53 protein-coding genes (2 of these 53 only partly in view) are annotated in these 57,025 nt (G+C 60.0%); 21 read left to right on the top strand and 32 right to left on the bottom strand.

Going from position 1 to position 57,025, the window contains the following annotated elements:
* Nucleotides 1-417 carry the 5' portion of a DUF3313 domain-containing protein gene (locus HDE79_RS09655; protein ID WP_184601765.1) on the bottom strand. It extends 246 nt beyond the left edge of the window, so 417 of the gene's 663 nt are visible here — the first part of the coding sequence; the start codon lies at nt 415-417; its stop codon lies off the left edge, out of view.
* Between the two features lie 182 nt (nt 418-599).
* Here HDE79_RS09655 and HDE79_RS09650 point away from each other — a divergent pair, with 182 nt between their 5' ends.
* The gene (locus tag HDE79_RS09650; protein ID WP_184601764.1) at nt 600-1,217 is read left to right on the top strand and encodes a TetR/AcrR family transcriptional regulator; all 618 of its coding nucleotides are present in this window, start codon (nt 600-602) and stop codon (nt 1,215-1,217) included.
* A gap of 163 nt (nt 1,218-1,380) precedes the next feature.
* Here HDE79_RS09650 and HDE79_RS09645 read toward each other — a convergent pair whose 3' ends face one another.
* From HDE79_RS09645 to HDE79_RS09630, 4 genes are all read right to left on the bottom strand, one after another.
* A complete protein-coding gene (locus tag HDE79_RS09645) occupies nt 1,381-2,538 on the bottom strand; it encodes a hypothetical protein (RefSeq protein WP_184601763.1) in 1,158 nt (385 codons plus the stop codon).
* On the bottom strand, nt 2,538-3,665 hold the full coding sequence (locus HDE79_RS09640; RefSeq protein WP_184601762.1) for a YbdK family carboxylate-amine ligase: 1,128 nt from the start codon (nt 3,663-3,665) through the stop codon (nt 2,538-2,540). Before HDE79_RS09640 ends, HDE79_RS09645 begins: the two co-directional genes overlap by 1 nt.
* A 284-nt stretch (nt 3,666-3,949) precedes the next feature.
* Nucleotides 3,950-4,300, bottom strand: coding sequence for a GlpM family protein (locus HDE79_RS09635; RefSeq protein WP_184601761.1), 351 nt, complete (start codon nt 4,298-4,300; stop codon nt 3,950-3,952).
* A gap of 252 nt (nt 4,301-4,552) precedes the next feature.
* Complete coding sequence (locus HDE79_RS09630; protein WP_255488378.1) at nt 4,553-6,157, bottom strand: alpha,alpha-trehalase; 1,605 nt, start codon at nt 6,155-6,157, stop codon at nt 4,553-4,555.
* Between the two features lie 235 nt (nt 6,158-6,392).
* On the opposite strand from HDE79_RS09630, the gene HDE79_RS09625 reads away from it, so the two are divergent.
* The gene (locus HDE79_RS09625) at nt 6,393-7,598 is read left to right on the top strand and encodes an FAD-dependent oxidoreductase (protein WP_184601759.1); all 1,206 of its coding nucleotides are present in this window, start codon (nt 6,393-6,395) and stop codon (nt 7,596-7,598) included.
* A gap of 163 nt (nt 7,599-7,761) precedes the next feature.
* Here HDE79_RS09625 and HDE79_RS09620 read toward each other — a convergent pair whose 3' ends face one another.
* Complete coding sequence (locus HDE79_RS09620) at nt 7,762-9,105, bottom strand: M48 family metallopeptidase (RefSeq protein ID WP_221440110.1); 1,344 nt, start codon at nt 9,103-9,105, stop codon at nt 7,762-7,764.
* Between the two features lie 262 nt (nt 9,106-9,367).
* Here HDE79_RS09620 and HDE79_RS09615 point away from each other — a divergent pair, with 262 nt between their 5' ends.
* Entirely contained in the window at nt 9,368-10,111 is a 744-nt protein-coding gene (locus tag HDE79_RS09615) for a DUF1223 domain-containing protein (RefSeq protein ID WP_184601758.1), read from the top strand.
* Here the strand turns inward: HDE79_RS09615 and HDE79_RS09610 are convergent.
* From HDE79_RS09610 to HDE79_RS09570, 9 genes are all read right to left on the bottom strand, one after another.
* Complete coding sequence (locus tag HDE79_RS09610; protein ID WP_184601757.1) at nt 10,108-10,260, bottom strand: hypothetical protein; 153 nt, start codon at nt 10,258-10,260, stop codon at nt 10,108-10,110. The two genes, HDE79_RS09615 and HDE79_RS09610, sit on opposite strands and share 4 nt — an antisense overlap.
* Before the next feature lie 7 nt (nt 10,261-10,267).
* The gene (locus HDE79_RS09605; protein ID WP_184601756.1) at nt 10,268-11,236 is read right to left on the bottom strand and encodes a 2-dehydro-3-deoxygalactonokinase; all 969 of its coding nucleotides are present in this window, start codon (nt 11,234-11,236) and stop codon (nt 10,268-10,270) included.
* Nucleotides 11,233-14,136: a TIM-barrel domain-containing protein gene (locus HDE79_RS09600; RefSeq protein WP_184601755.1), complete on the bottom strand. Its 2,904-nt coding sequence runs from the start codon at nt 14,134-14,136 to the stop codon at nt 11,233-11,235. Before HDE79_RS09600 ends, HDE79_RS09605 begins: the two co-directional genes overlap by 4 nt.
* Before the next feature lie 3 nt (nt 14,137-14,139).
* Nucleotides 14,140-16,674: a glycoside hydrolase family 3 C-terminal domain-containing protein gene (locus HDE79_RS09595; RefSeq protein ID WP_184601754.1), complete on the bottom strand. Its 2,535-nt coding sequence runs from the start codon at nt 16,672-16,674 to the stop codon at nt 14,140-14,142.
* 12 nt (nt 16,675-16,686) lie between these two features.
* Nucleotides 16,687-18,300, bottom strand: a complete 1,614-nt coding sequence (locus HDE79_RS09590) for a DUF5597 domain-containing protein (RefSeq protein WP_184601753.1) — start codon at nt 18,298-18,300, stop codon at nt 16,687-16,689.
* A complete protein-coding gene (locus HDE79_RS09585) occupies nt 18,297-20,633 on the bottom strand; it encodes a cellulase (RefSeq protein ID WP_184601752.1) in 2,337 nt (778 codons plus the stop codon). The genes HDE79_RS09590 and HDE79_RS09585 overlap by 4 nt, the downstream gene beginning before the upstream one ends.
* A gap of 72 nt (nt 20,634-20,705) precedes the next feature.
* The gene (locus tag HDE79_RS09580) at nt 20,706-23,492 is read right to left on the bottom strand and encodes a TonB-dependent receptor (protein ID WP_221440109.1); all 2,787 of its coding nucleotides are present in this window, start codon (nt 23,490-23,492) and stop codon (nt 20,706-20,708) included.
* A 513-nt stretch (nt 23,493-24,005) separates the two neighbouring features.
* Nucleotides 24,006-24,164, bottom strand: coding sequence for a hypothetical protein (locus tag HDE79_RS09575; protein WP_184601751.1), 159 nt, complete (start codon nt 24,162-24,164; stop codon nt 24,006-24,008).
* 89 nt (nt 24,165-24,253) lie between these two features.
* A complete protein-coding gene (locus HDE79_RS09570; protein ID WP_184601750.1) occupies nt 24,254-25,477 on the bottom strand; it encodes an SGNH/GDSL hydrolase family protein in 1,224 nt (407 codons plus the stop codon).
* Nucleotides 25,478-25,760: 283 nt separating this feature from the next.
* On the opposite strand from HDE79_RS09570, the gene HDE79_RS09565 reads away from it, so the two are divergent.
* Nucleotides 25,761-26,951, top strand: coding sequence for a DNA-binding transcriptional regulator (locus HDE79_RS09565; RefSeq protein WP_184601749.1), 1,191 nt, complete (start codon nt 25,761-25,763; stop codon nt 26,949-26,951).
* 171 nt (nt 26,952-27,122) lie between these two features.
* Nucleotides 27,123-28,022 carry an endonuclease/exonuclease/phosphatase family protein gene (locus HDE79_RS09560; RefSeq protein WP_184601748.1) on the top strand — a complete coding sequence of 300 codons (900 nt, stop codon included), beginning with the start codon at nt 27,123-27,125 and terminating at the stop codon, nt 28,020-28,022.
* A 15-nt stretch (nt 28,023-28,037) separates the two neighbouring features.
* On the opposite strand, the gene HDE79_RS09555 is transcribed toward HDE79_RS09560, so the two are convergent.
* Complete coding sequence (locus HDE79_RS09555) at nt 28,038-28,250, bottom strand: hypothetical protein (RefSeq protein ID WP_184601747.1); 213 nt, start codon at nt 28,248-28,250, stop codon at nt 28,038-28,040.
* A 30-nt stretch (nt 28,251-28,280) separates the two neighbouring features.
* Nucleotides 28,281-28,502: a hypothetical protein gene (locus tag HDE79_RS09550; protein ID WP_184601746.1), complete on the bottom strand. Its 222-nt coding sequence runs from the start codon at nt 28,500-28,502 to the stop codon at nt 28,281-28,283.
* A 280-nt stretch (nt 28,503-28,782) separates the two neighbouring features.
* Between HDE79_RS09550 and HDE79_RS09540 the strand changes: the two genes are divergently transcribed.
* On the top strand, nt 28,783-29,859 hold the full coding sequence (locus HDE79_RS09540; protein ID WP_184601744.1) for a DUF6765 family protein: 1,077 nt from the start codon (nt 28,783-28,785) through the stop codon (nt 29,857-29,859).
* Nucleotides 29,860-30,301: 442 nt separating this feature from the next.
* Here the strand turns inward: HDE79_RS09540 and HDE79_RS09535 are convergent, their stop codons facing one another.
* On the bottom strand, nt 30,302-31,063 hold the full coding sequence (locus HDE79_RS09535; protein WP_184601743.1) for an SDR family oxidoreductase: 762 nt from the start codon (nt 31,061-31,063) through the stop codon (nt 30,302-30,304).
* 139 nt (nt 31,064-31,202) lie between these two features.
* Here HDE79_RS09535 and HDE79_RS09530 point away from each other — a divergent pair, with 139 nt between their 5' ends.
* Nucleotides 31,203-32,111 carry a LysR family transcriptional regulator gene (locus tag HDE79_RS09530; RefSeq protein WP_184601742.1) on the top strand — a complete coding sequence of 303 codons (909 nt, stop codon included), beginning with the start codon at nt 31,203-31,205 and terminating at the stop codon, nt 32,109-32,111.
* Between the two features lie 60 nt (nt 32,112-32,171).
* Entirely contained in the window at nt 32,172-33,566 is a 1,395-nt protein-coding gene (locus HDE79_RS09525) for an Hsp70 family protein (protein ID WP_184602099.1), read from the top strand.
* A 470-nt stretch (nt 33,567-34,036) separates the two neighbouring features.
* On the opposite strand, the gene HDE79_RS09520 is transcribed toward HDE79_RS09525, so the two are convergent.
* The 4 genes from HDE79_RS09520 to HDE79_RS09505 form a co-directional block, all read right to left on the bottom strand.
* Nucleotides 34,037-35,539, bottom strand: coding sequence for a DHA2 family efflux MFS transporter permease subunit (locus HDE79_RS09520; protein WP_184601741.1), 1,503 nt, complete (start codon nt 35,537-35,539; stop codon nt 34,037-34,039).
* Nucleotides 35,540-35,547: 8 nt separating this feature from the next.
* Nucleotides 35,548-36,066, bottom strand: a complete 519-nt coding sequence (locus HDE79_RS09515) for a MarR family transcriptional regulator (protein WP_184601740.1) — start codon at nt 36,064-36,066, stop codon at nt 35,548-35,550.
* 251 nt (nt 36,067-36,317) lie between these two features.
* Nucleotides 36,318-37,664: a peptide MFS transporter gene (locus HDE79_RS09510; RefSeq protein ID WP_184601739.1), complete on the bottom strand. Its 1,347-nt coding sequence runs from the start codon at nt 37,662-37,664 to the stop codon at nt 36,318-36,320.
* A 143-nt stretch (nt 37,665-37,807) separates the two neighbouring features.
* Nucleotides 37,808-38,710 carry a LysR family transcriptional regulator gene (locus HDE79_RS09505; protein ID WP_184601738.1) on the bottom strand — a complete coding sequence of 301 codons (903 nt, stop codon included), beginning with the start codon at nt 38,708-38,710 and terminating at the stop codon, nt 37,808-37,810.
* 150 nt (nt 38,711-38,860) lie between these two features.
* Here HDE79_RS09505 and HDE79_RS09500 point away from each other — a divergent pair, with 150 nt between their 5' ends.
* From HDE79_RS09500 to HDE79_RS09485, 4 genes are all read left to right on the top strand, one after another.
* Entirely contained in the window at nt 38,861-39,565 is a 705-nt protein-coding gene (locus HDE79_RS09500; protein ID WP_184601737.1) for an SDR family NAD(P)-dependent oxidoreductase, read from the top strand.
* A 70-nt stretch (nt 39,566-39,635) separates the two neighbouring features.
* Entirely contained in the window at nt 39,636-40,499 is an 864-nt protein-coding gene (locus tag HDE79_RS09495; protein ID WP_184601736.1) for an NmrA family NAD(P)-binding protein, read from the top strand.
* A gap of 156 nt (nt 40,500-40,655) precedes the next feature.
* Nucleotides 40,656-41,207 (top strand): carboxymuconolactone decarboxylase family protein, encoded by a 552-nt coding sequence (locus tag HDE79_RS09490; protein ID WP_184601735.1) that lies wholly within the window; start codon nt 40,656-40,658, stop codon nt 41,205-41,207.
* Between the two features lie 228 nt (nt 41,208-41,435).
* Nucleotides 41,436-42,278, top strand: coding sequence for a helix-turn-helix transcriptional regulator (locus tag HDE79_RS09485; protein WP_184601734.1), 843 nt, complete (start codon nt 41,436-41,438; stop codon nt 42,276-42,278).
* A 60-nt stretch (nt 42,279-42,338) separates the two neighbouring features.
* Here HDE79_RS09485 and HDE79_RS09480 read toward each other — a convergent pair whose 3' ends face one another.
* The 5 genes from HDE79_RS09480 to HDE79_RS09460 form a co-directional block, all read right to left on the bottom strand.
* Nucleotides 42,339-42,779 (bottom strand): BLUF domain-containing protein, encoded by a 441-nt coding sequence (locus HDE79_RS09480; RefSeq protein WP_255488363.1) that lies wholly within the window; start codon nt 42,777-42,779, stop codon nt 42,339-42,341.
* A gap of 247 nt (nt 42,780-43,026) precedes the next feature.
* Nucleotides 43,027-43,419, bottom strand: a complete 393-nt coding sequence (locus HDE79_RS09475) for a DnaJ domain-containing protein (protein WP_184601732.1) — start codon at nt 43,417-43,419, stop codon at nt 43,027-43,029.
* The gene (locus HDE79_RS09470; RefSeq protein ID WP_184601731.1) at nt 43,416-44,132 is read right to left on the bottom strand and encodes a hypothetical protein; all 717 of its coding nucleotides are present in this window, start codon (nt 44,130-44,132) and stop codon (nt 43,416-43,418) included. The genes HDE79_RS09475 and HDE79_RS09470 overlap by 4 nt, the downstream gene beginning before the upstream one ends.
* Nucleotides 44,133-44,135: 3 nt before the next feature.
* The gene (locus HDE79_RS09465; protein ID WP_184601730.1) at nt 44,136-44,972 is read right to left on the bottom strand and encodes a DUF2167 domain-containing protein; all 837 of its coding nucleotides are present in this window, start codon (nt 44,970-44,972) and stop codon (nt 44,136-44,138) included.
* Nucleotides 44,973-45,709: 737 nt separating this feature from the next.
* Nucleotides 45,710-45,895, bottom strand: a complete 186-nt coding sequence (locus HDE79_RS09460) for a 4-oxalocrotonate tautomerase (protein ID WP_184601729.1) — start codon at nt 45,893-45,895, stop codon at nt 45,710-45,712.
* A gap of 124 nt (nt 45,896-46,019) precedes the next feature.
* Here HDE79_RS09460 and HDE79_RS09455 point away from each other — a divergent pair, with 124 nt between their 5' ends.
* Nucleotides 46,020-46,919, top strand: coding sequence for a LysR family transcriptional regulator (locus tag HDE79_RS09455; RefSeq protein WP_184601728.1), 900 nt, complete (start codon nt 46,020-46,022; stop codon nt 46,917-46,919).
* Nucleotides 46,920-47,017: 98 nt separating this feature from the next.
* On the opposite strand, the gene HDE79_RS09450 is transcribed toward HDE79_RS09455, so the two are convergent.
* The 3 genes from HDE79_RS09450 to HDE79_RS09440 form a co-directional block, all read right to left on the bottom strand.
* The gene (locus HDE79_RS09450; RefSeq protein WP_184601727.1) at nt 47,018-47,224 is read right to left on the bottom strand and encodes a hypothetical protein; all 207 of its coding nucleotides are present in this window, start codon (nt 47,222-47,224) and stop codon (nt 47,018-47,020) included.
* 265 nt (nt 47,225-47,489) lie between these two features.
* A complete protein-coding gene (locus tag HDE79_RS09445; RefSeq protein WP_184601726.1) occupies nt 47,490-47,711 on the bottom strand; it encodes a TonB-dependent receptor in 222 nt (73 codons plus the stop codon).
* A gap of 171 nt (nt 47,712-47,882) precedes the next feature.
* On the bottom strand, nt 47,883-48,776 hold the full coding sequence (locus HDE79_RS09440) for a LysR family transcriptional regulator (protein ID WP_184601725.1): 894 nt from the start codon (nt 48,774-48,776) through the stop codon (nt 47,883-47,885).
* A 116-nt stretch (nt 48,777-48,892) separates the two neighbouring features.
* Here HDE79_RS09440 and HDE79_RS09435 point away from each other — a divergent pair, with 116 nt between their 5' ends.
* From HDE79_RS09435 to HDE79_RS09420, 4 genes are all read left to right on the top strand, one after another.
* Entirely contained in the window at nt 48,893-49,876 is a 984-nt protein-coding gene (locus HDE79_RS09435; protein ID WP_184601724.1) for an aldo/keto reductase, read from the top strand.
* Between the two features lie 38 nt (nt 49,877-49,914).
* On the top strand, nt 49,915-50,676 hold the full coding sequence (locus tag HDE79_RS09430) for a carboxymuconolactone decarboxylase family protein (protein WP_184601723.1): 762 nt from the start codon (nt 49,915-49,917) through the stop codon (nt 50,674-50,676).
* A gap of 101 nt (nt 50,677-50,777) precedes the next feature.
* A complete protein-coding gene (locus HDE79_RS09425) occupies nt 50,778-51,185 on the top strand; it encodes a cupin domain-containing protein (protein ID WP_184601722.1) in 408 nt (135 codons plus the stop codon).
* 176 nt (nt 51,186-51,361) lie between these two features.
* Nucleotides 51,362-52,201 carry a lysophospholipid acyltransferase family protein gene (locus HDE79_RS09420; RefSeq protein ID WP_184601721.1) on the top strand — a complete coding sequence of 280 codons (840 nt, stop codon included), beginning with the start codon at nt 51,362-51,364 and terminating at the stop codon, nt 52,199-52,201.
* An 80-nt stretch (nt 52,202-52,281) separates the two neighbouring features.
* Here HDE79_RS09420 and HDE79_RS09415 read toward each other — a convergent pair whose 3' ends face one another.
* Together HDE79_RS09415 and HDE79_RS09410 are read right to left on the bottom strand one after the other, a co-directional pair.
* Nucleotides 52,282-53,688, bottom strand: coding sequence for an SEL1-like repeat protein (locus tag HDE79_RS09415; RefSeq protein WP_184601720.1), 1,407 nt, complete (start codon nt 53,686-53,688; stop codon nt 52,282-52,284).
* 96 nt (nt 53,689-53,784) lie between these two features.
* Nucleotides 53,785-54,714, bottom strand: a complete 930-nt coding sequence (locus HDE79_RS09410) for a M14 family metallocarboxypeptidase (RefSeq protein ID WP_184601719.1) — start codon at nt 54,712-54,714, stop codon at nt 53,785-53,787.
* Nucleotides 54,715-54,944: 230 nt separating this feature from the next.
* Here HDE79_RS09410 and HDE79_RS09405 point away from each other — a divergent pair, with 230 nt between their 5' ends.
* The 4 genes from HDE79_RS09405 to HDE79_RS09390 form a co-directional block, all read left to right on the top strand.
* Entirely contained in the window at nt 54,945-55,514 is a 570-nt protein-coding gene (locus HDE79_RS09405) for a TetR/AcrR family transcriptional regulator (protein WP_221440108.1), read from the top strand.
* A 161-nt stretch (nt 55,515-55,675) separates the two neighbouring features.
* Nucleotides 55,676-56,077, top strand: coding sequence for a VOC family protein (locus tag HDE79_RS09400; RefSeq protein WP_221437368.1), 402 nt, complete (start codon nt 55,676-55,678; stop codon nt 56,075-56,077).
* A 235-nt stretch (nt 56,078-56,312) separates the two neighbouring features.
* Nucleotides 56,313-56,630 (top strand): putative quinol monooxygenase, encoded by a 318-nt coding sequence (locus tag HDE79_RS09395; protein ID WP_184601717.1) that lies wholly within the window; start codon nt 56,313-56,315, stop codon nt 56,628-56,630.
* A 336-nt stretch (nt 56,631-56,966) separates the two neighbouring features.
* On the top strand, nt 56,967-57,025 hold the beginning of the coding sequence (locus tag HDE79_RS09390; RefSeq protein ID WP_184601716.1) for a hypothetical protein. The gene runs 286 nt beyond the window's last position; only the first 59 of its 345 coding nucleotides appear in the window; its start codon is at nt 56,967-56,969; the stop codon falls past the right edge of the window.

Raw genomic sequence — 57,025 nt, 5'->3', positions numbered from 1 at the left:
CGTCACCGTACCCACAAACTGCTTGGTGGGCTTTGCACCCGTCAGCGTCAGCTTCACAAGCAATGTGTGCACATTCGGCTGGCTCATCATGGTGAATTTTTCTTTCAGCGCTTCAGTAAATTGTGCGCGCATATATTCAGCCAGTTCTTTTTTTTGATCTTCGGACACGTTCTCGAACTGACTATCCGCGCCGCTATAAACCACGACGGGCTCGACGATGGCATTGGAGTATTTCCGCCAGTTCGCTCCAGAGGAATAGTTGTAAGGCACGCGCCCGGAACTGTCGTTCGCATTTGGCTGCAATTGTGTTGATGACTCGAGTCCGGTGTATCGAACCGGATGGGTCCCTGCGCAAGCTGCCAATGCAACGCAGGCGGCCACAACAACCACTTGATACCCCATTGATGAAACTTTCATTTGATGACTCCGATGGAAAATTAGGTATTCAGCTCACAAGTAAAGAGCCAGACGTCGCGGACAGATGGGTGGCCTGCGCAACGCCACCTCAGTAAATAAACCGTACTGTACTGTACACTTTAGAGATAGTGTTTTGCTTCTGTCAAGAAAAATGTACAGTTGGGTTCACTTACGGAGGCCGAATGAAAGTTCGTACAGAAGCGAAGCGCGAAGCCATCATCGAAACGGCAGCGACGTTGTTTCAGGAATTTGGTTACGAAGGCGCGTCCATGAACGAGCTGGCGAAGCGGCTTGGCGGTTCAAAGGCAACGCTCTATGGGTACTTTCCGTCGAAGGAGGTACTGTTCGGTGCAGTGGTCCGATCGTTTGCTACCCAGCATCTTTCGGAAGCCGCGCGGGCATTGCCGGCAACCGCCAATGACAAAACGGAACTCAAGTCCGTGCTGTTGCGCTTTGCCCAGGGAATCCTCCATGTACTGACGAATGACGCCAAGGCAGTCGCCATCAACCGGATGGTCGTCGCCGAGGCAGGCCGATCCGAAGTTGGGGAACTGTTCCACGACGCGGGCCCAAGCGAGTGCATGACAGCGCTCGCCAAGTTACTGGGTGCGTCGATGAATCATGGCCTGCTACGCCGCAGCGATCCACGCGTGAACGCACTCCAGCTCATGTCGCTGATCACGGCCGAGGTGAACAAGCGGATGTATCAGCGCGAGCCACCTCCGATAGCACTTCCGGCAATTCGACGAATAGCCAAACGCGCCGTTGAAATGTTCCTGGCAGGTACCGCGCTGAGCTGACCCGGGTGTCAGGACGATGCCCTGCGGCAACGCAGAGATTCATCGGTGTCGCTTACAGACTGTTCGCGTCGAATTGAAACGAACATGTCCAGAAGGCTGTAATCATGCTTGGTAGAGCGCCCAACGATCTCGGTAGTTCGCGGGCTTACAGCCATGCCCTGTCCTACTTCCTACCCGTATCAAAGTACAACAGCGTCATGCCCTCGCCCGGCAAAGTCTGTCGGCCACTCATGGTGGCGATACCGTTGGTAGAGCAGCGGAAAATCCAGGCCATCACCCAGGGCGCCTTGCCATCTTGCAAGGCAAGCAGGCAGCGGACTTCGCCGAACAACGGCTGCAGGGTCAGCGGATGTTTGCCGATGGGTACCTGGCGGAATTTGTTCTGTACGATCCATTGGCGTGGCGTCGGCAGTGCCAGCAGTTCGGCGCTGGTGGGATTCAGCAGCAGGCCATTGCCGGAATGGCCGCTGACGGATTTGGCCACCCACCTTTCGGGCTCGTTCCACTGTGTTGCGCGCAGCGCATCGTCTTCCAGCCAGTGGCAGGTTTCGTGCGCGGCCAGCGACAGATCGGCGAGGCTTCCTTTGTGCACGCCGTCGTACCAGGCCGGATGGCTGTGCCAGTTGAGCTTGTGGGCGGCGCGCATTTTCGCTTCGGCCAGCGCGCGGTCGGCGGCAGAAAGATCGGAAAAGATCAGCCGGTTCCACACATGCGTATAACGCTTTGAGCGATCGGGACTGCATAGATAGCCATCGTCGACGACAACGTCGCGCCAATCGTGCACGTCCACATTCCACCAGTGGCGTGCGCCGTCGAGATCCGGCCAGCTGAGACCATCGCGTGGGTGATCTTCGATCAATACGGTGTTGGCGTGTGGGGCGAGCCATTGCCGCGAATGATCAATCCACGAGGTATCGCGTGGCAATGGATCGTGCGGAAGCAGATGGACGTCCAAACCATGAACCCGACGCTGCGCCAGATGCATGGTGTGGAAAGTGGGCAGCATCGAAGTAAAGGCCTGGATTTCCACCCACGCCAGATCGAATGGTTGAGAGGGATGTTCCGTGAACGCCATATCCAGCGCCAGCACATCCGCACGCGCGCCCGGCCATGCCAAACGATCAGGGTGCAGATGCGGTTTCAAGGCGTTGACCAGATGCTGAATCTTGACATCCAACGCGTTACGCAACGCCGCATTGCCGACCGCATAGTGATCGGATAACAGGCTTTGCGGAAGATGTGGCGCGCATGTATCCGATAGCGCGCGTGCAAAGCGTTCGACGCCGATGAATTCAAGCCGCACCTGTGGAGAAACGCTCATCAACACACCTCCGCGCGCTGCGGAACGACGATGTCGTCGCCAACCAAAGCAGCCATCCATTCCAAGGTGGCATGCCAGTCAGCCTGCCGATGGGCCTGCTGACGCAACACATCGGCAAAGGTGCCCTGGATCAACGCATCGGCAAGTTGTCGTTCCCAGTACGTGCGCTCGGTGGCATCTTTGGCACGCGGTGCTATGCGTGACCACCAACGCTCGAAGTGCTCCGGTGTGCTGGAAACACTGTCACGGCTCCAGTCAATCCACTCCGTATGCAAGCCGTGGCGACGCGCGCGCCACTTGTTTTCTTCGATGCATGCACGTGACCACACCGGACCCTGTCTGTCGGCCTGCAACTCCAGCAGCAGCGTTTCGGCCTCCCATTTCAGCAAGGTCACAATCAGGCCAATACGTGCCAGGTCTGGATGTGTATCCATGACGCGCACTTCGAGCGTGCCATAGCGATGATGCAAGCGGATGTCCTGCCACAGCCCCTGATCTTCAGCGAGGCAGCCGACCTTGCGCAGCCGGTCCACATGCGTCTGATAACCCTGTTCGCTTTCCCACACATCCGGCGTACCCATCCGCGGATAGCGATCCAGCAGACTGTGCCGCCACGAATGCAGACCGGTATCGCGGCCTTCAAAAAATGGCGAACTGGCCGACAGCGCAAGTACCTCCGGAAGCACATGCCGCAACCGATTCATGATGGCCATTCGCGGTGCGCCAATAGCAAAACCCAGGTGCAGGTGCATGCCAAAACTCAGCGCGCTGCGAGACACATCGCGGTACTCGTCGATCAGCTGCGCGTAGTGCGGAAAGTCCGCCCCCTCATGCAACGGCTGTTGCTGCCACGCCGACGTAGGATGAATACCGGCTATCAAAATGCGCTGCCCCTGCGATGCAGCCCTGCGCCGTGCCTGCCCGCGTAGCAGCCGAACCGCGGAAAGCAGCTCCGGCACGGTTCGGCAAATGCGCGTCTTGGTTTCGATGACACATCGATGGATTTCTTTGTCCATCAAGCCCTCGGGAATATTCGCCTCCGCAAAGTCCAACGAAAAATCATGCGCGACCAGTTGTCCCTGGTCGTCGATTATCTGGATTTCCTCTTCCACACCCAACGTGATCATGGTTCCACTCCTTCCATAACCCCATTCGTGAATTCGAAGGGGGGACAAACACAGTTAAACAGCCAGACATGACTATGCGGCGGAATCTGCAAGCTCCGATGTCGATTGGTGCGCGTCGCGAGGTTCTAGCCCGCGGGGCCAAATAGGGGAGCCCGGGCACCATCGGGGCTTCAATCGTACGCAGGTCAGGCGTACTGGATAAACGTATACGGCGCCTTATTCAGGCGAGAGGCTTTGTCTACGCCGCAGCGCTGCGCGTAAAGGAGACTCGATGAACCTTGCCTTCAACCGGCTCCGGGATGCAGTCGCGACCACGCGATTAAAAGCATGCCTGCACTCACCGTCCAGGCCAGCGTGGCAAAACCGAGCGTCGCGACCAGCCCGACCCGTGTGCATAGCAAATAGACGGCGAACAGATAGACGGCATATGGAATCAACGACCACAACCCGAATAGCGCCGTTGTCTTTAGCGCCACCATCGACCGCTCCGATCCAACGATGTAATGCGCCAACAGCGCAAACGTCGGAAACAGCGGAACCATGCCGGCAATGTAGAAACTCTTCGACTTGGACAGCAACGCGATTACGAGAACCGCAAGTGCGCCGAGCAGACATTTAAAGAACAGGGCGATCATTGGTGGTTAAGCCCCGACGAAAGAGCCTTCAGATAACCACTGCTTTGAGGAGTGTCTTGTGTCATAGCGATCGCCACCGAGATTAAGTGACTGCAAGAAAGCTTGATACAAGTCTAGTGCTTAGCTCGCCCCATCATATAGCTCGGCCGACGGAGTGCCATGGGTAGACCATAAATCAAGTCACACTCGACGAACTGAAGCCACGTCAGACATCTCGACGACGCCAGGCTGGTCGCATGGCGCCGCCCTCCTTCAATGCTCGGAGGGCGCTTCGTTCAACAACTGCTGCAGCTTCAGGTACACGCCGTTGCTCCAGCCGAATCCGATGACATTGTCCTTGTAGCCTGCGCTGATTTTTACGTCGGCGTTGCCGCTGACCATGTTGTATTTCTCGCGGATGGTGCCGTCGTCGGCGAGGCTGCGATCGATGGTGCCGGTAAACTCGCGGGCAATGCGGCGCGCATCGTCGTGAAAGCCATAGGCATCGAGGCCGGCAATGGCGAGCCAGTTGGTTGGCGCCCAGCCGAACGGCGCATCCCACTGCGCGCCGCTGTTCCGGTCGCTCATCTGCAGGCCACCCTTGCGCTCGAAGATGCCCAGGTTTCCTCGTAGTGCCTTTGCCTGCAGCTGCGAGGCCACACCGGCCCAGAGCGGATAATAGGTCGAGACAAAGTGGTAGTCCGATGGCTTGCCGGTAACCACGTCGTAATCCATGTACATGCCCTTGTCGGCGCGCCACAGGTATTTGTCGATCGCCGCTTTACGGACAACGGCCGCCGCAGTCCAGCGTTTTGCGTCGACATCGTTTCCGAGCTGCGCAGCGAAATCATGCAGGTCGCGCTCGTAGCGATACAGCAGGCTGTTGAGATCGACGGTGGCGTACTGATGGGTGGAGCCGCCGAACGGGCCGACGCGGAAGGTGGTGTCGAAACCCGACTCGCGCATCGCACGATCGCCGAGGTAGTAGTCAGCACTGAGGCGATAACCGTTGGCCCACGCACCAGCGCACACCTTGGATGCACGCACATCGCAGCTGGTGACTTTCAGACGCGTTGCTTCCGCATCGTCAGGATGCTCGGAGGCTTTGACGAGATAGCCGGGATCATCCGATGGATGCGCGATCAGCCAGGCGATCACGCCGCGCAGGTAGTCGCTGTCCTGCATCTCGAGCACAGGTGTCGGGCCGCCGTAGTCGTAATAGCGGGCCAGGCCGGTATCGCCGGCAAGATGCTCCTTGCGTGTCCAGGTCGAGTAGTCGCGCACCGCCAATGGATACGCGTGCGCCAGCCAGGCGCGCGCTTCGGCCTTGTCCTTGAAGCTCGCCGGATCATCCAGCACCGCGCGAATCATCGCGCCGAGGAATGGCGGCTGCGAGCGCGTGAGATAGTAGGTGCGGTTGGCATTGAGTACCGCACCGTAGTGCTGCACCTCGAACAGCGCGTTGTCGACCATGCCGCGTGCCATCGCCTCGCGATGATCGGCGATCAGGCCAAGCACGATGAAGTAGCTGTCCCAGCCGTACATCTCGTTGAAAAAGCCACCAGGCACGACATAGGGGTGCGGCAGATAGAGCAGACCCTGTTTGGAGAGTACCGCGGGCGAAAAGTCACCCAGCTTGCCAATCACCTGCGGTAACACGCGCACATCGACGTTGCAGTGTTTCACTACGCCGGCGAGTCCAGGCGACGATGGCATATCTGCAGGCAGATACAGCACCGAATGCGTGGTCACCTTGCTGTCGCGCAACGCCGAACAATCGTCCATCGCACGTGTGAGCGTGTCCCAGGCGTGGTCGATATAGACGCGCGTTTTCTGCGGATCGAGCTGTGCTGCCGATGCATTGGTAACGAGCAGCATCGCGGCAAAGGCCAGTGCATACCGGAACAGTGTTCTCATGGGCGGCAACTCGGTGTTGAACGAATGCGTTGAAGCACAATCGGGGCAGTATGACGGTGGTTGCCTCAAGGTGTCGCGTCACATCGGTGCCAGACGAAGGCTTTGATTTCGCCAGAACGATCAGCTAAGAAGAGTCGGCGCGATGCATTCTGCAGAAGCGGCGGCTGGTTTTTTAATCACATTCGGGGATCGATCCATGCAACGACGGCAATTTCTGCGCAACGCCGGTGCAACGCTGGCGGTGGCGTCAACGGCAGGACTGGTGGCCTGCGCGCGGCAGCCCCTGGCCCCCACATCGAAAGCGGGAACCCTCGTTTCGCCACCGATCGCGGGTACGCCGGGCATGGTCGAACTGGCACCGATCCGGGCGCAGACCGACCGGATCACCGGCGTGTACGTTTGCACGCGCCCGTTCCGCGCCGCCGGGCCGCGCATCGAAACGCAAAGGTTGGGCGAGAAAACCATCGTGCACAACTACGGGCACGGCGGCAGCGGCTGGTCGCTGTCGTGGGGATCGAGCACGCTGGCCCTGCGTATGGCACAGGACACCGGCGTACACAAACTCGGCGTCATCGGTTGCGGCGCACTCGGCCTTACCTCGGCATTACTGGCCCAGCGTGCCGGCATGTCGGTGTGCATCTACGCCAAGGCACTGCCACCGGACGTTTACTCGATGCGTGCTTCCGGACTGTGGACGCCCGACTCGCGCATCTGCGACGCCCAACACGCACCGGATTTTGGCGCACGCTGGGAAACGATGGCGCGCACGTCTTACGGCATGTATCAAACCTTGCTGGGTTTGCCCGGCCGACCAATCGAATGGATCGACGGTTACTCGCTATCGGATACGCCATTCAATCAGCCGCAGCCGCCGGAGGTATCCGACGAGCCGGACTACGGCGAGTTCCGCGATCGCGTGCGCGATCTCACACCGCGCACAATCGACATGCCTGCCGGAAGCCATCCGTTTCACCAGCCGTACGTGCATCGCTATACAACCATGATGTTCAACATCAGCACCTATGCACGCATGCTGATGACCGACTTCCTGACCGCCGGTGGCAAGATCGAGGTGCGCGAGTTCGACCATCCGCACGATCTGCTGAAATTGCCCGAGCGAACGCTGATCAATGCCACCGGCTATGGCGCCAGGGCCTTGTTCAATGACAACTCGATCATTCCCGTGCGCGGACAGACGGCACGGCTGATTCCGCAGCCCGAGGTCACTTATGGCATAAGCAGCGAACACATCAGCATGGTGCCGCGCAGCGATGGCCTGCTGGTGCAGGCGTTTGGCGATACCGGCAACTTCAACAATAGCGACGTAACACCGAATCGCGCGGTGTCGGAAGCTGCGGTGCTGCAGCTGGCGAGCCTGGTCTCGCGCACACACAAAAGCTGAAGGCCCTTGATTCAAGCACGCCGCGCCCGATCACTTGTCGATCGCGGGCACCAAAGCCGCTATTTTCTCACCCTGCTGAACTACGGCAGCAGCAGCAGCGCTGCCGAACAAGAAGGCGAAGTCGTAACAGCAGGCAGACCGCCTGACTCGGTCGCCCTGTACCTCAGCGCGAAGTCACCGGTGTGATGACGTGCAAAGCACGAATATCCGCATCGTCCAGATGCTCGGCCTTCCAGACCATCGCCCGGTGGATACGGTTCCAGCCGCTGGGATGGTCGAAGAACACGAATTCCTCGATCGGGCCGGGGTGCATCTTTCGATATTCGGACAACTGCACGGCCGCTTCGGCAAACCCATCCGGCTGACGCGCGGCATTGATGCCAAATGCATCGGCTTCCGCCTCGGCACTGCGGGTGATCGTGTTGGTCACCGGCGTCAGCACGAAAACGAAAATCGTGAACAGCGCCGCGAACAGCGGCAAGCCGGCCACATCACCCGGGTCGCGTATGTCCCAGCCTGTACCCCAGCGGCGCATGACCCAGCCAAAGCTCCAGTACACGAACGCAAAGCCGATCACGATGATGACGGCAAAAAACACGAGACCCTTATAAACATGGTTGAGCACGTAATGGCCCATTTCGTGGCCGAGCACGGCCTTGATCTCCGCCGGCGTACTGCGGTTCATCAGGTTGTCGTTGAGACTGATACGGGTGGTCCCGAACATGCCGCTGACATTGGCACTGATGCGCTTGCTTTGCTTCGACGCATCGAACTCGTAGACGTTGGTGGCTGGAATGCCGTTGGCGCGGGCCATCGACAGAATCTGTGATTTGAGCTGGCTATCCGGCAACGATGTGTAGGTGTTGAACACGGGCGCGATGTACACCGGCGCGATGGTGCCGACAAACATCATGAACACGATGGCCACCAGTGAACCCCAAAGCCACCATGTACGCGTTGCCTTGCGGATCACCGCGTAAATGATCACCAGCGCCACCGTACCGAGAATCAGCGCCACGATCAGACCCTTCACCTGATCGCCAGACCACTGCGCGAAATCCTGGGTAGACAGGCCGTACTTGTGTTCACGCACATAGTCTTCGTAGATATTCCATGGCAGCGTCAGCAGGCTCGTCAGCACGATGTACTGGATCGCATAGATGGCCGTCTGCAGCCAGCGAAAGCGCGTAATGCGCTCGGCCAGGTTGCGCATGCGCACCGATAACTGCGTACCCAGCAGCAACCAAGCCACGCCCAACGCCCACAGGCAGTCCCACAGCACCAGCCAGTAGCCGCCCTCAAAATACGCATCGGAATTCGCCCGCGCCTCCGGCGATAGCTGCGACATGTAGCTGTTGGTAGCCGCGTCGACATCGAAATGCGGCGAGGTGGCAAGCGTTGACGTTGTTGCGGTTACCGGCGTGCTGTCAGCGGCCGGTGCCGCAAAGACCGAAGTGACACCGAATACCAGGACAACTGCCAACAGTATCGCTAGAAAAGATTTCATGGACGACTCCCCGCGCCTGAAGTCTCACGAACGTACTGGAAGCGCTCGAAGTGTGCCAGCGCTACCGCGGCTTGGGCTGCCTGACAGCTAATGCGGCATTGACTGGACTTGCTGCCGTGAGGGAATCTCAACGCTGGCGTAAGACCAAGGGCGTCAGCTTTAGCACTACGAAAGGTAACTTTCCCCGTGCACCGACGAAGAACAAAGGTAACGACACGCATCACTGCACTCATCCCATCCGCCGTGTCGGCTGGAGTCCGCCATGAACACATTCATTCAATTACCCGCCAAACTTCTGCTCGGCGTGTTTGCGCTGATTGCCTTCAGCGAAATCGGCTACGCGCAGGATCATCCCGCGGCCGCGCCGCTTGTGGTGGTTGAACTATTCCAGAGCCAGGGCTGCTCGTCGTGCCCTCCGGCCGAGGCCAACCTCAACGCCATCGCGGGGCAAGCGAACATTCTCGCGCTATCGTTTGCTGTCACTTATTGGGACAACCTCGGCTGGAAAGACACCTTCGCCAGCGAAGCGTTTACCGACCGGCAATACGACTACTCGCACTACCAGAAACAGAATGGTGTCTACACGCCGCAGGTCGTGGTGGATGGAGAGCAAGATCTCGTCGGCACGGACCGCGTACAACTCAATCAGGTCATCGCACAGGCGCATACGCAAGGACCTTCCCTGTCATGGGAGAACGGCCAACTGCGGGTGGGTTCCGGCAAGCCTGCTGCACCGGCTGATGTCTGGCTGGTGCGTTACGACCCGCGCACGATCAACGTCGCTATTCGCGCCGGTGAAAACGGCGGTCGCACTCTTCCCCATCGCAACGTGGTGCGCGAACTCGTCAACCTCGGCACGTGGGATGGAAGCCCCAAGACGTTCAACATCCCGGCAGCGAAATCGACCGACCTCTCCACCGCCGCACTGGTGCAGATCAAGGCCGGCGGCGCAATTCTTGGCGCCTCGAAGGACACCGGCGTGACAAAGGGCCCTGTTTCTCGCTAGATGCCGTTGAGCAAATTGAGGAAAGTGGCAACCACAATCTTGCCGACGACGAGTTGGATGAAGTCGTTATGGCAAACCGCACCCGGCTGCAGGTTGGTGGCCTTGTACGGGGTCAGCCCACGCAGGGTGGCGATGATTGTTGCAGCCATGACCCGATCATGGCATTGCTCGATTGACACGTGATTGGGGGAGTGACGCCGAGGTCAGACCGGCGACGCGAGCAATCTGCCACAGGCCCAGCGCAGCGGCGCCTTGCGGAGGCAATGCCATGCCCAGCTCGAAGCAGGTGGCGGCAACGGCATAGCGTCGACACAGTGGTGCATTGCCGATCAGTTGCAGCGGTGTGGCGCTATCGATACGGCCGGCCGCCAGCGCGCTGCGCAGTTCCTCGCCGATCAGCAGGCCGGACAAATAGTCGGGCACCGCCTGCGTATCGAGCTGACCTGCAAGCACCAGCGCACGTGCGGAGAACAACCGGCTCAACGCACCCGCCGCGCCACTGTCGCGAGCAGTTACTGCGCCACGCAGGAACGCCTCATGATCGACAGGGGGATCCTCGTCGCCAAGGCCGATACCGAGAATCGTGTGATGTCGCAACGCCGCGTATAGCTCACCGGTCATTGCCGTGGCGAAATCCACCACGCGTCCATCACGTACATTGACCCACTTGCTATGGGTACCTGGCAGCAGGAGGGCTGAGCGCGCGGCCAGCACGGGTTGCAGCGCGAGTGCGCCGAAGATCTCGGTTTCCTCACCGCGCATCACATCGGCCGCCACCGTATTGCGCAAGCCCGGTACCAGGTGCACGCGCCGACCGCTGGCGCTGTCGACGTGGCTCAACGCGCGAGCCACCGCAGTGAGGCCGGATGGCAGATCGACGTACGGCACTTCGCGCCAGCCGCCACGACTGCCAACCATGCCCGAGGCGAGTACCGGACCATCCGGCCAGCCCGCCACCACGTCATCCAGTGCCGCATCGAAACCGCCATCGGGCAGATGGCGGATACCCCAGTGGCGGGCGCGCATGTCAAGCACGCTCCCGTCTTCGTCCAGCAGATACGCGCGCAGGCTGATGGCACCCCAGTCGAGACCGATCAGCTGTGGATGTGGCGTACTTCCGTTCATTGCGCTTGCTCGTCCTTGTGCACAGTGATCGCTTCACCGCTGTAGTCGATACTTTGTACGGCCGGCGCGTCGAAGTCCACCGCCATCGGCGTGGGGCCAGAGATCCAGCGGATGTTGAAGCGGCGCTGTGCCGGCATGCCGGGATAACTACCCTCGCGCTTGCCGATGCTGAGCATCCCGCTGGCCTCGTCGTAGCTCAGTGGAATGCGCGAGTGCGCACCGCGCTCGTAGTCGTAGGTTGTGCCCTGATCTTCGTACAGCGAGAACGTGCCGTTGGCACCCGTGTAGACGATCAGCGTGATTGGCGCATCCGGCTTCTCGTTGGTGTACTGGATCGCCGGACCCATCGGCACAATGGCGCCTGCACGCACAAACAGCGGCATGCGCTCCAGCGGCGCGTCAGCCTTGATCGTGCTGCCGCCCTCGTAACGTTTGCCGCTGTAGAAGTCGTACCAGCTGTTGCCGGTCGGCAGGTAGACATCGCGGCTGCGGGCCTCGTAGGTGGTGACCGGCGCGACCAGGAAGGCCGGCCCGAACATGTACTCGTCATCGATGTCGCGAACCTTGACGTCGCCCGGAAAATCCATCACCAGGCCACGCATGATAGTGCTGTCGTCGAAATACGTGCCCGCCGCCAGGGTGTAGATGTACGGCATCAGGCGATAACGCAGCTTGTCGTACCAGGCCAGCGCGTCATAGACGTCCGAGCCGACCGGTGCGAGGTTGTAGATTTCCCGATTCACACCCTGGCCATGCGAACGGAACAACGGCATGAAGGCACCGAACTGGAACCAGCGCAGGTTGATCTCGCGCCACTCCTTCAGATCCTTCGCGTCCGGTTTCTCATAGCGCGTCTCCAGCGCATAACCTCCGATGTCGGTAGTCCAGTTGGGAATGCCCGACAACGAAAAGTTGATGCCGGCCGAGATCTGGTCGTGCAGATTGCTCCAGCGCGCCACCACGTCACCACTCCAGCCCGCTGCCGCATTGCGCTGCAGCCCGGCGAAGGTCGAACGCGTGAGGATGAACACGCGCTTGTCCGGATACGACTCGCGACTGCCCTGGTAGGCACCCATCGTGGTCATCAACGGATAGGAGTTGAAGAACGCCGCACCCGGGCCCTGGGCCGTCGGACCCATGCGCAACTTGCGCTCGTCGATGTCGAGGTTGGATTCGATATCCGGCTCGGTGGCATCCATCCACCAGGCATCGACACCGAGGTCGCCGAGATTCTCGCGGATCTGCCGCCAGTAGATCTGGCGTCCCTCGGCCGAATACGGATCGTAGAACGAGCTGAGGTAACCCGGACCGACCCAATCCTTTGCACCGACTTCGACGTTGCGGCGGTACATATGCCCCTTGGCGTCGAGCTCCTTGTAGTTCGCGGTGGTCGGGTAGAACTTCGGCCACACCGAGATCATCAGGTTCGCATGCTCGCCATGCACCGTGTCGATCATGCCCTTGGGATCGGGGAAGCGCGCCTTGTCGAACTGATGCGAACCCCAGCTGTCGTCCTTCCAGTAGCGCCAGTCCTGCACGATGTTGTCCAGCGGCAGCTGCAGTTCACGGTAGCGCTTCACCACGCCGAGCAGTTGCTCCTGTGTCTCATAGTGATCGCGGCTCTGCCAGAAGCCGTAAGCCCAGCGCGGCAACATCACCGACTTGCCGGTGACATCACGATAGCCCGCGATGACCTCGTCCAGATTCCTGCCGTCGATGAAGTAATAGTCGACCGCATGACCCAGCTCGGAGGACAGCGACAGCTCGTTCTGCTCGGCCACCGGCGGCGGATCCTGATGATCGAGCGCGATGTAACCCGACTGCGGTGTCCACTCGATGCGGATCGCATGTTTCTCGCCGGGTTTCAGCTGCACGAAGAAATCGCGATACCACGGGTTCCAGCTCTGCCGCCAGTCGTCCAGCACCAGCTTGTCGTCGACATACAACTTGAAGTAGCCGCTGACGTACAGGCGAAATTTGTGCAGGCCGGCCACATCGGATGCCAGCGAACCCTTCCACTCCACCGTCTGGCCCGGACCACCAGTGATGCCCTTGGCATCGGTGAGCTGGACCGGCCAATTCTTCAGATCCTTGATGTACTGGTAGTTGATCTCCGACTCGACACGACTGAGCTTGAGCTTGCCGTCGACGTAGTAGTCCGCAGAGAGACCGCCAGGCTTGCCATCGGCATCGAACAGCTTGAGCTGCTTGTCGATCATTTGATACGGACGCGGATCGCCGAAGCGGGTGATCGAATTGTTGTCCCACAGCAAACCATAGTTGCGGCTGGACACCACGAACGGAATGCCCATGTCCATGTTGTGCTGGGCCAACTCAACGTCCTTGCTCTTGTAGTTCATCGTGCCCTGCTGATGCTGACCAAGGCCATAGAACGCCTCGTCGTCGGGCGAGGCGAACTGCTGGCGCACGGCGTAGAACGACTTGTCCTGCACGGTGACCGGCGTGAACGTGCGACCGTTCGGCTGCTCGGCCAGAATCAGCTGGCCGTCCTTGTCGAGAAACTGCACGGCACCCGTGGCGGTCGCCACGTCGGCGGTGATCTGTTTGGTTTTCAGGCGCACGTGGCCGACATCGCTGCTGACAGTAAATTGCTTGTCACCGCCGTTCTTCACTGCCATCAGGCTCGCCGGCAGGTCGAAGCCGCCACCCGGGATCGCGGTGACGTGGATGATCTTTTCACCGACCACCTCGAGGCGAATCTGCTTTGCCGCACCGCCGACGTCGACAATCACGCCGTCGGCGATCTGCTGGAATGTCGCTGGCGCCACATTGGCGTCATGCGGTATCGCGGCCTGCGTCGAACCGATGTTGCTGCTGCAGGCGGATACCAGCGCGATGACGAGGAATCCGGCCAGCATGTTCATGGGAATGCGATGCATGGTTCAGTCTCCAATCGCCAGATCCGCTGACAGCGGTGTGTTGTTCGAGGCGTCGCCCACGTAGACCTTGAAACGGCCTGGATCGACCTGCCATGCATGTCGCTTGACGTCGTAGTAGGCAAACGAGCGGCGATCCAGCGTGAGCGTGACGTGCTCGGTCTGGCCTGGCTGCAAACGTACCTTGTGGAATGCCTTCAGCTCACGCGCCGGCCGCGCCACCTTCGCCGACGGATCGCCCACGTAGACCTGCGCCACTTCGGCACCGGCGCGCTGGCCGGTATTGGTCACGTCGAACGACACGCTCACCGTGCCATCGGCTTTCGCCTGCACCGGCGATAGCCTCAGATGGCCGAACGCGAACGTGGTGTAGGAAAGCCCATAGCCGAAGGCAAACAACGGCTGTGCCTTGTCCGGATAAGAGGTGTACCAGCGATAGCCGAGGAACACGCCCTCACCGTATTTCACCGTGGGGTTGGTGCCCGCGGAGTGCGGCGGTGCATCGTAGAAATCGTGGGTGGGATTGTCCTTCCACTCGCGACCGAAGCTGATCGGCAGTTTGCCTTCCGGCGTGTGCGCACCGAACAACACCTCGGCGATCGCGCGACCGCCCTCCTGCCCGGGATACCAGCTCTGCAGCAGCACCGGCACTTTGGCCAGCCAGCCGTCGGTGGCATAGGCATCGCCGGAGTTCACCGTCACCACGGTCTTCTTGTTGACCTCGGCCACCGCATCAATCAGCGCCTCCTGGCCCCACGGCAACTGGAACGTGCGATCGAATGCTTCACTCTCGGAGGTAGGGTCGAAGCCGACGGCGACTACGGCGGCATCCGCCATCGCCGCCATTTTCTTCGCGTCCGGCGAGATCAGATCATCCAGTGCGATCACGCCCATGCCCATGCGGCTGTAGCTCACGTCGGGCTTGTAGTCGAGGCGGATGGTTACCGGCTTGCCTGCGACCAGATCGAGCGTGGCGTACAGCGGCGCCTGACCCTCGCGCTGCGGCTGTTCGATCACGTTCTTGCCATTCACGAACAACTGATAAGTATCCAGGCTGGCGGCGGCCGTAAGGAACAGGTATTTGCCGCTATGCGTGGGCACGAACTGTCCGCTCCAGCGGATGCTCTGACGCTCGGTCGCCGCCGTCGTCCACAGCTCCGGCTTCCACTGGTCGACATGCTCGTCCATGACAGTCGCGCTGGGCTTGCCCTGGAAATCGTCATTGGCGAAGGTCTGCTGCTGCAGGCCCTTGCCGCCATCGGGGCTGACAAAGCTCGACTGCTTGAACACCTCGTCAGGCGACGGCAGGCCACGGCTGTACAGCACGCGTACCTTGTCGCCGAGCTGATGGGTGATGCCACTGAGTACGCTCTGCGCTTCGAACGTATCGACGTGCGAACTGCCGCCGGCACTGGAGATCGCGGGGAAGGCATTGGGACCGATCACGGCGATGGTCTTCAACTTGTCCACATCGAGCGGCAACACGTTGTGCTCGTTCTTCAGCAGCACCAACCCCTCACGCGCGGACTGCAGCGCCACCGCATCGTTGTCGAGGTTGAACAGCGGCTGTGACAGATCTTTCTGTGGTCGATCGAGGAAGCCGAAACGCGCTGCTGTGCGCAGGATGCGGCGCACCTTGTCGTTCAATACGTCCTGCGACAGCTTGCCGTCCTTCAGCTGCGGCAGCAGGAGTTGTGACGTCATCGCCTCGGCCGATGGCATCTCAAGGTCAAGGCCGGCGTTGAACGCCTTGATGCCGTCGTGCGTCGCCTGCCAGTCGGACATGAAGATGCCCTTGAAGCCCCATTCCTGCTTCAGGATGTCGTGGCTGATCGTGCGGTTCTCACTGAGGTGCTCGCCGTTGATCAGGTTGTAGCTGCTCATTACTGCGCCGACGTGCGCGTCCTTCACCGCCATCTCGAACGCCGGCAGGTAAATCTCGCGCAGCGTGCGCTCGTCGATGAGGGTGTCCAGGTGGCGGCGATCGTATTCGGAATTGTTGGCCGCGAAATGCTTGATCGTGGCAACCACGCCCTGGCTCTGGATGCCATCGATGAAGCCGACCGCCATGCTGCCGGCGAGAAACGGATCCTCGCTGTAGTACTCCATGTTGCGGCCGTTCTGCGGGGCACGATGGATGTTCGCGCCTGGACCGAGAAGGAAGTGCACGCCACGGGCACGCGCATCGCGGCCCATCGCCTCGCCCACCTGTTGTGCCAACTGCGGATCCCACGACGCAGCCAGACCGGCGCCCGCCATGTAGGCGGTGGATGGACCTACCGAGCGCACACCGAACGGGCCGTCGGACATCTGCAGCCGCGGCAGGCCGGCTGCCGGCTCGGCACGGGTATACATATTGTCGACACCGCCGATCAAGTCGACCTTCTGCGCCAGCGTCAACTTGCCGAGCATCGCATCGACGCGTTGTTCAATGGCGGGCGAATCCGCAACCGGGCCCGCGGAAACGGGCGTGTCGGCATGCACGGCGCAACCGACGCCGAGGCAAACCAGCAAGGCGAAGGACAGAGATTTGATAGGCATGCGCTACATCCTTTAATACGTGGCCAGCTTGACCCGCAGGATCTGCGGCTGGCCGGTGAAGTTGAGTCCGTAGTCGGTCTGATCGCCGTTCCACTCGCGAATGAAGTGCCACTGCCCGTTTTCGTAGCGGCCCTCTTCGACCCGCTCGAACAGGAAGCGCAACCCATCGCGGCCCTTGGCCGGCATGAAGTCGACCCGCGCGTGATAGCCGGTCACCAGGTATTCGTTCTTGCCCAGCTGGGCGATCAGCACGCCGCCCAGTTTTTCCTCGTTGCCCTTGGGCGGATCCATGCCGAATTGCGGCTGGCCATAACCGATGTGCACGCGCCAGTCGCCCATGTCCAACGTCTGCTCATGGGTCTCATCCGGCTCGGCCGCGCCCCACACTTTGCCTTCGAAACTGAGCTCGGCGATGACGCCCCCCAGCGGCGCCAGCAACGCGTAGTTGGTGGCGAACGGCTTGATCGTATCCTCGTCAATTCTCTTCGCGCCCAGCGGCCAGTTCGAATACCTGGTGTAGTCCATGCCGAAGGGTGAGAAGCCAATTCCCTGCTGGCCGAGCGCGGCGAATACATAGCGTGCAAACGCCACGTCGTTGCCGGTTTCACCCACAAACAGCGGATTGTCCGCACGGTGGTAGCGATCGAGTACGGCGATGTATTTGGCGTACTCCCGCTTGTAGATATCCGGCGCGATCAGGTCCAGCGATGGTGCCGCCGCACGCCAGATGCCGAGCACGTTGTCAGTCGGACCACCGCTGGAATAGCCGCCCGGCGGGCCCGGTTCGAACGGGTCGCGCAGCGCGGCATTCGCATACATCGGCAGGTTGTAGACCGCGCGGCCGGCAGATGCTACCTCGTTGATGTAGTGCGCAATCGCCCAGGCAAACGAATACTCCGCCGCGTCCTTGCCGAACACCTGGTTCCAGCTCCCGGTCGGTTTGCCAGTCTTCTTCAGCACCGCCGCCGGCACCGGTGATTGCAGCAATTTGTCACCCGCCGCTGAGTAGTCGCGGTCGGTGCCGTAGGTACCGGACTCGTTCTCCACCTGCATCATGATCACCGTATGGCGATCGCCATCGATTATGCGCAGATGCGTCATCAGCGCCACGAACGCGGTGCGATCGGCATCCAGCGTGGCGGTGCCGAACGGTGACAGCGAGTTGAGCGTCGAGCCGTCTTTCTTTATCACGCGCGGGTAGCGCTGGTTGTCCAGCTTCACCCACGCCGGCGCGTAATTCGGCCCGTTGTTCTTCCAGCTGGCAAACCACAGCAATACCAGCCGCACGTTGTGCTCGCGTGCCTGCGCGACCAGCGTGTCGAGGAAGCTGAAATCGAACTGACCCTGCTTCGGTTCGATCTGATCCCACGCGATCGGCACCTGCATTGTATTGGCATGCAGCGCCTCGATCGTTGGCCACACCTGCGGCAGCACCTCCGGCCAGGCGCTGGAGTTGTTCACCTGCGCGCCGAGGATCAGATAGGGCTTGCCGTCGACCTGCAACTGGTAGCGACCATCCTTACGCAGCACTTGCGGCATAGCCACCGCTGCGGCCGCAGTACCGACAATCAAGAGGCTCAGTGCCAGCAACGTACTGGCGATTGCTTTTACCGGTTTCCGCTTCATCGCATTCCCCTTGATGGCGTCATGTTCTTTTCCCCATTTCGTACCGGCGCTGCCGTGGCGTGCATGCCCCTGCTTGTAGCCGGATCACCGCGGAAAATGCCGCGGCCACCGGTGGCGAAATAGATCCGCCCAAACACGCGCGGATCGCCGGTGACGTAACCGATTTCGCCGTACTGGTGCGCGTCATCGTTGATGCGCAGCCAATGTTTCCCGCTGTCGATCGAGCGAAACAGCCCGCTCTTGCCACCGATTTTTCCAGCGAGAAACAGAGTCGACTCGCTGTGCCCCGGGGCGGCCTTGCCAAACCCCAGCGAAACGGCACTGTCGATCGTGCGGCTCCGCCATGACACGCTGCCGTCATCGCGACCACGCACCACACCTGCGCGGACACTGGTCACATACAACTGGCCGGCATGCTCAGGCACGGCGTATACCGCCGCATCGGCAGGCCTGCGCGATGCCTGATAATCCTGCTGCGCGATGGTGTCGAGCTGGCCGCCGATCGGCGAGAAGTGCGCGCCACCATCACGGCTCACGAACAGTGCCCCACGAGTGATGTCCTGTGCGTAGAAACGCTTCGGATCGACCCGGTCGGCCAGCACGCGCGCCGTCTTGGGCAAACCGCTGGCAGCCGTCCAATGCCTGCCCCAGTCAGCCGTGACATAGCCATGGCCGGCATCCAGCGGGAACCACAAGGCGCTGCGGCCATCCGCAGCAAGGGCGATCGTGCCTTCACCCTGCCCGCCTGGCTCGCTGGCGAATGCCTGCCAACTCTTCGCTCCATCCAGTGAATACGCCGCACGCACGGTATCGACCGGCCCGCGGATACGGCCGGTACGTGCCACTACCAGCGGTGCCCGTCCCGCCACATCGATGCTGTTGCCGTTCGCATAACGCGGCGGCATGGCAAACTGCAGCGGCGCGACATCGAGATCGTCATGGCGAAAGCCGTCCAGATCGCCAACCACGCTGAGCAGATGCGCGCCTTGCAACGGACTAGCCAAACCGAGCGGCACGGTCTCCTCCAGGTTGGTGTCCTGGAACCACCAGCTCACCACGCTGCCTTGATCGAATGCACGCATGTTGCGCGAGGCCCACACGCCATAGCCGGTGACGAACATCACGTGATCCGGATCGAACGGATCGATCGCGATGTCGCTCATCCAGTGCGGATGATGGTCGCTGGTCCACACCGCATTGGAATGATCGAACGACGAGCGCGGAAACACCGTTGCCCAATGCATGCCGCCATCGGTGCTGCGGTAGATCTCGTCATACGGCGTGTAATGGCAGAACGTGGTGGCCATCAGGGTGTGCGGGTCGTGCGCATCCACCGCGATGTCGCCCCAGCCGAAGCCGCTCGGCTTGTCGTTGCGCGGTAGTGGCGTGATGTCGGTCCAGCGATTGTCGGCCGGCATGAATTTCCACACCGCGCCATCATGCATGCTGTCCGGTCCCGGCTCATCGCCATAGGTCAGGTAGTAGCTGTCATCGGTGCCACGGATCATGTGGTTCGGACGCAAACCGGTCGGCTGTCCGGGTACCGCGCTCCAGCTCACACCACCATCAGTGGAACGGAACAGACTGGTCTCCCGGGTGGAAACACCCGCGTACAGTACCGGCGTCGGCTGGTTCGCCTGGCCGCTGGCCGGATCGAATACCACGAACACGATGCCGATCGACTGCCGCCGCCAGCTGTTTTCTGCGCTTGCCGACGACGCAGTGGCCATGGCGGGAAAGCTGTCGATGCGCGACCAGCTCGCCGCGTTGTCGGTGCTGCGCCACAGGCCCGCCGTGCGTGAACCCAGGAAAAGAATGTGACCATCGTGCGGATCGACCGCCAGGCGTTCGCCATTACCGCGACCTAGCTCATTGCCACCGAGCTTGAACGGAAGATCGACCCGCTGGAATGTGTTGCCGCGATCGTGCGAACGCAGGATCGCCGCGTTGCCTGCGTGGTCGGTGGTATAGGTACCGGCGGCCAGATAGACCCAACCGGTGTCGCGCGGATCCAGCGCGATGCTGTCGATGCCGCCGAGATTGACATCGTCGGCCGTCAGCCAGTCGGTCAACGGAATCCACCGTTTTGTCCCGTCATCCCAGCGATACGCGCCACCGACATCGGTGCGCGCGTAGTACAGGCCTTGCTCCGCCGGATGAAACACCAGTCCGCTGACATAGCCTCCTCCCCCGATACTCACGCTGCGCCACGTGTACGGCACGATCTGCGCACTTGCCCTGCATGCTGCGAGCAGGCCATAGGCAAGCAGGCAAGTAGGCAGCAGATAGCTTCGGACAAGGCGGGCAATGGGGATTTGCTCAGGCTGGCTCATCAACTCGTCAACATTGGTAGACCGGCAACCCGCGAGGGAACGGGTTGCCGGTTGTCAGCACGTCGGTGTGAATCAGAAATCCAGCTGAGCCTTCAAGCTGAACATGCGGTCGTTGATCTGGACGTCACGTGGAAGCGTATCGAGGCCGAAGTTCGTACCACGCTTGGTATTGGTCAGATTCACCGCGGCGGCCGTCAACGAGAAATCCTTGGTGACGTGATAGGTCACCGACGCATCAACCTGACCAAACGCCTTGTCGTAGATCGGCAGGCTGCCGGTACCGTTGCCCTGAGTGGTTTCTACCCACTGGCTGCGCCAGTTGTAGGCAATACGCGCCGAGACCGGTCCCTTTTCGTACATCAGGATCAAGTTGTAGCTGTTCTTTGACAGGCCTTCGAGTGGAACCAGCAGCGGATTGCCCGACGTATCGTAGGCATCCGGACTCGGAGCCTTGCTGTAGACGTAGGTGTAGTTGGCCTGCATGCCCAGCCCATTGAACGGTGCCGGCAGGAAATCGAAGAAGGTCTGGTAACCCACTTCGGCACCCTTGATCACACCGTTCTTGCCGTTTTCCAGGCTGCTGATGGCGTAATCGTGGACGACTCCGAATTGATCTATTTCAGGTTTTTCGAGCGTGACCGTTTGCACGAAGCCGTTCACACTCTTGTAGAACAAGGCGCCCGACAGAAGCTGTGACGGTGACAAATACCATTCCAGCGACGTGTCGAACTGATTCGCCGTCATCGGCTTCAGGTACGGGTTGCCGCCTGCCGTGCCGGTGTAGGCGTTGACGCCAGTGGTGGCATCGGGCGTGCTCAGCTGCAGCATCGGATTGAGCTGATCGAAGGTCGGCCGTGACAAACCCTTCGATGCCGCGAAACGCCATTGCAGCTTGTCGGTCAGATGAAAGGTGACATTGAGGCTGGGCAGGAACGAGTTGTAGGAATTGTTGACGTCCAGCGGCAAAGTCTCGCCCAACGAGTTCAACAGTGCGCCGTTTGAGCTGACATTGGTGCGTACGGCACGAAGACCGACGTTGCCATCGTAGGGGATGGAACCGAGTTGACTGCCGAAGGTCACCAGGCCATAGCCACCATAGGTCTTCTGACCCTGATTGTTGATGCCGGTAGCGGGATAGCTGAGCGGCGTGGTTTCGCCGAACATCGCCAGCGAGTTGACGTAGTCAAACAGCAAGGCCGGATTTGGCGTGATGGTGGAACCAAACGTATTGGCATTGCCGTGGAAGAAGTCGGAATACGTCTTGATCACCCACGACGACGCAGGGAAATTGGAAAGCGGCTGACCGATGTAGACGAAGCGATAGCCTGAATCTTCGGTTTCCGCGGTGCGGTCAGTGGTGCGCACGCCGAACTTGATTGACTGGAAAAAGTTGCCTCCCAGCGTGTACTCGCCATCGGCTCGCCATGCGAATTCACGTCCGGTGGCGTTGGTCTTGTCATCCAGCAGATAGCCGAACGTATTGTTGGCCGGGTTGGTCGTATAGGCTGTGTCCACTTTCAGTACCGGCAGGCCGCCACTGATGTCCTGGTACAAATACGGCGTCGTGGTGCTTGTATTGAGGATGTAGCGGAACGTGGTGGTCGACGCATCGATGAACTGGAAATCGGTCTTCAACGAGAGATTGTTGGTCACATTCCATGAAGCACCCCACGTGTAGTCCGTGGTGATCGAGTGCCGTGTGGTCAGGCTGCTGTTGGAGGCAACGGGAATCCCGGCTGTGGTCGCCCCGTTCGGATCAGGATTGCCTTCGGTATCAAGGCTACCCGTAGCGTCGAAGGTGCCACTGAGAAAGTTGCCGCTGGGACCGAATGAATACGGCTTGGTCGTATCCAGCACGATCGGGGTAGTGCCGGTATAGGCGAAATACGAGTAATCGTTCCACTGGAAGTGGTAGTCCGAGCGCACCGCCTGCGCATGCAGCTCCACGTCGCTGTTGGGCCGCCACTGCAGCGCAACATCGCTACCCATGCGACGACGTTCGCCAACGGTCTCCCCGACGCCACCGCCATGGGGGACTTCGAGCGTCTGGCCGGTATAGTTGGGATAGTTTGCATAGGCACCGCCCGAGCCAGCCTGCACGGCGTAGAAAGGCTCGGTTGAAATCACGTCCTGGCGGAACGCATGTTTCTGATAGGCCAGATCCACCAGGATGCCGAACTCACCGGCACTGGTCTTCCATCGATTGCTGTAAAGCACCGATGCTGACGGTTTACCCTTCTTTGCCAGGTCAGCGTAGTCATACTCGGAGCTGACCGCGAATTTCTGACCCGTGAAATCGAACGGCATATGCGTACGCAGATCGACCGTGCCGCCGAGGCCACCTTCAATCATTTCCGCCGATGGATTCTTGTACACGTCGATGCCCGCCAGCAGCTCGGATGGCACATCCTCGAAACTCAACGTGTCACCGCCGTTGGCAGTGAAGCTGTCGCCGCCATTGAGTTCGGTGCGCACCTGGGTCAGACCGCGGATCGCGATGCTGCTGCCCTCACCATAGTTTCGATCGATCTGGACACCGGAAATGCGCTGCAGCGCCTCGGCGACATTGTTGTCAGGAAGTTTGCCGATATCTTCGGCAACAATCGAGTCGACGATCTGATCCGCGCCCTGCTTGATCGAGATGGCGGATGCCATGCTCGCACGTACGCCGGTGACGGTGACTGCCGTGAGATCGGTGGCATCCTGTTTTTTTCCAGGCTTGGCCCCAGCCTTCTCAGCGGGCGTTTCTGGTTTGGCCTTCTGGACCGTGCCGGTGCTACTGGCATCGGATGTCTCCGCTTGCTGTGCCCATGCCTGAGCCGGCATGTAGAGCATCGCCATGCTCATCGCGATAGCCATTGAAAGACAGCTTCGACGCGGACGCGTAGGCGTGGATTGCCGGACATTATTGCTGAATCGATCGCTCACTCGGATACCCCTCCCCATGGTTGTTTGCTGGCCGCAGGAGCGACGCTCGCTGGCCAGCTCATCGACGATGGCTCAGGCCGCAGTGGCATTCCCCGGATGACCTTGCCCGACGCACCGTCTGTTTCGGTTTGAAACACGCCATACGGTCTAAACGGTGCGTGACGCAACGCATGCTGCGGTCGCAAGAACGTGGGCGCAATAACAAAATTGCTCAGTCCGGCTCACGTTTCTTCTTTTGCACTTGCCGCAAAATTTTGCACTTTTCACAAAGAAAACAGCGGAACAAGCCTTGTGTCGACCGAAGACATCGCTCGACACAACAGGAGGAATTCAGTCGCGATGCTCTCGCCTTTTCGGCTTCGACAACCCCAACAGCTTCACGGCTGAAGCCGCTCCCACGGACAGGTGACCGAGCTAGCGCGATCGCTCTTGCAAGCCGGGCCGTCACCACCGGCGGCCATTGGAGACCACGTCGGCCAGTCGCGCAGTGTTGACCAGGTTGGCAAACACGCACATCAGCACGAACACTGCCAAGCGCACATGATCGACGTTGATGCCGCACAAACGAGTCGCCCCGACATGGCTGCTGTGAGCGTGTTGCATACGGTGACGACCAGTGCTTCAACGCAATCATGCGATGGCGTTCTGCTGCTGGTGACATTTCCCGGCAGCCCGTGGACTGCCTTATTGATTCAAAACAGATCCAGGCTTATCGCATTACCCATCGCGCGCTGCCCCGCTTCGTTGGGATGCAGATGATCGCCGCGTTCCAGCGCTGGCAGCAGGCGATCCGGTTGCGCGGGATCGCGCGCTACCTGCTCGAAATCAATCACGCCATCGAATGCGCCGCTGTGCCGGATCCAGTCGTTGGCAGCCTTGCGCACCTGATCCTTCGCTGGCGAGTAGTAACCCGCCCCGGCAAACGGCGTCATGGTGCATCCGATGATCCTGATGCCATGCACATGCGCGCGGGCAATCAACTGCTGGTAACCGGCGATAAGCGTCTCCGCCGTGATCACCGGCTGCGCGATGCCGTATATGTCACCGCCCGAGTTGCCGATGTCATTGATACCTTCCAGCACGATAACGTCAGTCACGCCGGGAACCGCAAGTACATCTCGATCAAAGCGGGCCAGCGCGCTCAAGCCATAGCCATCGCTGAGTACACGATTACCGCTGATCGCCTCGTTCGCGACGGCATAGGGCTTGCCGGCAGCCTGCAAACGCGCCGCCAGGATGTCGCTCCATCGGCACAACTGATCGGCAATCTTGCAGTCGGTGTCGGTGATCGAGTCGCCGAATGCCACCACTAGCTTTGCTGGCCGGCTCGGCAGCACATCGACGCCACTCAGGAACGATCGCAGCGGCGTATCCGCGACTGCCTCGAATGACGCTGCCTGGCTGAAATCGCCGGCGGCGGAAATCATGGTGTGATTGAATCGGTCCCAATGGATCGTCGACAGCAACGTGCGGCCGGGAAGATAGATGCTGACTTCGAGATCCTGCCGTGCCTTGACCGGCAGGTCGACTGCATCACTGAGCATCGGCGCCCCAGCGGGAATGGTTACCGCGCCAGCACCGGCGAAAGTGACGCGCCGACGTTGCTGTGGCTGCCCGACTGGTGCCACGGTTACCGCGCCGACCACCAGCGGATCATGGCCGAACAGATTGCTAAGGCGCACGCGCAACTGCTGTCCGGCGTACGTCAGCTTGATCGTCTGCCGCAGCGTCTGATCGTCGACAGCCACCTGTTCCGACGGCTGCAGAAAACTCGGTGCGGCGCCCCACGCGCTGATCCAGTGCGGCGCGGATGTATTCGCAGCTATTCCATCAATCGGCAACACGAGTGCCAGCACCATCAGGGCACCAGCGGTGATGCCCACCCACCGGCGTCCCTGCAAAAAACCGATATGCATCTATCACTCCCCGTCACACCATCGGCCGGTGCCGCCAACATCGATCGATGTCAAACCGAATACAGTCTTTCGTTGGTCGATGCTGCGTGGGCAAAGGAACCGGCGCAATTTCGAAATCACCCAAAGCGACTGACGTTTCTTCTTTTGCACTCGCCGCAAAGTCTCTGCTGGGGCCATACGCTCATGCTAGCCTCCGAAGGAGCGCTGCCCGGGCAATATCCGGCCAGCCCCGGGACAAGCATGACCGGGCTGCCGCATCCGGGCAGCTGCAGGGGAAAAATTTATGAGTAATCCACACGGCGTGCATCGCATTGCACTGCTGTTCAATGCAAACAAGGTCTATGATCGGCAGATCATTGCTGGCGTCGGTTCCTATCTGGCGTCTACCCGGGTCAGCTGGGACCTGTTCATGGAGGAGGACTTTCGTTGCCGGCTGACCGGCCTGGCGGACTGGTGTGGCGACGGCATCATTGCCGACTTCGACGACCCCCAGGTATGTGCTGCATTGCGAGAGGTCGACGTGCCGGTGGTCGCCATCGGCAGTTCCTACACCGATGCGTCACTTTATCCGGAAGGCCTGCCCTATATCGCCACCGACAATTCCCAACTGGTTCGACTCGGTTACGACCACTTGATCGAACAGGGACTGGAGCACTTTGCGTTCTATTCGCTGCCGACGGGGCCAGCCCACCGTTGGGCAGAGGAGCGCGAACGGCTGTTCGACGCCATGGTCGCCCGCGATGGCCTCAAGAGTTTCATCTACCACGGCCATGCCACCAGCGCAGCAGGCTGGAGCGATGCCACGGAGGCTCTCACCACCTGGTTGAAGTCACTGCCCAAGCCGGTTGGGGTGCTGGCCGCCACCGATGCACGCGCACGCCAACTGCTGCAGGCCTGCATGATGGCGGATATCCCGGTACCCGATGAAGTTGCCATCGTCGGCATAGACAACGATCCGCTGGCGCGCATGCTGTGCCGCATTCCGTTGACCTCGGTACAACAAGGTACCGAGGAAATGGGACGCACCGCCGCACACCTGCTCCACCGTATGTTGCACGGCGCCGATTGCAACGACACGCGTGTGCTGGTGTCGCCAGAAGGGTTGCACGTGGCCGCTTCAAGTCTGCATCAGACGATACGCAGCCCATACGTCATGCGAGCGTTGCACTACATCCGCCAGTACGCCTGCCTCGGTATCCGTACCGAGCAGGTAACCAACTATGTCGGCGTCTCACGCTCTTTTCTGGAAGAACACTTCCGGCGCAGCCTCAAGCGCAGCGTCCACCAGGAAATACTGCGGCACAAACTCGAGATCGCGCAGGAGCTTTTGCGCAACGGCGAATCAAGCCTGGCCGACATCGCTGTACGCTGCGGCTTCACCTCCGTGCAATACCTGTACACGGTGTTCCGGCGCGAACTCGGCTGCACGCCCAAGGCATTTCAGGAACGCCAGCAAGCCGAACTCCAGCATTGAAGCACCATTCCGTGTGTTGTGAGAAGACCACGGACGCTCAACATTCCGGCAGCGAAATGGACTGACCTGTCCATCGCCGCACTGATGCAGACCGAGACATGACTGCGCCAGCGCGTGGCTGTGGTACGTTCGCGGCGATCGCTGGTTCCCGCATTCGACGGAGCATTCGCCATGCGTTTTTTCAAGCTGCTGATTGCCGTTCTGCTTGTGTCGTTTAGCCTGCCCGGTACGAGGCTCCGTGCGCAGACGCTGCGTGTGATGACGTTCAATGTACGAACAGGCATCGCCAACGATGGCCCGAACGACTGGAATCACCGACGCGACATCATGGTGCGCACGATCCGCGAGCAGCATCCGGATGTGCTCGGCACGCAGGAGTTGAACAAATTCCAGGGCGACTATCTCGTCAGCAAACTGCCGCAATACGTCTGGTTCGGCATCGGCCGCCGCGGCGATGATGGTGACGAGCATATGGGTGTGTTCTATCGCAGCGACCGCCTGCGCGTGATCGACTCCGGCAATTACTGGTTGTCCGACACACCGGACAAACCCGGCAGCATCACCTGGGGCAACCCGTATCCGCGCATGGTCACGTGGGCACTGTTCGAGCGCAAAGCCGATGGTCGGCGTTTCTACTACTGCAACACGCACTTTCCGTATCGCGATCAGGACGAGCTGGCGCGCACGCGCTCGGCGCAGGAAATTCTCACACGCCTGAATGCGTTACCGGCCGACCTACCCATCGTCATGACGGGCGACTTCAACAGCGCGCCCGACAAACCCGACCATGCGGTACTCACCTCGCTACTGGACGATGCATGGATCGGTGCAGGGAGCCATGGCGGACCGGAAAAGACCTTCCACAATTTCACCGGCATTCCGGATCGTCGCATCGACTGGATTCTCTACCGCGACTTTCGTGCGCTGACCGCGCAGACGGTCACCACGCAGCAGGATGGCCGTTATCCATCCGATCATTTTCCGGTTGTGGCCGTGCTGGCATGGCCTGCTCGACCGAAGGTACGCGTCAGCGAAAAATCTGCGTCGACGTCACTGCCGGCTACACCTTGAGCAGCAGCATAAGGTTCAGTGCATTTGCGACAGCAGTTTCTCGCCCGCTGCCTGGGCGGCGGCAAGCGCTTCCTCGGCAGACTCGAACTGGCCCGCGACCGTAATGGGTTCACCGCGCAGGCCTTGGTCGTCCTGGATGATATAAGTGGCTTCGTAGACGAGCCGGCCATCCTTGGATGACTCGCGCTGACACGAAGGAAAAATCTTGTAACCGGATGCGTTGCTCATCGGATGCCTCTTGCGTCGTGTTGCATCAACTTATCTTTTGGGGCCATGCCGATGAATCAGCGAGCCTGCGATCTCGTCACCGGCGGCAAGCGCCTCGTCCTCTGAAGCATAGGTGCGATCATTCTCCTCCTCCGGCCCAATGCCAGGTACGGTAACGACGATCGAGATGCCACGCTCGTGCAGTGAGGTTTCCACGGTATATGCGATACCGTCCACAGTCCGCTCGTGCGATTGGGGCGTGGAGCCTGTCATGGGAAATACCTTGGCGAAAGGGATAGCTAAAGTGGCCTCGGTCAAGTGAAGAACGCATGACAGTCCACGCCGGGCACATCGCCGAAGGCCGGCTGGTGTGGGTGATCGAGCCCTGGTGCCCCACCTTGCCCGATTACTACCTTTATCACCCCAGGCGCCGACAGACTCCCGAGGCGCTTTCAGCCTTCATTGAGGCGCTGCGGTCGAGACTGCGTCAGCAGGAATCACGCGGCACCAGAACATTGCCAACGTCACGCAAACCCCGGAAAAAGGCCATTCGATGAATATCGATTTCCACTACGGTGTGATCTATCTCGTCAGTCGACTCGCCGGGCTCGAGAAGTCGGATGCCGAAACCGTCGCGCATTGCTGCCAGTACGTGGATGACGCGACGGTCAGCGGCATCCTGGAGTTCGCCGGCGGCGAGAGCTACGAACGCTTTGCCAGCGCGCATAAAATGTTCGATTACATGAATATCAGCGACACCAGCGACAAGCGGATCTGGGCGCCGTTTCACTTCCTGCCGGCTGGCGAAGGCAGCACGCTCGAAGACAAATCCATCTGCAAACCCGACAGTGCGATCGCACGCGATATGGTCGCGCACGCCATCGAAAATCGCGAAGCGGAGAACGCCCTGCATCGATTGGGTGTGACTCTGCACGTCTACGTTGATACATGGGCGCACCAGAATTTCACCGGCACCATCAGCGACCACAACGTAGTGAAGTCGCTCACCAGCTACGACTACTCGCATGAAACCTGGCTCGGAAAACTGCGGCAGTTCGTCGACGATATCGTGCACACCACGCAATCGAATTTTCTCGATTTCGTGGTCAAGCTTGGCCACGGCGCCGCGCTGCACTTTCCCGACCAGCCATGGGCCAAGTGGCAGTACGAGAACGGCCACGGCCTGACCTTCCAGCGTGACAATCTGCCCATCTTCATGGAGGCGGCTGATATGGCGTATCGCGCCATCAAGGGATTTCGCAGCGGCAATACCGCGTTTGCACAGGAGGAAGGATTGCCGGAAGAAACCAAGGCTGCGCTCGCATCACTGCTTGCATCCAATCGCAACGATGATCCCAGCGTGCGACTGGATGCGCTGATCAAGGCACTGACCAGCGGCCAGGTCCCGGGCTTCGCCGAAACGGTTAAACCGTATATCGGCAAGGGCCCTGATTCCTGGAAGGACAAAGCCACCGGCATCATCGACGGCAACGCCGACGGCGACAAAAAGCCCGTATGGTCAGAAGCCTTCGAGCAGTCCGACTACCGAAAATTCCACGATGCCATCAAGGAACATCGCTTCGTGGTGACGCAGATCATCTTGCCGAAGCATGGAGTGCGCCTGGCTTGAAGTACCTTTTGTCAGACGCCTCACATAGTGCTTGCATGTCACGGTGCATCCACCGGCGCCTCACCCGCTGGACATCGACGATGCCATCGTAGGTTGGGACGAGCGGCACGCGAATCCCAACAGCGCGCTCCGACAGCGTTGGGATTCGCTGATGCTCATCCCAACCTACGCATTACTGTCCTTTTGCACAGCAATTCCAACGCGGCGACGCAACGACCGGGATGCGAGCAGCCCATCAACTCGCGGGCTAACGCCGTCACAAAACAACTTTGCCTGGCAATTGCGCCTCATCGCGCATCGCCGCGAATTTCACCGTTGGACTTCGACGATGCCACCGTAGGTTGGGATGAGCGGCACGCGAATCCCAACATCGCGCTTCGACGGCGTTGAATAGACGGCCATTCGAGGATTATCTGCTGACACCGTCATCGAACAACCTTGCTCAGATAAACATGCCACCCGAAGCTTCGATGCGCTGGGCATTGATCCAGCCATTGGCTGGAAGCAACAGCAAGGCGATCAAGCCACCGATGTCATCCGGCAAGCCGACACGGCCGAGTGCTGTCTGCGACGCGATCATCTTTTTGATTTCGGGATTATCGCGGACGGCGCCGCCTCTGAAGTCGGTCTCGATCGCACCCGGTGCCACGGTGTTCACGGCAATACCGCGCGCACCCAGCTCTTTCGCCTGATAACGCGTGAGTACCTCGACCGCACCTTTCACTGCCGCATAGGCCGACGAACCCGGTAGCGTGAATCGCGCCAGCCCGCTGGAGATATTGACGATGCGGCCGCCATCGGCGATCAGCGGCAGCAGTTTCTGGGTAAGAAAGAACACGCCCTTGAAATGAACATTCACCAGATCGTCAAACTCGGCCTCGGTGGTTTCGGCGATGCTGGCGTGTAGCCCTGTGCCCGCGTTGTTGACCAGAAAATCGAAGCTGTCGCGCTGCCAGGTTTTGCTTAACGCCTCGCGAACCCGCACGGCAAAGTCGTCAAAGCTGGCGCTCTTGCCCACGTCCAGCGACAGGGCCACGGCCTTGCGACCCAGCTTTTCGATAGCGGCCACCACGGCCGCTGCTTCTTTCTGGCCGCTGCGGTAGGTCAGGATGACGTCCGTACCCTGCTCAGCCAGTTTCATCGCGGTGTTCTGGCCCAGGCCGCGGCTGCCGCCGGTAATGATGGCGATGGATGGATTGCTCATGAATGGCTCCTTGAATGGTGAGACTGATTCGGCAGGCCCACTCTATTGGTCGACTAGTGATGGATAAACCGTCGATATATGATTTGTATGTTCATAAAAATCGACTAATTAACCACTCGCCAGACTGGACCGCACCACCATGAACCAGCTCGATGCCATGCAGATCTTCATTCGGGTGGCTGAACTGGCCAGCTTTACCCGCGCCGCCGATAGCCTCGGCATTCCAAAAGCCAGCGCCTCGACCGCGGTACAGCAGTTGGAAGCCACGCTCGGTGCGCGGCTGCTGCATCGGACCACCCGCAGGGTGCAGATGACGCACGATGGTCAGGCGTTCTACGAGCGCAGCAAGGATCTGCTCACCGACATCGATGAATTGCAGGCGATGTTTCAGCAAGGCGAGCAATCGCTGCGCGGACGGCTACGTGTGGACATGTCCAGCGGCGTCGCGCGGATTTTCGTGCTGCCACGGCTACCGGAATTCATGCAGGCGCATCCACTGATCGAGCTGGAGCTGAGCAGTACGGATCGACTGGTGGATCTGGTACGCGAAGGTTTCGACTGCGTTTTGCGCGTCGGCCCGTTGGTCGACAGCAGTCTGGTCGCGCGAACGCTTGGCGTATTCCGGATCATCAACTGCGCCAGCCCGGCCTACCTCAAACGCCACGGCACGCCGAAGACGCTCGACGATCTGGCGAGACATCAGCTGATCCACTACGTATCCACGCTCGGCGCGCGCTCACCGGGCTGGGAGTATCCCGTCGGTAACGGTTACCAAAGCCTGCCGATGGCCGGCAGCATCACCGTCAACAACAGCGACTCCTATACCGCCGCGTGCGTTGCGGGGCTGGGATTGATCCAGGCACCCGCCGCCGGCCTGCAACCGCTGATCGACGCCGGTCGGCTGGTAGAAGTCATGCCGGATTGCCGCGCCGAGCCGATGCCGGTATCGCTGCTTTATGCCAACCGCCGCAATCTGCCCCGACGCGTGCAGGCGTTCATGACCTGGATAACGCAGGTGTTGACGCCGCACCTGGATCCGGTGGCATAGCGAACATTGCCGACGCAGCCGGCATAATGACGGGTTGCCATGCAGCGATCGCGTGACCCTATGCATATCGGTATCGATTTCGGCACCAGCTACTCGGCTGCCGCCGCCATCATCGACGGCGAACTGAAGCTTGTGCGCTTCGGCGACGCCGAGCAGTTTCGTACCGCGGTATTTTTTCCGGAGCTGGTTCCCGACCCCAGCGACTTCACGCTGACGCCGGCGCTCGACGCGCAGGTAGAAAATCAATTGCGCCTGGCCAGACAACAGCAGCGTCAGCTCGCCGCCGCGACCAGCGCACGCGGACAGGCACCGGTGTCGCGCAGCGAGAGTGAACTGCGCAGTGAAGCGCTGCGCGTGGTACGTCGGCAGTGGATGGAAGAGCAGACACGCAATGCCACCGCATCGGTCGCCAGCTTTCAGCACGCGCTGTTCGGTGAGGCCGCGGTGGAAGGTTATCTGGAGAGCGGCGGCGGCAACCTGATCGAATCGCCCAAGTCGATGTTCGGTTACAGGCTCGACCCACAGGTGCGCAAGGTCATTGTGCATATCGCCACGCACATCATCGAACACATTCGTCTCACCGCCAGCCAGCAATTCGGCATGCCCGTGCGCGGCGCAGTCATCGGACGGCCAGTGGAATTTCGCAGCTCGATGGGCGCGCAAGGTTCACTGCAGGCGATCGAGATTCTGCGCGAAGCGGCCGCCGCCGCCGGCTTCGACAGCGTGAGCTTTCTGGAAGAACCCGCGGCCGCCGCGATGCACTATCACAAGAGTCTGGCACAGCGGCAGTACGCGCTGGTGGTCGATATCGGCGGCGGCACCACCGACGTGGCGCATGCGCAACTGGGCGGTGGCGAAGCGCCGCACATCGCGCGCAGCTGGGGCCTGCCCAAGGGCGGCACCGATCTCGACGTCAACGTGAGCCTGCACAGCTTCATGCCGCAACTGGGCAAGGACATCATCAGCATGCCGGCGCACCGCTACGTCGACGCCGCCAGCGTGCACAACCTGCCCAAGCAGCGCGAGTTTCGCCAGCAGGACTATCGCCTTGTCGACGAGCCCTACGGTTCGCGCCTGCGCGCGCTGCAGGAGGCCGGTGCCACCACACGACTCAACCAGGTCGCCGAGCGCAGCAAGATCACCCTGAGCGCATCACCGCATTATCACGCCGAACTGGATTTCATCGAGCCCGGCCTGGCGGTGGAACTCGACCGCGCGGATTTCCATGCCGCGATCGATACCTTCCTCAATCAGATGGAACGCACACTGGCCACCGTCCGCAGCAACCTCGACGAACTCCCTGCCAGTGTATTCATCACTGGAGGCACGTCGCGCTCACCGCAGATCCGCGAACGCGTGCAAGCCTGCTTTCCAGAGATACCGCTGGTGCAGGGCGACCCCTCACTGGGTGTGGTATCGGGGCTGGCGGTGGCAGCGGATGAGGCTGATCGTTGAACAAGGTTGCTGCGCTTGGCGTAACTTTGCCACTCAGGAAACAGTACACGATGACTACGCAGGTCATAAGTTCCGCCGAAACACATCAGACCGGCGAATTTTCTTACTTCCGCTCACGCTCCATTAACGAACCATCGAGTACATTAACCCCATGTCGTGAGACATCGCTCCCACCGCATGGCTAAGGCTCCCCTCCTCTGCCATGCAACTAGATGGAACCCCCCGAACCCGCAGACTCCCCTCTGCGGGTTTTTTATGTTCGTAATACAGTGCCTTACGGAAGGACAGGCGTAGCGGACATCACGGTTTGCTCAGCGCAGCAAGCGGTATCGCCGGCCAGGTGACGAAAAACCTCGATCCGCAAACGTGAAAAGGCCAGCCACTGTCAGGTGACTGGCCTGGAAACGACGGATCGGGAATTTATGGCGCGCGAATCGGCGTTGCACCTCAACGGCTATGTGAGCTTCAGGCTATTCGACGATCACATGGGCTGCACTAGCCGCCGCCGTATCCACATGGCTCCGGCGGATAAACAGCGCAACAATCAGCGCACAGATGACCAGCGCGAACGACCACATGAAGGTGTGACCGAACGCGGCGCCCAGTGCCGGAACCACCTGGCCAGGCGCACCCGCGGGAATGCCGTGACCAACATGCAAGGTCGCACTTTGACCTGCCGGCATGGCCACAGCCAGCTGATGTGACAGCACCACTGCCAGCAGCGCAGTGCCGATCGATCCGCCGACCCGCTGCAGCACATTGAGCCCAGCGGTGACACGCGCCACCGCATGCCGCTCGATCGAGGAGAGCGCGGCACTCATCGCCGGCATCATGGTGGAACCCATGCCCAGGCCCATCACAAACAGCGTCAGCTCGACCTGCAACAAGGTCGTGGTGTCCGAGATCTGGCTGAGGCTCAACATGCCCAGCGCCACCAGCGACAGACCCACCACTACGATGCGACGGGCACCGAGCTTGTCGGTCAGACGCGAGGCAATCGGCATCGAGATCATCGCGCCAATACCTTGCGCGGCCAGCAGCAGGCCCGCATGCAGCGCCGAGTCGCCACGCACCACCTGGAAATACAGCGGCATCAATAGCGCCACACCGAAGAACGCCGTACAGAACAGAAAGACCGTGAGCGCCGGCGCACCAACAGCCCGTTGCGCGAACATCTTCACGTCGATCAGCGCGCCTTGGCGGACCCGCGCGTGCAGCACGAAGGCAATCACCAGCGCCAGCCCAAGCAGCACTGCGCCACCACCGCCCACGGAATCCAGGCCCACACCGGCAGCGGTCTCCGCCAGCCCGTAAACGAAGATCGCCAGACCCGGCGACAGCATCAGCAGCCCGGGCCAATCCAGCGAATGATGCGGCTTGGGCTCGTCGCGCTCGAACACACGCTGCGCGGCGAACAGCGCAATCGCACCGATCGGCAGGTTGACGAAAAAGATCCAGCGCCAAGACACATCGTCCACTAACCAACCGCCGAGAATCGGTCCGATGATCGGCGCCAGCAGCATCGGCACACCGACGATGCCCATGACTCGACCCATCCGCTTCGGGCCGGCGGCGTGGGTCAATATCGTCATGCCGGCGGGCATGATCATGCCGCCACCCAGGCCCTGCAGCACGCGGAAAACGATCAGCGAGCCGGCCGACCAGGCCGCGCCGGACAGCGCCGAGCCCAGCAGGAACATGCCGATCGAGGCCATGTACAGGCGCTTGGTGCCAAAGCGATCGGCTGCCCAGCCGGTGAGCGGAATCACCGTGGCCAGCGCGAGCATGTAGCCGGTCGAAATCCACTGCATCGTCGCCAGCGGCGCAGTGAAGCTTTTCGACAATTCCTTGATGGCGACATTGACGATCGTCGTATCGAGGATCGACATGAAGGTGCCGAGAATGACCACCGCCGCAATACGCAGCAGGCGCGGATCGAGCGTGGCCTCGACAGGGGCTTTTGATGGGGACATGGGAGAACTCACTTCGATACTTTGGAAGGCGTGACGGCGCACGATGGAGCTGCGTGGATTCCGCCAGGGAGAGGAAGGTGCAGGGAGGTAAGCGCGCCCAGCGTGGCGACAGCAGCATCGAGCGCGGCGCGCTCGGCGACATCGAGCTTGGCTACGAACGACTCGACCGCGCGGCGACGCGCCTGGCCGATCTGCACGATCGCTTTGCGCCCGGACTCGGTCAACCCGATGCGCTTGATGCGTCGGTCGCTCTCGTCCTCGCGCCGCGACAGCAGGCCAGTACGAACCACGATGTCCACTGCACGCCCAGTGGCGGCCATGGATAGCCCCACGTGTTCGGCCAACTCATTGACGGCCATGTCGCACCCGGCATGCTCAAGCACGAACAACATCCGCAGCTGGGTCATCGTGAGCTCGAAGTCGGCCGTTGCCGACATCACTTCGACCTGACTGCCCTTGATCAGCGGCATGATGGCGGCGATAAGACGATGAGCAAGGGAATCGTCGGTGGATTTTGATGTACGCATAAGCACAACTATAACTTACAACGCAATAATTGCACAGACGCAAATATACCCACGCGCAGTCTACGATGGCCATGCGCTTGCGGGAAAAGACAGAAATGCCGCGAGAAAAGCCAAAGGGCCAGCTCGCGCTGACTCCGTTTACGGCCTACCTTTCTCGCTAAGCCATCCCCCGCCACGTACCGCCGGGGTTGAAGGCGTTTATCGACGTATTGAAGGAGCTCCGTTGATCACAGGGACGTCTGGACGTCTATTCAATCAACCGCCAGCACACGCTTCAACGGACGACTCAGCGCAATGGCGAGCACGCCACCTACCGCCGCGATGCTGGCGTGCATGGCCCAGAAACCGGCAGGTGTCATGCGTTCGTAAAAACCACCCAGCCATCCGATGATGAAATTGCTGATGAACAATGTAAGGAAAACGGCACCCATCAAGGTCGCCTTGATCGTTGCGGGCGCGGCACGCGACACCAGCGCCAGCAGGGTTGGCCAGTAGTAGAGAAAACTGATGCCAAGCAAAGCGTCGTAGATCACCGGCACCAACACTGGCGTGCGCACACTAAGCACGCATGACACCGCCAGCAGCGCATTGGCCGCCGTCGCCAGCCACGCACCCGTCGCGATTTTCCCCAGGTCATCTGGCTCGCTGCCGCGAGCGGCTTGATAACGCCACAGCGCGAACAACACCGGCACGAAAACAATGCTGGCCAGTGGATCGATCGAGTTGAACCAGGCGACCGGCACATGGAAGCCGAGAAAATTCAGATCGACGCTACGGTTAATCCATACCAGCGCCAGATTGGTGTTCTGGTAGTAGCTCACGGACTGAAAAATGGTGATGGCCGCCACCGCTGCCAACGCGCCGACCGTCCGCCATTCGTGGCCGGTCAACTTGGTTTTTGCACGCGCTCCGGCGCGCGGCCGATCCTTCGGTAAATAGCGGAAGCCGGCGATATAGGTGAACAAGCCGATCAGCATGAGCATGCCAGCCAGTCCGAAGCCTGCGTGCCAACCGTAAAGCTGTGCCAACAATCCACAAAGCAACGGCCCGACGACTGCGCCGACATTGATGCCGATAGAGAAAATCGCAAACGCGCGCGTGCGTCCTTCACCATCGGTTTCGGCATACAGCTCGCCAACCTGAGTCGAGATGTTGCCTTTGAGCAAACCGCAACCAACGATGAGCAACAGCAACGCCAGCAAGAACGACACATCGAATGCCATCGCCAGCTGGCCCGCACTCATCATCATTGCGCCGATCATCACTGCCGCCCGTCGACCGAGCCAGCGATCGGCCACCCAGCCACCCAGTACCGGCGTGAAATACACAAAGCCGGTGTACAACCCCATGATCTGCGAGGCTAAACCCAGCGTTGTCATGGGGCCAAATACCGACTCCATACCCGCACGAAAAGCTGAAAAGCCGGCAATACCCTCCACATGTCCCGGCAATAACAAAGCCTGGCTCATGTAGAGCACCAAGATCGACGTCATGCCGTAATACGAAAAGCGCTCCCATGCTTCGGTAAAACTGAGAAAAGCCAGCGCCATCGGCTCGCCGAAGAAGGTGCGCGGGGAAGCAGCGGTCTTTGTATTCATGAAGCCCTTGATAAAACAGATCGAGATAAAGCGATTATTTGCACAAGCCGCTGGTGTCGTCGCCCTTTTATTTCTGCTGGCAGCTAAAACCGACGCATGAGAGACCCGACAGGTCCCTCCTGAATGCTTGCTTCAGCCGTCTATCAGGCCAGAATCTCCAGGCAGAAATCAATAAAGCTGCGGACCTTGGCTGCCGGATGATGTCGCGATGGATAGAACGCGTACAGCGGAAAACGCTCGTCAGCCCAGTCCGGCAGCACCTGTACCAGCTTTTTCCTGGCCAGGTGATCCTGCACCACACCGATCGCCATCATTTGCGCCAGGCCGCCGCCGGCGATGCAGACGCTCATCAAGGTTCCCGCATCGCTCACCAGCAGCGGGCCATGCGTGGTCACCGGCACGACCTTGCGGCCCTTGTGAAACTCCCAGTCGAATGGCCGGCGCGTCTGCGAGTCGCGAAACTGGATGCAAGTATGGCTGGCAATATCCGCAGGCGTGCAGGGGTGACCGTGCTTTTTCAAATATGCCGGCGACGCCACCGTGATGATGCGCGTCTCCAGCAGCTGTCTCGCCACCAGCGAGGAAGATGGCGGAAAACCAAAACGCACCGCTACATCAACGCCTTCGCCAATGATGTCACCCAGGTCGTCGCGCGTGATCAGCTCAATCTCCAGATCCGAATGGCGCGCCATGAACTCGGGCAGCCTCGGCGCCAGCACATGGCGCGAAAAAAGCGGATCCACGTTGACTCGCAAACGGCCACGCACCGATAGCGAGGCACCGCCAGCATGCGATGCCGCCTCCTCAATGCCCACCAGCAGCGGCCGCACTTCCGCGTAGAAACGTTCGCCCTCGTCGGTAAGCGTGATTGAGCGCGTCGTTCGATGCAGCAAACGAATGCCCAGGCGTGCCTCCATCCGACTGATCGCGCGGCTCACGCCCGACGCCGTGAGACCCAGGGCATCCGCTGCACGGGCAAAGTTACCCGACTCCACCACCGCCGCCAGCACGCTCAGGTTAGCGAGCAACTTTCCATCGAAGGCCATTGCGTTCACTCATGACTTTGAGTCATCAAAGATCTGAAAAAAATGATCTTCAGTCAACCCATCAAGATCGCTAATCTTGAGTCCGCATCCGAGAGACCGGCCTGAACGGCTCGTTTGTCGCCACTGAAATCCATCAATGAAAAGCCATGCATGAACACATCAACCAAGCCTGTCGCCTTTATCGTTGGCGCCTCGCGCGGTCTCGGCCTGGCCATGGTCGCGGAATACGCCAGCCGCGGCTGGCAGGTGATCGCCACGGTGCGTGGCGAAGCGAGTACGCCTTTGCACGACCTCGCCAAGCATGCGCATGAACTTATCGAAATCGAACAGCTGGAGATCACCGACCCGAAGCAGATCACCGCTCTGCGTCAGCGTCTTTCCGAGCGCCACATCGATCTGCTGTTCGTCAACGCCGGCGTCGCCACACGCGATACGGAAGTCAGCGCGCTGGACGTTTCCGACGCGGAGTTTATCCAGGTAATGACTACCAACGTACTTGCACCGTTGCGCGTGCTGGAAGCTTTTGAAAGTCTGGTGCCGAACACCGGCACGCTGGGTGTGATGTCCTCCGGGCTTGGCAGCGTGGCGGACAACGAGCACGGTGGCTGGTCGATCTATCGCTCCAGCAAGGCCGCGCTCAATCAGCTGATGCGCAGCTTTGCGGCCGCACGCGCCGGTGATCCGCGCGCAATGCTGTTGATCTGCCCCGGCTGGGTGCGCACTGACATGGGCGGCAGCGGCGCCGACCTCTCCATCGACGAGAGCATTCCATGCGTGGTCGACACCATCACCAACGCCACCGGCATACCGGGGCTGCGCTATCTGGATTACCGCGGCCACACCGTGCACTGGTAGGTCACCTTCGTACGCAAAGCAACCGGGTTTACACCATCCGCTCTAACTCTTCATCACAAGGAATATCATCATGTACGCCATCACGGGAATCACCGGCCAGGTCGGCAGCGCTGTTGCCGACAACTTGCTTGCCCAGGGACACCATGTACGCGCCGTCGTGCGCAATCCGGAAAAGGCCGAAGCGTGGAAAGCGCGCGGCTGCGAGATAGCCATCGCTGACGTCAACGATGTCGCCGCACTCACTCATGCCTTTCACGATGTAGAAGGCGTGTTCGTGCTGATGCCACCCGTGTTCGATCCCAGCCCCGGCTTTCCCGAAGCCAAGGCTATATTGGCATCACTGCATGGCGCACTTGCAGCAGCCCATCCGCCACGCATAGTTTGCCTTTCCACCATCGGCGCCCAGGCCACCCAACCCAATCTGCTCAACTTGCTTGGCATCATGGAAACGTGTCTTGCCGAGTTGCCGTCGCCGGTGACCTTTCTACGCGCTGGCTGGTTTATGGAAAACGCATTGTGGGATGTGCCGGCTGCACGCGACGAAGGCGTACTGCGCAGCTTCCTGCAACCGCTCGACAAACCATTCCCGATGATCGCCACGAAGGACATCGGTGCCATCGCCGCCGAACTGCTGCAGGAAACATGGTGTGGCACGCGTATCGTCGAACTGGAAGGCCAGCGGCGGATCACGCCCAACGCACTGGCCGCAGCCTTCACCAAGGCACTCGGTCATGCAGTGAAAGCTGAAATCGTTCCGCGCGATACCTGGATCGACCTGTTCACACACCAGGGCATGAAGAATCCCACGCCGCGCGCGCAGATGATCGACGGCTTCAATGAAGGCTGGATCCGCTTCGAATCCGATGACGCGCACGTACGCAAAGGCTCGACCTCACTCGATACCGTGATCGCTGAGCTGGTCGCTCGCCACTGATTCACCGCTTCGTCAGCATCAGTAGAGAGTCAGGGCAAAAGTCACTCCATCTATCTATCGCCTCAACGTCGACCACACGCCGTTATTACCTCGGAGGTAATTGAGCCGATTCCTGACGTGGCTAGCATGGTCATCACCCCAATCAAGGAGATACCCATGTCCCTGTTCACTCTTCCCACGATCGATACCGCCCCGGAAGCCTCGCGCCCCACGATGCAGGCGCTGAGGGAGAACTTCGGCTTTCTGCCCAACGTGCTGGCAACGATGGGCGCTAACCCGGTGCTGCTCAATGGCTTCGCCGGCGCATTCAGTGCCTACCATGGCGGCGGTTTTGATGAATGCGAGCGGCAGGTGCTGCTGCTGACGAATGCCGTGACACTTCGGTGTCCATGGACGATTGCCGCACACTCCACCTTTGCGCTCGAAGATGGCATGACCGTGCAGGAAGTCGACGACCTGCGCGCGGGCCGGCTGCCCGCCAATCCTCGCTATGCGGCGCTCTCGCGGCTGGCCCGGCTCATCCTTGAAAAACACGGTGTGATCAGCGACAGAGAAATCGCTGCCTTTACCGCAGCCGGGTTTGTGAAGGAACAGGTCTTCGAAGTGATTCTGAGTGTCGGGCTGTCCACCATGACTGCCGCCACCACCAACCTGGCCCGAACGCCGATCGAGGATCACTTCAGGGCTCAGGTCCCATCGGCTGCCTGATAGTCCGCCGAGCTCTACCGATCGCCCCACGTCCTACGACGTGGGGCATTTCGGCCTCGCAATCACGAACGGCGCCAACCCGCGTAAGCTCACCTCAAATAATCGACGAGCCAGCATCTATGCCATCGGCGTCATCAAAATAAATGGACGTCCATAGGATCGAATCAGCACGAGAACATCCCGCCAGTCCGGCGTTCTAATCGATTCAACTATTCAGGCACCCCCGCCATGCCTCAGACACGCACCAAGAACGAAAACGGAACCGGGCTCGGCGATCTTCTGCGCTACTGGCGTGACGTGCGCGGCAGGAGTCAGCTCGATCTATCGCTGGATACCGGCATATCACAGCGACATCTGAGCTTTATCGAAAGCGGCCGCAGCGTTCCCAGCCGGCAGGCCTTGATGGATCTCGCCGAGGCGCTGGATGTGCCACTACGTGATCGCAATGCACTGCTGCTCGCCTCAGGCTATGCACCACTGTATTCAGAAGCGCCATGGGACGCCGCAGAGATGCGGAGCGTAAAACGGGCGCTCGAGCGCATGCTGCGCCAGCACGAGCCCTATCCGGCCATGGTGATGGATCGGTATTGGAACGTGCCGATGACCAACACGGCTTCGCCGCAATTCTTCGGACACTTCATTGATATTGCCTCGCGCCCACAGCCGCGCAACATGCTGCATTTGATGTTTGATCCCGATGGCCTGCGCCCCTTCATCGCCAACTGGGAAAGTGTTGCGCGCAGCCTGATCCAGCGCGTTTATCGCGAGGCCATCGGACACGTCGTCGACAGCGAGACCGACAGGCTATTGAACGATCTGCTCGCTTATCCGGGCATTGATGCCAAATGGAAAAATGCCGGCGCAAACGGTGCCACACCGGCGCTACCCGTGGTCCCGATCAACTTTGTCAGCAACGGCCAGGTGCTCAGCTTCTTCTCCATGGTCACCACAGTCGGCACACCGCAAACGGTGGCCGCGCAGGAGCTGCGCATTGAATGCCTGTTCCCTGCCGACGATGAGACCGAAGAACGTTATGCACAATTGATGGAAAATCAGTGCTGTGATAAGTGACAAAGGGAAACAGTTCTTCTCATATCAAACCCTAGTCGCGAACTGACGGCCCTACCCGTTTCAGGCCGAAGTGCCGCCAAGCTGGGCGGATTCCCAGAACTTAAGCAGCAGTGTCAGGCCAGCGGACCGGGCTTGCTGCGAGTGCAGCGTAGGCAATGCCATCTCCCAAATTTCATTGCTGAGAGCTTGCAAGGTGGTCAGGGGAGCTTTGGTAAACGCCATGTGCCAGCGCGTAAATTGCCGGGTGTCCACCGGCTGGTTCAGCAGCTCGACCAGATGATGATGCAGGGGAGACTTCTTGATCCGCTCGTAAACGATGGCTACGGCGGAAGGAGGCCCCTCGAAATATTGAAAAAACGCACCCTCATGCTTAAACAGCACGCCGGTGACCTGCACTTTTTCGTTGAAAGCGCGTGCTTCGATAAGCAAGTTTTCAAGGTCTCGGGAACTCATGGGACGAGTTGTTTTACTTGAATATGCAACAGCTGCTAGCTCGCCCATCTACGCACCCTAACACTTTAGTTCAGCACCAACCGCAGTGGGTCTGTTTCAGTACAGGCGCTCTAGCCGTTGTCTCGGGACTCTTGCTGCCACATCCAAACACGCGATTCGCGATGACTGTGTCTGGAAATCTTCTGGCTACCCAAGCCAGCCAGAATGTAAAAGTCTGCCGGATACTCCTCTTGTCTGCGATCAGACGAGAGTAAATATGTTCCCATCGTTTGGCGCTGATCCGTCCAAAAGCTTTCTAGCGGCGAAGCCTCACCGCGATGTCGTAGGCGCTATTGATTTCTTTCGAGCGCGCCTCGGCCAGCTGGCGAATATCGTCGCCGAGCTTGGCCACCTTGTCAGGATGGTATTGACTGATCTGAACCCTGTAGGCGTGGTCGATTTCTTCCAGGCTGGCGGATTCGGCGACACCCAATGTCTGATACCACGCGGGTGCGGATGAAGAGGACGGTGCGCTACTCCAGGCCGAGTCGTACGAACGATCACGCTGATCATTCGTGCCAGGATCGTCATTGGATGACCGAGGCGACTGTTTGTTCTTGTCCCCGTTGCCCGGCGAGAGCATCAAGCTCATGAGCTTGTAGCCAGCCACCAATCCGGCAACGATGATAACGATCTGGGTAATGGTCACGACATGCCGTCCTCGAAACGTTTGAGATAAGCGAGCAGCGCGTTACTGGCATCGGTGCCGGGTTCCAGAAACCCCAGACTTGCCTCGATACGTTGGCGCAGTATCCCGGACAGCACGACGTTCTCTGCCGGGGATAGCCTCGACAACGCCACGCTGCGCAAGCTGGGCAGCTCCTGCCGCAGACTGATCTTTCTGACCATGTTGATTGCGAACGGTGCGCAGAGCAGTGCGTCGAACGCCAACGCCACCACGGCTTTGTCCGACAGGCTCAATGCCTTGCGAGCGCGCCAGACTTGCCAAAGCATCGCCGCGATCGTCAGATAGGCAAGTATCAGCCAACCCAGCAGCAACACATCCGTGCCAACCCATAGCGCGCATGGAAGGGCCACGAAGAACAAACCCAGCAGCGCCCAGGTCCACGGTGCGATGACTGCCAGCGCGAGCCTGACGCGCCTGCCCCTCGTGCGTAGCGCACCGCTAGTCATCGATTCGTCAGCCGCCCAGCTCAAGCGAACAAGTGCGCGATGCGGACACAGCGGGTTCGGCAAAAACAAATGTCTGCCGCGAAATTCCATGACCGAACCACCGGAGACGAGGTAGCCGGTTCGCCTCGTCTCCAGCACGATCTCGTTGTGGAACAGCAGCAGCGCAGAGTCATACAGGTACAGCACCGCAATGCCAGCCATCAACAGCCAATGATCGTGCAGCGTCATTCGCTAGTTCTTTTTCTTGAAAAGGGATTTGAACCAGGCGCTCGCCGCGACCAAACCAGCCAGCACAAATTTCCATGCGGCCACCAGGAAACCACCGATGACGGTGAACAAGCCTTTCTTCGCGGCAACCGCAACAGCGCCACCGGTAATCAGTGCTGCCAGGCCATACGCCGCAACGTGATCGCCAGGCTGATACTCGGCATAGGTTTCACCGGGCGCAAACTGAAAACCCGACACCCTTCGCTTGAAGTCTTCGATGGCCATGTCGAGCTTGTCCGGCGAGGTGGCCAAGACTACGTCCATCACGCCATGACGCCCCAGCAACCGAGCGTTGTAGTTCGCCACCTTATCGTGTGTGCTTTCGTTCTCGCCCAGAATCGACCACGTAAGCGATTTCAGCTGTGTGTCGTATTCAGGCTTGGCACTCCAGCCAAGGATGTTCATCTCACCCCAGCCGCGCGAGCGTCGCTCCTTGTTGGCCGCTTCAGTGCCCGCACGGATGTTCGCCAGGATAGCGTCGGCATCGATCTTTTCATCGTCCTTGATGTACCCGGTGTCCTCGTACGAAAAATAGGCCACCCACCCTTCGGTGCGGTTCGCGAAGATGTACTCATCCTTGTCGCCATTGGGGTTCTGCGTAATCTCGTTGAACGCCCGGGCCCCACTGGCATCCAGAAACATGTAGCCCTCGGGCACCTGCAGCGAGGCATTACTACCAAGCTTCACGGTGATGGGGCCCTTCTGCCACGGCAACTTGGAAATCGGGCTGCCCTGAGCCACTGCAGACATCCCCACGCACACCAACAGCAGTGCGATCAACACTGAAAATAGCTTCTTCATTTCCATCCCCTGATACTTGCTGATAGTTCTCGGCGCGTGAGACGCGCCTCGCTTGTCCGTAAGTCACTAACTGACCGAAACCACGTTCCATCTACCACGAGTACAAACCGTACCCCGCGCAACAATAGCTGGCGCCCGACAAGTGATCCATAGCTGGCAAGTTTTGCACCGACAAGGATTGGCCATTGCTCGAACTTCAAACCGATGCGGCGGGACATTTCTGCACCGATGAAATCGGCCATGTGTTGACGATTTCCACCCTATCGCTGGACGAGTCGATGTGCCGCGAACGGGCCGCATAGCTAATGGCGCATCGATCACGTTGCTGATGGCGCAGGCTACCTCGCCCACATCCGCCTCGGCGGGCTCGAGCATGGCCAGCCCTTTCAGACTCTGCTCGAGGGATCGGCATAAGAGCCGTGTCGTATTCGGCTGCACGTGCTACATCGGCCTGCGAGCCGGAATACGCGTAATGGCGGATGCCTTGGTGAAGGTGATCGCACGAGGATCGTGGTTTCGATACCCCAGCGAGTGAGTTCGCTGAGGTATCTGCTGCCGTACGCGGAATGGCAAGTGTCGAACTGCTGGACGAAACAAAGGCGCCGCGAATAAGCGCAACCCGATATCCGCTCTTCAAAGCCGTCGAGTGCAAGGATCAACTATCTCTGCGCTGACCCAGTTATTTGCGGCGCGCCGTTGCGCAGCGTGCCGCCGTTATGGGAGCCATCGCGAACGACTTACTGATCCGATTTCAACTGGCCGCCGCTGGCCCATAGCTCACGGGAAACTTCGCTGATCAGGATTTCCACGCTTTCGACCGGGCAGCCCAGCGTCTCGCAGGTCGTTTTGGTCACTTCACGGACAAAGGCACGCTTTTGATCGAGCGTGCGGCCGGGGTGCATTTCAAGGTGCAGGGTTGGCATGGGATATCTCCAGGTTCACGGCATCTCAGGGACGAGATCGCTCGGTAAGCAGTAGTTTCATTGCGCGCCTGCATTTGATAAACATGCAATTCATTGATGCATTCCAAACCTATAGGTTTTAGATATGGACAAGCTATCCAGCATGGCGATGTTTATTCGCGTCGTCGAAAGCGGCAGTTTCAGCGCTGCCGCTGAAATCGCTGGCGTCTCGCCGACGATGGCCGGCAAGCATGTACGTACCATCGAAGAGCGGCTGGGGGCCAGGCTGTTGCATCGAACCACCCGGCGCCAGCAACTGACCGAAGTGGGCCGGCTCTATTACGAACGCTGCAAGCAGGTGTTCGCCGACGTGGAACTCGCCGACGCCAGTGCCAACGAATTGCAGGCCACACCGCGGGGTCTGCTACGCATCGCCTCGCCACTCAGTTTCGGCAGTCGCCGGCTGGTGCCGGCGCTTTCCGATTATCTCACCCAGCATCCGCTCGTCAGCGTGGACCTGTCGCTGAACAACCGGGTCTTCGACATGGTCGAGGAAGGTTATGAACTGGCGATACGCATCGGTGCGATCGGCGACCACGCACTGGTGGCTCGTCCACTGCGGCCCTATCGCATGCTGATGGCGGCATCGCCAACCTATCTGGCACGGCACGGCACGCCGACACGACCCGACGAACTATCCGCACACACCTGTCTGGGCTTGTCCAACTGGCGTCACCGCGATCACTGGCATCTGCTCGGCCCGGATGGAGAACGGGATATTGCCGTGCGTGGCCGGCTTACCACTGACAACGGCGACGCCCTGCGCATCGCTGCGCTGCACGATGCCGGTATCGTCTTGCAGCCAGAGGTACTGCTTGCAGACGATCTGTCCAGTGGCCACCTGGTGCAGGTGCTGCCCGACTGGGCACCACCGGCGATACCGATGCACTTGCTGTACGCACCGGATCGCCGACCGACCGCCAAGCTGCGCAGCATGATCGACTTTCTGCTGAGCCGCTTCAGTGCAGCGGCCACAATCGACTGACGACCCAGCTTAACCATCGCGGGCACTGAGCCAGTTGATGGAAAACAAAAGGGCCAGCCCCTGAAAGGTGGCTGGCCCCGATTGATCGATCAGGAAGATCAGGCTTGGGGTTGCGGATCGGCCTCGCTGGAATCAGCCTCGTCTTCCTTCTTTCCGACGAGCGACTCGAGCGCACCAGCTCCCTTAAAACCAGCAACAGCCGCAATGCCTTTCGTCAGAAGGCCTGCATTCGGGTCGAGCTTTTCTGCGCCCTCGACAGCTGCTACTGCACCTGCAATTTCACCAACGGCATCTAGGATTCCCATAACGACCTCCGCGCTGATTGGAGTGAAAGAGCATCGTATCGCTCCCGATAATGCGAGATGAATATTGACGCAAACACCTGCGCCAAAACGTCCAAAGCGAAGCACGCCTGATCAAACCGAAAATCGCTACACGAATGAAGCCAAACCGAACCCTGCATGGTCTCCGGCCGGCGATTCCCGCTGCGGGCGCAGCGCGGCCGGTATTCGGCGCAATCGCAAGAAAATACAGCCAGCTCTATGTCGGGCGACCGCCCTCAATCCCGCCTCAAGTGGCTTGCGTCCAAGTCGACTCGATATCGACCTTGACCGCATCATCGACGCCTACTGGGTCAACGCCGAGCATGTCATGGACGCAGCCATGCCGCATGCCGGCGTAATCGCCGTTATGGCGAAAGGTCGCTGACCAATTCACACGACCGGCACTCGCGGGCCGGTAATCCCCTTCATAGGTGCATCCATTGCTGGTCTTGCCGGAGACATTGACCATGGCTGAACCCTCTTGGCGTGATCGCCACCTCAGCATAGGCCTTTACTGACGCAATAGCGCCTGTTTGCAAAACAGTGCCTGCGCTGCTGATACCGCATCGAATCCTCCAACCCAATCAACACCTTGCGCAATGATTGATTCAACAGCGCGCGCGATGCGCCCATTCCAGCGTCATGCCCGCTTTCGCAGTGCGTCCACCAGCAGCGAAAACGCCGGTGATGGTTGGCGACGGCTGGGGTAGTAGAGGTGGAAGCCTGGGAAGGGCGGGCACCAGTCACCCAATACGCGCTGCAAGCTGCCGTCGTCGATATGCCTGGAGACCATATCCTCCGGAACGCACGCGAGGCCGAAGCCGGCCCGCACGGCTTCGAGCGCCTGACGGGCGCTATTGAAAGTGAGCCGCCCTTCGACACGCACATTCAAAACGCGGCGACCCTTCTCGAATTCCCAGGCGTACAGACCACCATGGGTCATCAGGCGCAAGTTGATGCAGTCGTGTCCGGTCAGGTCGCGCGGCGTCTTGACTGCTGGCCGTGATGAAAGATACGCCGGCGTGCCGACAACAGCCATGCGCATCGGTGGGCCGACCGGCACGGCCACCATGTCTTGCGCCACCTGCTCGCCGAGTCGGATGCCAGCATCGAAGCGCTCGGCTGCGATATCGACAAGGCTCGAATCGGTGATGACTTCGACTTTGATATCCGGGTAGTCCACCAGCAGTTCGGCGACTACCGGCCACAGGATCGTGGCCGCCGCATGCTCGCTGGTCGTGATGCGCAAGGTGCCGGCGGGCTTGTCGCGCAGATCGCCCAAGGCGGCAATGGCGACATCGATATTGTCGAAGTTCGGTTCCAGCGAACGGAATAAACGCTCCCCCGCTTCGGTGGGCGAAACGCTGCGCGTCGTACGCGTCAACAAACGCAAACCGATCCGGGCCTCGAGCGCGCGCATGGTGTGGCTGAGCGCCGATTGCGACACCCCGAGCTGCGCCGCTGCGCGCGTGAAGCTGCGCTCGCGGGCGACGGCGAGAAACGCGATGAGGTCGTTGTAGTTCTCGCGAGCCATAAGCCAGTTACCGATTAATGAAATTAGATCATAAGTGCATTCGCTTTTATCCGTCTAATCATATGAAAGCGAGACCGGCAAACTAAGCCCACCAATCATCTCGGCAGGAGAACACCATGCAACAGCGCACTCTCGGCCATAGCGGACTTAAAGTCTCGGCCATCGGCTTCGGCTGCATGGGGCTCAACTTTGCCTATGGTCCCGGGCTCGGCAAACGCGACGCGATAGCGCTCCTCCGCGACGCTTTCGAAAATGGCGTGACCTTCTTCGACACCGCGGAGGCCTATGGACCGTTCACCAACGAGGAACTGGTCGGCGAGGCGCTGGCGCCGATCCGCGATCAGGTGGTGATCGCGACCAAGTTCGGTTTCAAGGACGGCAACGCAGCCACCGGTGTCGACAGCCGACCGGAGCGCATCCGCGCCGTTGCCGAGGCGTCGCTGAAGCGGCTGAAAACCGACCGCATCGATCTGCTTTACCAGCACCGCGTCGATCCGAACGTGCCGATGGAAGATGTCGCCGGCACCGTGAAGGAGCTGATCGCCGAAGGCAAGGTCAAGCACTTTGGCTTGTCCGAAGCCGGTGTGGCATCGATCCGTCGCGCGCACGCCGTGCAGCCGGTCGCCGCGCTGCAAAGTGAGTACTCGCTGTGGTGGCGTGAACCCGAAGATGACGTGCTGCCAACCTGTGAGGAATTGGGCATCGGCTTTGTGTCCTTCAGCCCGCTCGGCAAGGGTTTTCTGACCGGCACCATCGATGCCGCAACGACATTTGGCAAGGACGACTTCCGCAGCATCGTGCCCAGGTTCACGGCGGAAGCGCGCAAGGCGAACCAGTCACTGGTCGATCTGCTTGGTCACATCGCGTCGAGCAAGCAGGCCACACCAGCTCAGATCGCTCTTGCGTGGCTGCTGGATCGCAAGCCATGGATCGTACCGATACCGGGAACCACCAAGCTGCATCGACTGAAGGAAAACGTCGGCGCCGCGGACATCACACTGGACGGCGACGACCTGCGTCAGATCGAAGAAGCACTGAGCCACGTCACGGTGCAAGGCGATCGTTACCCCGCGCATCTCGCCGCACTGACCAGCAAGTGAACGCCATCAGTGCACGACAATCCACGGAGCCCGGATCGATGAACATCACCGACATTGCAAAACGCAACCACGACGAACTTTTCCCCAACGACGTATCGAAGCTGGCGGTCACCGATCCCGAGCTGATCGAGATCTTCGATAACTGGGCCTTCGACGATGTGCTGGCCGAACACGGTCCCGAGATTCGCACGCGACTGATGCTTCAGCTCGCCGCCATCATTGCCTGCCAGGCAGTCAACGAGTACCGCACCATGCTCGGCGCCGCACTCAACGTCGGTGTCACTCCGATCGAGGTGAAGGAAATCGTCTACCAGGCGCTGCCCTATCTCGGCATGGCTCGCCTGTTCGATTTTCTCGGCGCCACCAACGAGGTATTGCTGAGCCGTGGCATCGCCTTGCCGCTGGAAGGCCAATCCACCACCACGGAGGAAACGCGCTTCGATAAAGGCCTGGCCGCCCAGAAGCAGATCTTCGGCGCACAGATCGATGCAATGTATGAAAAGTCACCGAAGGATCAGATCCACATCCAGACCTTCCTTTCGGCCAACTGCTTCGGCGACTACTACACGCGCAACGGGCTGGATCTGAAAACGCGCGAACTGCTGACCTTCGCCATGCTCGCCGCGCTGGGCGGCTGCGAGCCGCAGCTTGCCGGACACATCGCCGGCAACCTCGCCGTTGGCAACGACCGTCAGGTGCTCATCGGCACCGTCACTCAACTGCTGCCGTTCATCGGTTATCCGCGCTCGTTGAATGCACTACGACTCATCAACGAGGCGACGCAAGATCACGAGCGGTGAACGCGCGCCTTGCCAGCGCGCTGATCGCCGCACTTATCTCAAGTAATCGTGCGCTCGCCACATCGCCAACGCCTTCTCACCTTTCCAAAGGAACCCCGACCATGCAACTTCTCCGCAACGGCTCACAGCCCTCAGCCAAAGGGCCGGAGGAATTCTTCACCGGCACCGTGCGCATCGACATGCCGTTCAAGGGCTCGGGCGACGCGAAGATTTCCGGCGGCATCGTCACCTTCGAGCCCGGTGCGCGTAGTGCATGGCACACGCATCCGCTCGGACAGGTATTGATCGTCACCTCGGGCAAGGGCTGGACACAGTGCGAGGGTGAGCCGATCGTCGAGATCAACGCCGGCGACATCATCATCTGCCCGCCCGGTCACAAGCACTGGCACGGCGCCACGCCCACCACCTCGATGACGCATATCGCCGTGCAGGAAGCACTGGACGGCAAGGCCGTCGACTGGCTGCAGAAAGTCACCGACGAGGAATACCTCGCGGGACCGCCCCAGTAATCATCGCCGCGCTATATCGATAAACGAATAAAGCAACGAGCGGGCCGTATTCACTTCGCCAAATGAAGTGAATACGGCCCTTTTCGTTTTGAGCGGCCGCTTCAGTGGACAATGCGTGATCACGCAGACAGCCGTTTGCCTGCATCCACCACCACTCGACGACACGTATCTCCCGCATGAGCATCGATCCATCACACAAGGTCCCTGACTCCGCCTTCGCCTCACTGCGCGCCAGCATCAAGGTTGCAGCGATCCTGCTGGCAAGCGTGGTGCTGATGCCACCGCAGTGGCTGTTTATGCGCTTTACCCGCGGGCGGGCATCCTTCGTGCTGCCGCGATTCTGGTTTGCCTGCCTGCGTCGGGCGATGGGACTTCGGTTTGAGACCGTCGGCACACCGCGCGACAGCGGCGGCACGCTCTTCGTCGGCAATCACATTTCGCATTACGACATCGTGTTGCTGGGAAGCATTCTGCGTGCACGCTTTATCGCCAAGGACGAAATGGAAAGCTGGCCCGGCGTGCGCTTTATCGGTGGCCTGGGGCAAACGCTATTCATCAGCCGACGCCGACAGGACACGGCCAGCGTGGCCGCGGGCATCGCCGCGCAGATGCGACCCGATCACGACGTGGTGCTGTTCGCCGAAGGCACCACGTCATCGGGCGAACAAGTCGCGCCATTCAAGTCGAGCCTGCTCGCGCCATTCCTCGGCCCGCAGGCCTCCGCGCAAGCGTGGCATCTGCAGCCGTTTACCCTGGACATCATTTCCGTCGACGGTCGCATACTGTCGGCCGGCGGCGATCGCGACGGCTATGCCTTCCATGGTGGTATGGAAGCCGGCCCACACGTCAGCCGATTCTTTCGCATGTCCGGTGCTTTGGTGCGTGTAACTTTCCACCCACCGATCGCGATTCCACCCGGCACCGATCGCAAGGCGCTCGCGATGCAGGTGCATGACATCGTGGCGGCGGGGCTTTCTTGCAGGGGTGCTACACAGCTGCATCACAATCCGGGTTAGGTCAGGACCTTCCTGCGTTGGCTCAAAAGCACCCGAGTAGACTTTGCAAACATGTGGATTTGACACTTTTCATTTTTTGGTCAGTTAACCGACGCTCGTGCGTTGAGCACGGCGATAGGGCCCTGACGCACCATCGCACTGATGAGGTCAGCCGCCGTTTTCAACTGCGCGGGATTGAGTTGCCGCCGCATATTGTCACGGATGCCCGCAGCATTTGACGGCGCGTCCTGCAATCGAGCCGCCATATAGGCAAGCGCATACCCTGCTGCAGGATCACTTGGCTGACTGAAGCCGTCGAAATAAGAGACAGCAAGATTGAGCAAGCCATTTGCACTACCTTGCACAGCAGCCATCCGGAAAAGCTTCTCTGCGGCGACGTCATCATGCGGCAAGCCTTGGCCTGACGCATACATGCCGCCCAAGCCGTCGCTCGCATCCCCCGATTTCTGCTTGATGCCAGCCTGGTACCAGGCAACGGCCTGCGCATAGTCTTGGTCGACACCGATTCCGTCCCGGTAAAGACGGCCAAGACTCGCTTCAGCATCGCCAAAGTCCTGTGCGGCGGCCGATCGGTAAAGTGCAATGGCCCGAGGAATATCTTTGCTTGTACCAAGACCTTCCTCGTATATGGCACCGAGATTGGTCTCTGCTTTCGCGTTGTCCAAAGCGACGGATTGGGTGTACCAGAAAATTGCCTGTTTATAGTCGACCGCCTGGCCTAAGTCGCCGTCGTGGTAAATAATCGCCAGATTATTCATCGCCGCGTCATTCCCTTGCACCGCGGATTTTCGATACCACGCCATGGCCTGTTTCGTATCCTGTGGAACGCCCTGGCCGTTGTCGTACATGATGCCCAAATTATTTTGGGCGTACATATTTCCCTGCTCCGCGGCCGCGCGAGACCACTTCAGCGCGAGTTTGTCGTCATGTTCGACGCCATAACCGGCATCGTACATATGCCCCAGTCTGTACTCCGCCAATGCATATCCTTGCCCGGCGGATTGCTCGTACCACTTGGCAGCCTCGACGTTATCAAGCGGCACACCGGAGCCTTGCTCGTATTTACGTCCCAGGTTGTATTCCGCCTTGGCATTCCCTTGTGCTGCAGACTTTCGATATAGATCAAGAGCGTGATCCAAATTTTGGGGAACACCTTCGCCGTTTTCGTAGCAGAGGGCGAGGCCGTTTTCACCGTCTGCATTCCCTTGTGCTGCCGATGCCTGGTAAAGGGCTGCAGCTTTCGCCAGATCTCTAGGAGTACCCTGTCCGTGGTAATACACGCGGCCAAGCCGAGACTCGGCCTCAGCATCGCCGCGAGCAGCAAGTGGCGCAAGCCGCTTGATCTCCGCTGCATAGTCGATAGAGCTCGAAGAGCCTGCCACCGGAGCCGCCGCTTCGCCCTTTGTTCCGCGCTCATCCGGTCGAGTGGTACATGCCTGCAAAGCCAGGATCGCCAACATCACAACACATACGGATACAACTTTCATCGAACCTTCCCCTGGAAAAATGATGAAAATCTAAAAATCAAAAGCCAGCTGATACCTCTAACCGCACCCACCCGATATCTACTTAATCAGCACAACTCAAACTTTTCCAACCTGCGCCAACGCAAAATCAATTGCCGCACCCACCGCCGCGACCTGCGCAGCGTTGCATTGCTCGGGCGTGGCGCGCGGGCTATCAGGATAGACCTCGGTGGTGGTGACGTAGGGAGCGTCGGTGATGCGGGCGCACAGGCCGAGCTTTTTGAGTGAATACTCGATAACGCCGGGCGCGACCATCGGTGAGCCGATGATTTCGCCACGCTCATCGGCCGGCGCGATGTGGGTGACTTTCGCCACCGCTGCGATCACCGCCTGCTGGAATTCGGGCTGCGGATTCTCGCTATCGTCGACCAGATAAAAGCCGTCGGGGATCTCGTCCGGCTCGTACGCGATGCCATCGCGCGCGGCCAGTGCCGGGCGGAATTCGGACTCGTCGGTATCGGTGGTTTCATGCAGGTCGATATGCATCAATACGCGATCGCGGATCGGCGCGACCAGGTGCATCAATGCTGCCGATTCCTGCGCCGGACTGTCATCGCGAAACGAGCGGTTCGGATCGAGCGCCTTCGCGTTCCAGCGGTGAATGCGCTCGTAGGCCCATGGGCTGACGCACGGCGCGACGATGATATTCACGCGACCGGCATAGCGCGACATCTGCTGATCGATGAACTGCAGCGCGCCGTGCACGCCACTGGTTTCATAACCATGCACACCGCCCGTCACCAACACGATGGGAAGCTCGTCGCGCCAGTCGCGACTCTCGATCGCGAACAGCGCATAACTGTCGGGCGTGTATTCCAAGCGTCCGTACTCCGACACGTCGAAGCGCGAGCGAAAGGTTTCGATCACGCTCAGCACGTCCGCTGCATAGCTGCGCTGCACGGTTTGCCGGGACAACCAGGTCGCCACTTCCGCATCGCCCCAGGGATGTCCGGGTGTACCGATGGGATACGGTGCATCGTTAGTCATCATGTCGCTCGCTTTGTCGTTGTATCAAGGAAAGCGAGGCACCTTAGCACTGGTCTGCAAGGACTGCAGGAGTCCGGTTGCCAAGAGGACCACATTCAGAAAGCAGACTCGACGGTCACCTCGGATAGGTCAACGGAAACTGCCAGGCAATGAGCCTGATGCCGTTTTTCCTTAGAATCCAGCACACCATGCGTCGTCCACCGTCTTCGTTGCGCCCTCGCAAGAAACCCGTGCAACCGCGCGCAGTCGAAACCTATGCCTGGATTCTGGAGACGGCGGCGCAGATCCTCGAGGCGCAAGGGATTGGTGCTTTCAATACCAACCTGGTGGCCGAGCGGGCCGGGGTGAGCATCGGTTCGCTTTACCAGTATTTTCCGGGGAAGGACGCGCTGTTGATCGCGCTGATGCGACGCAAAAAGGAGCGCCTCGGCGAAGATGCGCTGGCCGCGCTGGCCGCGCCCGACGGTCACGCCGCGTTGGCGCATCTGGTAGCTGCTGCCGTCCGTCACCAGCTCGGTCGTCCGGAGCTGGCACGGCTGCTCGATGTCGAGGAAACGCGGCCGGAAGCACAGCAAGAAGTCGAGAACGCAAGCAACTACCGCGGCCTGCTGCGCACCATACTCGACCGATCGGATCTGCCGCCGCAACCAAACCCTGAGATCGCCACCGATGACCTCGCCTCGTTGGTGCGCATGCTGGTGGATGCCGCTGGCGTGCGTGGTGAATCCAATGCAGAGCAACTTGAACGACGTGTGCTGGGCGCGCTTTTGGGCTACCTCGGCGCGTCAACTAGACCCTGAAATGTGAGCAAAGCGGTTATTGGCTGCAAAGCCGTGCGGTCGAAGCGACTGATACGGCGCAGGCTAAGGCGTAAAGCAGCGCATGCGAGTTGGCTGACGCAAGAGCTGCCGACATCATGAAGTCCCGCGAATCGCTCGATCCGCCCACTTCTGGAAATCCCATGTCCAACGCGCTTTTCCCCATGAAACTCAACCATCTCAGCTTTCCCTCCGACGATCCGGCCAGCACGGCGGCGTTCTTCGAAACCTACCTCGGGTTCACCATCGCGCCAGCTGCGGGGCACTGGATCCTGAAGCGTCCCGGCTTCGACGTCGTCATCGAAGATATTGACGCCGACACACCGCATTGGCCGAGTACCTTCCACGTCGGCTTCGAGCTGCCATCGCGCACCGAGGTCGAGTCACTCCACGCACAAATGGTGGCGGATGGCGTGATCATGGAGACTGGCGTCATCGACCACGAGCGCGGCTCGCGCTTCTTCTGCCGCGCGCCCGGCGGCGTGATGTTCGAGCTCAACACTCGCGCCGACGCTGCGCCGGCGTATCGCGGCACCTTCAACTGAACCAGTGCACGCGTGACGATCTTCAGAGCCAACTCCTGGCGCTCAACGTAAAAACCCGGAATCAGAATCACTTGCTCCATCGGAATGAGTGATCCCGGTTCCGCCTTAGCAACCTCTCGAGCGTCACGCGTGAACCAAAAGCTCAAACATGGCCGGCATGATGCCTGCCAATAAACTCACCCTATTTCAATGACGATTTTGCTAGCTTGGAGCACCCACAAAGGAGTGACCCGAGATGATCCATGTTGTCGCCATACTGACCGCCAAGCCCGGCCGACGTGCCGAACTGCTTGAGCGCTTTCTCGCCGTGATGCGGATCGTGCACACGGAGGATGGTTGCATCGAATACCGCCCCATTATCGACAACGACGCCGGCCTCGATGACGCACGCGAGCCGGCAGGATCCGACACATTTATCGTTATCGAGAAATGGGCGAGCGTAAAGGCGCTCGACGCGCATAGCGCAACCGACCATATGCGCAAGTACGGCGAGGATGTCCGCGATCTGATCGCCAACCGGGTGCTGCACGTGATGCGGGACGCGGCGGCTTAGCCAGTCTTGCGCCAAGGGTACGAAGCAGCCCATACATTGCGCGTGGGCTGCTTAAAAATATCTCTGACATCTTTGTTTCAGTTTGCGCGATCGATATAGCCGGTGCTAAGTTAAATTTCGCTTTGACCGCACGGAGGGCTGGTTCATGAGCTTTGCCTTTGCCCCGAGTGATTCCTCCACGGGCTTGACTGACTTCGTCGAGTTGGCCGATAGATCTGCGCCAATGCGCCCATTGCCAACCGATCAATCCCTTGAAGTCCTGCGGAAAATTACGGCGCGACTTACGACGACTGAGGCTATTCACCCGTCGATTCCGTTCACTTAGGAAACCAAGCTATGACGCAGTCCATTGATCCCGTAAAGCTCAAAGCGAGTGCCGAGCATTTGGAGTGGGT

Origin of the sequence: Rhodanobacter sp. MP1X3 (assembly GCF_014207165.1) — a bacterium.
Classification (GTDB): Bacteria; Pseudomonadota; Gammaproteobacteria; order Xanthomonadales; family Rhodanobacteraceae; genus Rhodanobacter.
Note: the sequence above shows the minus strand (reverse complement) of the source record. Positions and strands in the feature narration are given on the sequence as shown.

Excerpts from the sequence above, each read along its gene's own strand:
- HDE79_RS09650 (WP_184601764.1), top strand. The coding sequence starts at position 600 with ATGAAAGTTCGTACAGAAGCGAAGCGCGAAGCCATCATCGAAACGGCA.
- HDE79_RS09645 (WP_184601763.1), bottom strand. The coding sequence starts at position 2,538 with ATGAGCGTTTCTCCACAGGTGCGGCTTGAATTCATCGGCGTCGAACGC.
- HDE79_RS09640 (WP_184601762.1), bottom strand. The coding sequence starts at position 3,665 with ATGATCACGTTGGGTGTGGAAGAGGAAATCCAGATAATCGACGACCAG.
- HDE79_RS09635 (WP_184601761.1), bottom strand. The coding sequence starts at position 4,300 with ATGATCGCCCTGTTCTTTAAATGTCTGCTCGGCGCACTTGCGGTTCTC.
- HDE79_RS09630 (WP_255488378.1), bottom strand. The coding sequence starts at position 6,157 with ATGCTGCTCGTTACCAATGCATCGGCAGCACAGCTCGATCCGCAGAAA.
- HDE79_RS09625 (WP_184601759.1), top strand. The coding sequence starts at position 6,393 with ATGCAACGACGGCAATTTCTGCGCAACGCCGGTGCAACGCTGGCGGTG.
- HDE79_RS09620 (WP_221440110.1), bottom strand. The coding sequence starts at position 9,105 with ATGAAATCTTTTCTAGCGATACTGTTGGCAGTTGTCCTGGTATTCGGT.
- HDE79_RS09615 (WP_184601758.1), top strand. The coding sequence starts at position 9,368 with ATGAACACATTCATTCAATTACCCGCCAAACTTCTGCTCGGCGTGTTT.
- HDE79_RS09610 (WP_184601757.1), bottom strand. The coding sequence starts at position 10,260 with ATGGCTGCAACAATCATCGCCACCCTGCGTGGGCTGACCCCGTACAAG.
- HDE79_RS09605 (WP_184601756.1), bottom strand. The coding sequence starts at position 11,236 with ATGAACGGAAGTACGCCACATCCACAGCTGATCGGTCTCGACTGGGGT.
- HDE79_RS09600 (WP_184601755.1), bottom strand. The coding sequence starts at position 14,136 with ATGCATCGCATTCCCATGAACATGCTGGCCGGATTCCTCGTCATCGCG.
- HDE79_RS09595 (WP_184601754.1), bottom strand. The coding sequence starts at position 16,674 with ATGCCTATCAAATCTCTGTCCTTCGCCTTGCTGGTTTGCCTCGGCGTC.
- HDE79_RS09590 (WP_184601753.1), bottom strand. The coding sequence starts at position 18,300 with ATGAAGCGGAAACCGGTAAAAGCAATCGCCAGTACGTTGCTGGCACTG.
- HDE79_RS09585 (WP_184601752.1), bottom strand. The coding sequence starts at position 20,633 with ATGAGCCAGCCTGAGCAAATCCCCATTGCCCGCCTTGTCCGAAGCTAT.
- HDE79_RS09580 (WP_221440109.1), bottom strand. The coding sequence starts at position 23,492 with ATGGCTATCGCGATGAGCATGGCGATGCTCTACATGCCGGCTCAGGCA.
- HDE79_RS09575 (WP_184601751.1), bottom strand. The coding sequence starts at position 24,164 with ATGCAACACGCTCACAGCAGCCATGTCGGGGCGACTCGTTTGTGCGGC.
- HDE79_RS09570 (WP_184601750.1), bottom strand. The coding sequence starts at position 25,477 with ATGCATATCGGTTTTTTGCAGGGACGCCGGTGGGTGGGCATCACCGCT.
- HDE79_RS09565 (WP_184601749.1), top strand. The coding sequence starts at position 25,761 with ATGAGTAATCCACACGGCGTGCATCGCATTGCACTGCTGTTCAATGCA.
- HDE79_RS09560 (WP_184601748.1), top strand. The coding sequence starts at position 27,123 with ATGCGTTTTTTCAAGCTGCTGATTGCCGTTCTGCTTGTGTCGTTTAGC.
- HDE79_RS09555 (WP_184601747.1), bottom strand. The coding sequence starts at position 28,250 with ATGAGCAACGCATCCGGTTACAAGATTTTTCCTTCGTGTCAGCGCGAG.
- HDE79_RS09550 (WP_184601746.1), bottom strand. The coding sequence starts at position 28,502 with ATGACAGGCTCCACGCCCCAATCGCACGAGCGGACTGTGGACGGTATC.
- HDE79_RS09540 (WP_184601744.1), top strand. The coding sequence starts at position 28,783 with ATGAATATCGATTTCCACTACGGTGTGATCTATCTCGTCAGTCGACTC.
- HDE79_RS09535 (WP_184601743.1), bottom strand. The coding sequence starts at position 31,063 with ATGAGCAATCCATCCATCGCCATCATTACCGGCGGCAGCCGCGGCCTG.
- HDE79_RS09530 (WP_184601742.1), top strand. The coding sequence starts at position 31,203 with ATGAACCAGCTCGATGCCATGCAGATCTTCATTCGGGTGGCTGAACTG.
- HDE79_RS09525 (WP_184602099.1), top strand. The coding sequence starts at position 32,172 with ATGCATATCGGTATCGATTTCGGCACCAGCTACTCGGCTGCCGCCGCC.
- HDE79_RS09520 (WP_184601741.1), bottom strand. The coding sequence starts at position 35,539 with ATGTCCCCATCAAAAGCCCCTGTCGAGGCCACGCTCGATCCGCGCCTG.
- HDE79_RS09515 (WP_184601740.1), bottom strand. The coding sequence starts at position 36,066 with ATGCGTACATCAAAATCCACCGACGATTCCCTTGCTCATCGTCTTATC.
- HDE79_RS09510 (WP_184601739.1), bottom strand. The coding sequence starts at position 37,664 with ATGAATACAAAGACCGCTGCTTCCCCGCGCACCTTCTTCGGCGAGCCG.
- HDE79_RS09505 (WP_184601738.1), bottom strand. The coding sequence starts at position 38,710 with ATGGCCTTCGATGGAAAGTTGCTCGCTAACCTGAGCGTGCTGGCGGCG.
- HDE79_RS09500 (WP_184601737.1), top strand. The coding sequence starts at position 38,861 with ATGAACACATCAACCAAGCCTGTCGCCTTTATCGTTGGCGCCTCGCGC.
- HDE79_RS09495 (WP_184601736.1), top strand. The coding sequence starts at position 39,636 with ATGTACGCCATCACGGGAATCACCGGCCAGGTCGGCAGCGCTGTTGCC.
- HDE79_RS09490 (WP_184601735.1), top strand. The coding sequence starts at position 40,656 with ATGTCCCTGTTCACTCTTCCCACGATCGATACCGCCCCGGAAGCCTCG.
- HDE79_RS09485 (WP_184601734.1), top strand. The coding sequence starts at position 41,436 with ATGCCTCAGACACGCACCAAGAACGAAAACGGAACCGGGCTCGGCGAT.
- HDE79_RS09480 (WP_255488363.1), bottom strand. The coding sequence starts at position 42,779 with ATGGGCGAGCTAGCAGCTGTTGCATATTCAAGTAAAACAACTCGTCCC.
- HDE79_RS09470 (WP_184601731.1), bottom strand. The coding sequence starts at position 44,132 with ATGACGCTGCACGATCATTGGCTGTTGATGGCTGGCATTGCGGTGCTG.
- HDE79_RS09465 (WP_184601730.1), bottom strand. The coding sequence starts at position 44,972 with ATGAAGAAGCTATTTTCAGTGTTGATCGCACTGCTGTTGGTGTGCGTG.
- HDE79_RS09460 (WP_184601729.1), bottom strand. The coding sequence starts at position 45,895 with ATGCCAACCCTGCACCTTGAAATGCACCCCGGCCGCACGCTCGATCAA.
- HDE79_RS09455 (WP_184601728.1), top strand. The coding sequence starts at position 46,020 with ATGGACAAGCTATCCAGCATGGCGATGTTTATTCGCGTCGTCGAAAGC.
- HDE79_RS09450 (WP_184601727.1), bottom strand. The coding sequence starts at position 47,224 with ATGGGAATCCTAGATGCCGTTGGTGAAATTGCAGGTGCAGTAGCAGCT.
- HDE79_RS09445 (WP_184601726.1), bottom strand. The coding sequence starts at position 47,711 with ATGGTCAATGTCTCCGGCAAGACCAGCAATGGATGCACCTATGAAGGG.
- HDE79_RS09440 (WP_184601725.1), bottom strand. The coding sequence starts at position 48,776 with ATGGCTCGCGAGAACTACAACGACCTCATCGCGTTTCTCGCCGTCGCC.
- HDE79_RS09435 (WP_184601724.1), top strand. The coding sequence starts at position 48,893 with ATGCAACAGCGCACTCTCGGCCATAGCGGACTTAAAGTCTCGGCCATC.
- HDE79_RS09430 (WP_184601723.1), top strand. The coding sequence starts at position 49,915 with ATGAACATCACCGACATTGCAAAACGCAACCACGACGAACTTTTCCCC.
- HDE79_RS09425 (WP_184601722.1), top strand. The coding sequence starts at position 50,778 with ATGCAACTTCTCCGCAACGGCTCACAGCCCTCAGCCAAAGGGCCGGAG.
- HDE79_RS09420 (WP_184601721.1), top strand. The coding sequence starts at position 51,362 with ATGAGCATCGATCCATCACACAAGGTCCCTGACTCCGCCTTCGCCTCA.
- HDE79_RS09415 (WP_184601720.1), bottom strand. The coding sequence starts at position 53,688 with ATGAAAGTTGTATCCGTATGTGTTGTGATGTTGGCGATCCTGGCTTTG.
- HDE79_RS09410 (WP_184601719.1), bottom strand. The coding sequence starts at position 54,714 with ATGACTAACGATGCACCGTATCCCATCGGTACACCCGGACATCCCTGG.
- HDE79_RS09400 (WP_221437368.1), top strand. The coding sequence starts at position 55,676 with ATGTCCAACGCGCTTTTCCCCATGAAACTCAACCATCTCAGCTTTCCC.
- HDE79_RS09395 (WP_184601717.1), top strand. The coding sequence starts at position 56,313 with ATGATCCATGTTGTCGCCATACTGACCGCCAAGCCCGGCCGACGTGCC.